Annotated in this window: 62 protein-coding genes, 1 riboswitch and 1 other annotated feature (2 of these 64 only partly in view); of the genes, 18 read left to right on the top strand and 44 right to left on the bottom strand. The window is 38.9% G+C overall.

The features are described from left to right. Both ACFX4G_RS03780 and ACFX4G_RS03785 read left to right on the top strand, forming a co-directional pair. Window positions 1-548: the 3' portion of an acetoin utilization AcuB family protein gene (locus ACFX4G_RS03780; RefSeq protein ID WP_043975958.1), read on the top strand. It extends 94 nt beyond the left edge of the window; only the last 548 of its 642 coding nucleotides appear in the window; its start codon lies off the left edge, out of view; its stop codon occupies window positions 546-548. After that, window positions 548-1711, top strand: coding sequence for an acetoin utilization protein AcuC (locus ACFX4G_RS03785; protein ID WP_377572876.1), 1164 nt, complete (start codon window positions 548-550; stop codon window positions 1709-1711). Before ACFX4G_RS03780 ends, ACFX4G_RS03785 begins: the two co-directional genes overlap by 1 nt. Before the next feature lie 28 nt (window positions 1712-1739). Here the strand turns inward: ACFX4G_RS03785 and motS are convergent, their stop codons facing one another. The 7 genes from motS to ACFX4G_RS03820 all read right to left on the bottom strand — a co-directional run bounded on the left by motS (window position 1740) and on the right by ACFX4G_RS03820 (window position 7710). Beyond that, window positions 1740-2396, bottom strand: a complete 657-nt coding sequence (motS, locus tag ACFX4G_RS03790) for a flagellar motor protein MotS (protein WP_377572878.1) — start codon at window positions 2394-2396, stop codon at window positions 1740-1742. Then, the gene (motP, locus tag ACFX4G_RS03795; protein ID WP_014458004.1) at window positions 2386-3189 is read right to left on the bottom strand and encodes a flagellar motor protein MotP; all 804 of its coding nucleotides are present in this window, start codon (window positions 3187-3189) and stop codon (window positions 2386-2388) included. Before motP ends, motS begins: the two co-directional genes overlap by 11 nt. Window positions 3190-3242: 53 nt before the next feature. Then, entirely contained in the window at window positions 3243-4241 is a 999-nt protein-coding gene (gene ccpA / locus ACFX4G_RS03800; RefSeq protein WP_025750682.1) for a catabolite control protein A, read from the bottom strand. Window positions 4242-4799: 558 nt separating this feature from the next. Next, entirely contained in the window at window positions 4800-5876 is a 1077-nt protein-coding gene (locus ACFX4G_RS03805) for a bifunctional 3-deoxy-7-phosphoheptulonate synthase/chorismate mutase (RefSeq protein WP_043975954.1), read from the bottom strand. 328 nt (window positions 5877-6204) lie between these two features. Next, a complete protein-coding gene (gene ytxJ / locus ACFX4G_RS03810) occupies window positions 6205-6528 on the bottom strand; it encodes a bacillithiol system redox-active protein YtxJ (protein WP_013059495.1) in 324 nt (107 codons plus the stop codon). Between the two features lie 213 nt (window positions 6529-6741). Beyond that, complete coding sequence (locus ACFX4G_RS03815) at window positions 6742-7197, bottom strand: YtxH domain-containing protein (protein WP_097824687.1); 456 nt, start codon at window positions 7195-7197, stop codon at window positions 6742-6744. Between the two features lie 27 nt (window positions 7198-7224). Then, window positions 7225-7710 carry a DUF948 domain-containing protein gene (locus ACFX4G_RS03820; RefSeq protein WP_013085231.1) on the bottom strand — a complete coding sequence of 162 codons (486 nt, stop codon included), beginning with the start codon at window positions 7708-7710 and terminating at the stop codon, window positions 7225-7227. A 281-nt stretch (window positions 7711-7991) separates the two neighbouring features. On the opposite strand from ACFX4G_RS03820, the gene ACFX4G_RS03825 reads away from it, so the two are divergent. Beyond that, entirely contained in the window at window positions 7992-9107 is a 1116-nt protein-coding gene (locus ACFX4G_RS03825; protein ID WP_097824688.1) for an aminopeptidase, read from the top strand. Window positions 9108-9147: 40 nt separating this feature from the next. Here the strand turns inward: ACFX4G_RS03825 and murC are convergent, their stop codons facing one another. The 8 genes from murC to ACFX4G_RS03865 form a co-directional block, all read right to left on the bottom strand. Then, window positions 9148-10449 (bottom strand): UDP-N-acetylmuramate--L-alanine ligase, encoded by a 1302-nt coding sequence (gene murC, locus ACFX4G_RS03830; protein ID WP_013059499.1) that lies wholly within the window; start codon window positions 10447-10449, stop codon window positions 9148-9150. A gap of 185 nt (window positions 10450-10634) precedes the next feature. Next, complete coding sequence (locus ACFX4G_RS03835) at window positions 10635-11288, bottom strand: hypothetical protein (protein ID WP_043975948.1); 654 nt, start codon at window positions 11286-11288, stop codon at window positions 10635-10637. Between the two features lie 339 nt (window positions 11289-11627). Beyond that, window positions 11628-14726, bottom strand: a complete 3099-nt coding sequence (locus tag ACFX4G_RS03840; RefSeq protein ID WP_377572881.1) for a DNA translocase FtsK — start codon at window positions 14724-14726, stop codon at window positions 11628-11630. Window positions 14727-15155: 429 nt separating this feature from the next. After that, complete coding sequence (gene ytpR, locus ACFX4G_RS03845; RefSeq protein WP_377572883.1) at window positions 15156-15761, bottom strand: YtpR family tRNA-binding protein; 606 nt, start codon at window positions 15759-15761, stop codon at window positions 15156-15158. Window positions 15762-15763: 2 nt separating this feature from the next. Beyond that, on the bottom strand, window positions 15764-16576 hold the full coding sequence (locus ACFX4G_RS03850) for a DUF1444 domain-containing protein (RefSeq protein ID WP_014457994.1): 813 nt from the start codon (window positions 16574-16576) through the stop codon (window positions 15764-15766). Window positions 16577-16648: 72 nt separating this feature from the next. Beyond that, entirely contained in the window at window positions 16649-16966 is a 318-nt protein-coding gene (locus tag ACFX4G_RS03855; protein ID WP_013059504.1) for a thioredoxin family protein, read from the bottom strand. Between the two features lie 153 nt (window positions 16967-17119). Then, window positions 17120-17644: a DUF84 family protein gene (locus ACFX4G_RS03860; protein ID WP_377572885.1), complete on the bottom strand. Its 525-nt coding sequence runs from the start codon at window positions 17642-17644 to the stop codon at window positions 17120-17122. Between the two features lie 58 nt (window positions 17645-17702). Continuing rightward, window positions 17703-18776, bottom strand: coding sequence for a M42 family metallopeptidase (locus ACFX4G_RS03865; RefSeq protein ID WP_097824692.1), 1074 nt, complete (start codon window positions 18774-18776; stop codon window positions 17703-17705). Between the two features lie 152 nt (window positions 18777-18928). Here ACFX4G_RS03865 and ACFX4G_RS03870 point away from each other — a divergent pair, with 152 nt between their 5' ends. Continuing rightward, the gene (locus ACFX4G_RS03870; protein ID WP_025750689.1) at window positions 18929-19240 is read left to right on the top strand and encodes a PepSY domain-containing protein; all 312 of its coding nucleotides are present in this window, start codon (window positions 18929-18931) and stop codon (window positions 19238-19240) included. Here ACFX4G_RS03870 and ACFX4G_RS03875 read toward each other — a convergent pair. After that, window positions 19209-20066: a YtnP family quorum-quenching lactonase gene (locus ACFX4G_RS03875; RefSeq protein ID WP_097824693.1), complete on the bottom strand. Its 858-nt coding sequence runs from the start codon at window positions 20064-20066 to the stop codon at window positions 19209-19211. The two genes, ACFX4G_RS03870 and ACFX4G_RS03875, sit on opposite strands and share 32 nt — an antisense overlap. A 75-nt stretch (window positions 20067-20141) precedes the next feature. Beyond that, window positions 20142-20792 carry a tRNA (guanosine(46)-N7)-methyltransferase TrmB gene (gene trmB / locus ACFX4G_RS03880; protein WP_013059509.1) on the bottom strand — a complete coding sequence of 217 codons (651 nt, stop codon included), beginning with the start codon at window positions 20790-20792 and terminating at the stop codon, window positions 20142-20144. Window positions 20793-20919: 127 nt separating this feature from the next. Here trmB and ACFX4G_RS03885 point away from each other — a divergent pair, with 127 nt between their 5' ends. Further along, a complete protein-coding gene (locus ACFX4G_RS03885) occupies window positions 20920-21198 on the top strand; it encodes a YtzH-like family protein (protein WP_013059510.1) in 279 nt (92 codons plus the stop codon). Window positions 21199-21204: 6 nt separating this feature from the next. Here the strand turns inward: ACFX4G_RS03885 and ACFX4G_RS03890 are convergent, their stop codons facing one another. The 4 genes from ACFX4G_RS03890 to thpR all read right to left on the bottom strand — a co-directional run bounded on the left by ACFX4G_RS03890 (window position 21205) and on the right by thpR (window position 26041). Beyond that, window positions 21205-21999, bottom strand: coding sequence for a phosphotransferase family protein (locus ACFX4G_RS03890; protein ID WP_028410490.1), 795 nt, complete (start codon window positions 21997-21999; stop codon window positions 21205-21207). 191 nt (window positions 22000-22190) lie between these two features. Then, window positions 22191-24332, bottom strand: coding sequence for a type I pullulanase (gene pulA / locus ACFX4G_RS03895; RefSeq protein WP_377572888.1), 2142 nt, complete (start codon window positions 24330-24332; stop codon window positions 22191-22193). A 92-nt stretch (window positions 24333-24424) separates the two neighbouring features. After that, the gene (locus ACFX4G_RS03900; RefSeq protein WP_377572890.1) at window positions 24425-25351 is read right to left on the bottom strand and encodes a hypothetical protein; all 927 of its coding nucleotides are present in this window, start codon (window positions 25349-25351) and stop codon (window positions 24425-24427) included. A 135-nt stretch (window positions 25352-25486) separates the two neighbouring features. Then, window positions 25487-26041: an RNA 2',3'-cyclic phosphodiesterase gene (gene thpR, locus ACFX4G_RS03905; RefSeq protein ID WP_097824696.1), complete on the bottom strand. Its 555-nt coding sequence runs from the start codon at window positions 26039-26041 to the stop codon at window positions 25487-25489. Between the two features lie 190 nt (window positions 26042-26231). On the opposite strand from thpR, the gene cysK reads away from it, so the two are divergent. Beyond that, entirely contained in the window at window positions 26232-27164 is a 933-nt protein-coding gene (cysK, locus tag ACFX4G_RS03910; RefSeq protein ID WP_013085245.1) for a cysteine synthase A, read from the top strand. 32 nt (window positions 27165-27196) lie between these two features. On the opposite strand, the gene pepV is transcribed toward cysK, so the two are convergent. Next, a complete protein-coding gene (gene pepV / locus ACFX4G_RS03915; protein ID WP_097824698.1) occupies window positions 27197-28600 on the bottom strand; it encodes a dipeptidase PepV in 1404 nt (467 codons plus the stop codon). A 408-nt stretch (window positions 28601-29008) separates the two neighbouring features. Between pepV and ACFX4G_RS03920 the strand changes: the two genes are divergently transcribed. Beyond that, entirely contained in the window at window positions 29009-29230 is a 222-nt protein-coding gene (locus tag ACFX4G_RS03920; protein ID WP_013059517.1) for a DeoR family transcriptional regulator, read from the top strand. A gap of 223 nt (window positions 29231-29453) precedes the next feature. Here ACFX4G_RS03920 and ACFX4G_RS03925 read toward each other — a convergent pair whose 3' ends face one another. Both ACFX4G_RS03925 and ACFX4G_RS03930 read right to left on the bottom strand, forming a co-directional pair. Further along, window positions 29454-30170, bottom strand: a complete 717-nt coding sequence (locus tag ACFX4G_RS03925; RefSeq protein WP_097824699.1) for a pseudouridine synthase — start codon at window positions 30168-30170, stop codon at window positions 29454-29456. A gap of 51 nt (window positions 30171-30221) precedes the next feature. Then, a complete protein-coding gene (locus tag ACFX4G_RS03930; RefSeq protein WP_377572894.1) occupies window positions 30222-31865 on the bottom strand; it encodes a putative polysaccharide biosynthesis protein in 1644 nt (547 codons plus the stop codon). Window positions 31866-32076: 211 nt separating this feature from the next. Between ACFX4G_RS03930 and ACFX4G_RS03935 the strand changes: the two genes are divergently transcribed. Further along, window positions 32077-33348, top strand: coding sequence for a BaiN/RdsA family NAD(P)/FAD-dependent oxidoreductase (locus ACFX4G_RS03935; protein ID WP_043975922.1), 1272 nt, complete (start codon window positions 32077-32079; stop codon window positions 33346-33348). A 4-nt stretch (window positions 33349-33352) separates the two neighbouring features. Here the strand turns inward: ACFX4G_RS03935 and ACFX4G_RS03940 are convergent, their stop codons facing one another. The 9 genes from ACFX4G_RS03940 to ACFX4G_RS03980 all read right to left on the bottom strand — a co-directional run bounded on the left by ACFX4G_RS03940 (window position 33353) and on the right by ACFX4G_RS03980 (window position 41028). Then, window positions 33353-33532 carry a sporulation protein Cse60 gene (locus tag ACFX4G_RS03940; RefSeq protein WP_013059521.1) on the bottom strand — a complete coding sequence of 60 codons (180 nt, stop codon included), beginning with the start codon at window positions 33530-33532 and terminating at the stop codon, window positions 33353-33355. A 210-nt stretch (window positions 33533-33742) separates the two neighbouring features. Then, entirely contained in the window at window positions 33743-33922 is a 180-nt protein-coding gene (locus ACFX4G_RS03945; protein WP_080781547.1) for a hypothetical protein, read from the bottom strand. Between the two features lie 102 nt (window positions 33923-34024). After that, window positions 34025-34336, bottom strand: a complete 312-nt coding sequence (locus ACFX4G_RS03950) for a rhodanese-like domain-containing protein (protein ID WP_013085250.1) — start codon at window positions 34334-34336, stop codon at window positions 34025-34027. 238 nt (window positions 34337-34574) lie between these two features. Then, window positions 34575-36989, bottom strand: coding sequence for a leucine--tRNA ligase (gene leuS / locus ACFX4G_RS03955; protein ID WP_322552462.1), 2415 nt, complete (start codon window positions 36987-36989; stop codon window positions 34575-34577). Window positions 36990-37053: 64 nt separating this feature from the next. Continuing rightward, window positions 37054-37272 (bottom strand) — a binding site (T-box leader). A gap of 243 nt (window positions 37273-37515) precedes the next feature. Next, window positions 37516-37707, bottom strand: coding sequence for a hypothetical protein (locus ACFX4G_RS03960; protein WP_377572922.1), 192 nt, complete (start codon window positions 37705-37707; stop codon window positions 37516-37518). A gap of 64 nt (window positions 37708-37771) precedes the next feature. Next, window positions 37772-39094, bottom strand: a complete 1323-nt coding sequence (locus tag ACFX4G_RS03965; RefSeq protein WP_377572896.1) for a GntP family permease — start codon at window positions 39092-39094, stop codon at window positions 37772-37774. A gap of 156 nt (window positions 39095-39250) precedes the next feature. Beyond that, window positions 39251-40438: an MDR family MFS transporter gene (locus ACFX4G_RS03970; protein WP_029319939.1), complete on the bottom strand. Its 1188-nt coding sequence runs from the start codon at window positions 40436-40438 to the stop codon at window positions 39251-39253. Between the two features lie 158 nt (window positions 40439-40596). Beyond that, window positions 40597-40752, bottom strand: a complete 156-nt coding sequence (locus tag ACFX4G_RS03975) for a hypothetical protein (RefSeq protein WP_013059527.1) — start codon at window positions 40750-40752, stop codon at window positions 40597-40599. Between the two features lie 12 nt (window positions 40753-40764). Beyond that, window positions 40765-41028: a YtzC family protein gene (locus tag ACFX4G_RS03980; RefSeq protein ID WP_013059528.1), complete on the bottom strand. Its 264-nt coding sequence runs from the start codon at window positions 41026-41028 to the stop codon at window positions 40765-40767. A gap of 169 nt (window positions 41029-41197) precedes the next feature. Here ACFX4G_RS03980 and mnmL point away from each other — a divergent pair, with 169 nt between their 5' ends. Both mnmL and mnmM read left to right on the top strand, forming a co-directional pair. Then, complete coding sequence (mnmL, locus tag ACFX4G_RS03985; RefSeq protein ID WP_097824706.1) at window positions 41198-42160, top strand: tRNA modification radical SAM protein MnmL/YtqA; 963 nt, start codon at window positions 41198-41200, stop codon at window positions 42158-42160. Continuing rightward, window positions 42157-42726 (top strand): tRNA 5-(aminomethyl)-2-thiouridylate-methyltransferase MnmM, encoded by a 570-nt coding sequence (gene mnmM / locus ACFX4G_RS03990; protein ID WP_043975906.1) that lies wholly within the window; start codon window positions 42157-42159, stop codon window positions 42724-42726. Before mnmL ends, mnmM begins: the two co-directional genes overlap by 4 nt. Before the next feature lie 12 nt (window positions 42727-42738). On the opposite strand, the gene ACFX4G_RS03995 is transcribed toward mnmM, so the two are convergent. Both ACFX4G_RS03995 and ACFX4G_RS04000 read right to left on the bottom strand, forming a co-directional pair. Then, window positions 42739-43797 (bottom strand): tetraprenyl-beta-curcumene synthase family protein, encoded by a 1059-nt coding sequence (locus tag ACFX4G_RS03995; protein WP_013059531.1) that lies wholly within the window; start codon window positions 43795-43797, stop codon window positions 42739-42741. 31 nt (window positions 43798-43828) lie between these two features. After that, a complete protein-coding gene (locus ACFX4G_RS04000; protein ID WP_013059532.1) occupies window positions 43829-44605 on the bottom strand; it encodes an alpha/beta fold hydrolase in 777 nt (258 codons plus the stop codon). A gap of 107 nt (window positions 44606-44712) precedes the next feature. Here ACFX4G_RS04000 and ACFX4G_RS04005 point away from each other — a divergent pair, with 107 nt between their 5' ends. From ACFX4G_RS04005 to ACFX4G_RS04015, 3 genes are all read left to right on the top strand, one after another. Then, window positions 44713-45240 (top strand): gamma carbonic anhydrase, encoded by a 528-nt coding sequence (locus ACFX4G_RS04005; RefSeq protein ID WP_014457969.1) that lies wholly within the window; start codon window positions 44713-44715, stop codon window positions 45238-45240. A gap of 191 nt (window positions 45241-45431) precedes the next feature. Then, window positions 45432-45956, top strand: a complete 525-nt coding sequence (locus ACFX4G_RS04010; protein WP_043975902.1) for a phosphatase PAP2 family protein — start codon at window positions 45432-45434, stop codon at window positions 45954-45956. A gap of 18 nt (window positions 45957-45974) precedes the next feature. Then, on the top strand, window positions 45975-47120 hold the full coding sequence (locus ACFX4G_RS04015) for a glycosyltransferase family 4 protein (protein WP_043975900.1): 1146 nt from the start codon (window positions 45975-45977) through the stop codon (window positions 47118-47120). Between the two features lie 32 nt (window positions 47121-47152). Here ACFX4G_RS04015 and metK read toward each other — a convergent pair whose 3' ends face one another. Beyond that, window positions 47153-48355, bottom strand: a complete 1203-nt coding sequence (gene metK / locus ACFX4G_RS04020) for a methionine adenosyltransferase (protein ID WP_013059536.1) — start codon at window positions 48353-48355, stop codon at window positions 47153-47155. A 132-nt stretch (window positions 48356-48487) separates the two neighbouring features. Further along, window positions 48488-48605: riboswitch (SAM riboswitch) on the bottom strand. A 374-nt stretch (window positions 48606-48979) separates the two neighbouring features. Between metK and pckA the strand changes: the two genes are divergently transcribed. Continuing rightward, window positions 48980-50569, top strand: coding sequence for a phosphoenolpyruvate carboxykinase (ATP) (gene pckA, locus ACFX4G_RS04025; protein ID WP_377572899.1), 1590 nt, complete (start codon window positions 48980-48982; stop codon window positions 50567-50569). A 33-nt stretch (window positions 50570-50602) separates the two neighbouring features. Here the strand turns inward: pckA and ACFX4G_RS04030 are convergent, their stop codons facing one another. Then, window positions 50603-50845 (bottom strand): DUF2584 domain-containing protein, encoded by a 243-nt coding sequence (locus tag ACFX4G_RS04030; RefSeq protein WP_043975895.1) that lies wholly within the window; start codon window positions 50843-50845, stop codon window positions 50603-50605. Window positions 50846-50899: 54 nt separating this feature from the next. Further along, window positions 50900-51682, bottom strand: coding sequence for an alpha/beta hydrolase family protein (locus ACFX4G_RS04035; RefSeq protein WP_043975893.1), 783 nt, complete (start codon window positions 51680-51682; stop codon window positions 50900-50902). A 172-nt stretch (window positions 51683-51854) separates the two neighbouring features. Here ACFX4G_RS04035 and ACFX4G_RS04040 point away from each other — a divergent pair, with 172 nt between their 5' ends. The 3 genes from ACFX4G_RS04040 to ACFX4G_RS04050 are packed head-to-tail and all read left to right on the top strand — an operon-like array spanning window position 51855 to window position 54418. Next, window positions 51855-52853: an ABC transporter substrate-binding protein gene (locus ACFX4G_RS04040; RefSeq protein WP_377572901.1), complete on the top strand. Its 999-nt coding sequence runs from the start codon at window positions 51855-51857 to the stop codon at window positions 52851-52853. A gap of 1 nt (window position 52854) precedes the next feature. Then, window positions 52855-53625, top strand: coding sequence for an ABC transporter ATP-binding protein (locus tag ACFX4G_RS04045; protein WP_075419758.1), 771 nt, complete (start codon window positions 52855-52857; stop codon window positions 53623-53625). Then, window positions 53612-54418: an ABC transporter permease gene (locus tag ACFX4G_RS04050; protein WP_043975888.1), complete on the top strand. Its 807-nt coding sequence runs from the start codon at window positions 53612-53614 to the stop codon at window positions 54416-54418. The genes ACFX4G_RS04045 and ACFX4G_RS04050 overlap by 14 nt, the downstream gene beginning before the upstream one ends. A gap of 46 nt (window positions 54419-54464) precedes the next feature. Here ACFX4G_RS04050 and ytkD read toward each other — a convergent pair whose 3' ends face one another. The 5 genes from ytkD to ACFX4G_RS04075 form a co-directional block, all read right to left on the bottom strand. Beyond that, window positions 54465-54935 carry an RNA deprotection pyrophosphohydrolase gene (gene ytkD, locus ACFX4G_RS04055; RefSeq protein WP_013059543.1) on the bottom strand — a complete coding sequence of 157 codons (471 nt, stop codon included), beginning with the start codon at window positions 54933-54935 and terminating at the stop codon, window positions 54465-54467. Window positions 54936-55039: 104 nt separating this feature from the next. Next, window positions 55040-55360, bottom strand: a complete 321-nt coding sequence (locus ACFX4G_RS04060; RefSeq protein WP_043975886.1) for a hypothetical protein — start codon at window positions 55358-55360, stop codon at window positions 55040-55042. 74 nt (window positions 55361-55434) lie between these two features. After that, on the bottom strand, window positions 55435-55860 hold the full coding sequence (locus tag ACFX4G_RS04065) for a phage holin family protein (RefSeq protein ID WP_377572904.1): 426 nt from the start codon (window positions 55858-55860) through the stop codon (window positions 55435-55437). 81 nt (window positions 55861-55941) lie between these two features. After that, a complete protein-coding gene (locus ACFX4G_RS04070; RefSeq protein ID WP_013085268.1) occupies window positions 55942-56382 on the bottom strand; it encodes a Dps family protein in 441 nt (146 codons plus the stop codon). A 163-nt stretch (window positions 56383-56545) separates the two neighbouring features. Next, a complete protein-coding gene (locus ACFX4G_RS04075) occupies window positions 56546-57019 on the bottom strand; it encodes an S-ribosylhomocysteine lyase (protein ID WP_013059547.1) in 474 nt (157 codons plus the stop codon). A gap of 150 nt (window positions 57020-57169) precedes the next feature. On the opposite strand from ACFX4G_RS04075, the gene yidD reads away from it, so the two are divergent. Further along, complete coding sequence (gene yidD, locus ACFX4G_RS04080; protein ID WP_013059548.1) at window positions 57170-57397, top strand: membrane protein insertion efficiency factor YidD; 228 nt, start codon at window positions 57170-57172, stop codon at window positions 57395-57397. 3 nt (window positions 57398-57400) lie between these two features. Here the strand turns inward: yidD and ACFX4G_RS04085 are convergent, their stop codons facing one another. Further along, a protein-coding gene (locus tag ACFX4G_RS04085) for a beta-class carbonic anhydrase (protein WP_013085269.1) crosses the window boundary here: on the bottom strand, window positions 57401-57671 show its 3' portion. Its footprint extends 302 nt past the window's final position; 271 of the gene's 573 nt are visible here — the last part of the coding sequence; the start codon falls outside the window, past its right edge; its stop codon occupies window positions 57401-57403.

Genomic DNA, 57671 nt, shown 5'->3' on the forward strand with positions numbered 1-57671 from the left:
TTAGACATATTCCTATCATTAATGACCTTCATCACGTAGTTGGCATCATTTCTGATCGTGACGTAAGAGATGCAAGTCCATCTATTTTAGATAATACTTATACATCTGCTCTTCTATCCGAACCCGTGCGGATGATTATGCAAACAGAAGTCATTACAGCTCACCCTCTTGATTTTGTTGAAGAAATTGCAAGTATTTTTTATGAACATCAAATCGGTTGTATTCCCGTCACAAAAAACAAGCGGTTAGTAGGCGTTGTTACCGAAAGAGATCTATTACATACGTTTATTCAGCTTACCGGCACCAATAAGCCAGGTTCACAAATTGAAATAAAAGTAGAAAATAAGGCTGGCGTGCTCGCTGAAGTTACATCCCTCTTTGGTTCAACGAGAACAAACATCTTAAGCGTACTTGTCTACCCTGACGTAGATGAACGATATAAAATACTTGTGCTTCGCATTCAAGCTATTAATCCATTGATTAGTATAAATACATTAAAAGAAAACGGCTATGAGGTGTTGTGGCCTAAATTACCGGAGATGACGTAATGACTAGTAACGCTGTATTTATTTATTCAGATGATATTCTTTCGTACAAATTCAGCAATAATCATCCGTTTAACCAGCTTCGTGTTCAACTAACATATGAACTGTTACGGGAATTTGGCGCTTTAGGCAATCAAGATATTGTATTACCGCGGATGGCATCTGATGAGGAACTTCAGCTTGTCCATGATACTAGCTATATTCAAGCAGTAAAATTAGCAGGAAGCGGCGAGCTTTCTGTTGAAAAAGCAGCAGATTTTGGTCTTGGAACAGAAGATACACCTATGTTTCCCAACATGCATGAAGCCAGTGCATTTTTAGTTGGTGGTACACTTACTGCTGTAGATTATGTGATGACTGGAAAAGCTCAGCATGCTCTAAATTTAGGAGGAGGATTGCACCACGGCTTTCGAGGAAAAGCTTCCGGCTTCTGTATTTATAACGATAGCGCGGTAGCCATCAAATATATGCAGCAAAAGTACAACGCGCGTGTTCTCTATGTCGATACAGATGCTCACCACGGTGACGGCGTGCAATGGACATTTTATGACGACCCTTCCGTTTGTACTCTTTCCATTCATGAAACGGGACGCTACTTGTTTCCAGGCACGGGAAACGTTAACGAACGCGGGCACAGTGAAGGCTATGGTTATTCATTTAATGTGCCTGTTGATGCTTATACGGAAGATGAGTCTTGGCTCGACGTTTATAAGACCTCTTTAAAAGAAGTAGCTGCTTTTTTTAAACCAGATGTTATCTTGACACAAAATGGAGCCGATTCTCATTATTACGATCCGCTCACTCATTTATGTGGCACCACGAAAATATACCGTGAGATTCCTAAAATTGCTCATGAAATTGCTCATGAATACTGTCAGGGAAGATGGATTGCGGTTGGCGGAGGAGGTTATGATATTTGGCGGGTTGTTCCTCGGGCTTGGTCATTCATTTGGCTTGAAATGATTGAACGAAAGGCAGAAGGCATGCTTCCTCTGTCATGGCTTGAAAAATGGACAAAAGTATCGCCTCACCCCGTTTGCACGCAGTGGGATGATGAACCTAATATCTATCAGCCAATTCCAAGAAAACCAGAAATAACAGAAAAAAACGCTCAAACTCTTGAGCGCGCTCTTTATCCTATTCGTTCTCATACATCTCATTCTTAAAAAAGGCTATACAAGCGTATGGCCTTTTTCACTGTGCTTCGGGATCTGAAATAATAATTTCGACGCGTCTATTTTTTTGTAGATTGTCATTAGACGTGTTCGGAACAAGCGGCTTTGTATCTCCGTATCCAAGTGCTTCAAAGCGGTTAGCAGAAAGAGAAAAATGGTTCGTTAAATAACGTATGACGCCGCTAGCACGCGCTGCCGATAGTTCCCAATTAGATGGATAACGATAGGTGTGAATGGGTCGATTGTCGGTATGACCTTCTACTTTAATATCATTTGGAATAGTACTGAATAACCTTCCTAATTCATCCAGAAAAGGGGTGCCTTTTTTCAAAATGTCCGCTTGTCCTGTTTCAAACAGCACCTGTTCTTGTAAAATAAGCACAACTCCGCGTTCATCTCGCTTAGCAATAATGACATTCTGAAGCTTATTTCCTTTCAGGTAATCCTGCACTTTCGCTAAAATGTTATCCAGCTTTTGAGACTGCTGGCTCTTTTCTACAGAAGCTAATGATCCACCGCTTGTAAGCGAATTGACAACGGTCTGAAACTTTTGATTATCCACGCTAGACATTGAAAATAGTAAAATAAAAAAAACTAATATTAACGTCACCAAATCAGCAAATGTTACCATCCATTTTGGCGACTGTGCCGAATACCTTTTTCTTCTACGCTTCACGAACGTGTTCTCTCTTTTCTTCCAGCTTTCGTTTTTCAACAGGGGCAAATACTTTTAGCTTTGCTTGCACAAAGCGAGAATTTTGACCCGCCTGCAAGCCGATGACACCTTCAATAATCACTTCTTTAACAAAAAGCTCATGCTCCGTTTTACCAGCTAATTTAGCTGCGATTGGCTGAAAAAACAAGTTTGAAAGCAGCGCCCCGTAGAAAGTCGTTAAAAGAGCAATTGCCATGTTAGGTCCAAGCGATGAAGGGGTATTAAGGCTTTTAAGCATTAGCACTAGCCCAACGAGCGTCCCAATCATTCCCCAAGCGGGGGCATAATCGCCTGCTTTTTCAAACATACTTCGACCTCTCGCATGTCTTTCTTCCACTGCAGCTATTTCAGCTTCAAGCAGCTCTCGAATCATTTCCGGTTCTACTCCATCAATGGCTAGCAAAATACCTTTTTTCACAAATGAATCATCGATTTGTTCAAGCTCTGCTTCTAACGATAGAAGTCCTTCTCGACGCGCTTTCTCCGATAAATGTACAAATGTTCCTACAATTTCTTCTACGTTTATTTCTTTAGATTGAAACGCTTGTTTCCCTACTCTTCCCATATTTTTTAATTGTTTTAAAGGAAAGCTCACGCACAGCGTACCAAAAACGCCTCCCAGTACAATTAAAATCGATGGTACATCAATAAAAGCTAAAAAACCGCTCATTCCCCCACTTGAAATAACCCCAAACACAACCATAGAGATACCAATTAGTATCCCTATAGGTGTGAGCATATCAATTTTTTTCATATTCTATCTCCCCGTGTCTGAACTTTGGATTCGTTCTTATTCATTCACAGGTATTATTTTGTTGACTGTCTGAACTCGATGCGGTGAGGAAGCTGTACAATGCTGCTGTCTACCGTTTCTTTGTTCATGTATTTTGTTAAGAGACGCATCGCTACTGCACCAATATCATACATTGGCTGTACAACAGATGTTAACTGAGGACGAACCATTGTTGAAAGTCTTGTGTTATCAAAACCGATAACTTCTAGATCGTTTGGTACATTCAACCCGCGATCTTGTGCCCCGTGAATAACGCCTAATGCCATTTCATCCGTTCCAACGAAAATAGCAGTTGGCTTTTCAGCTTCTTCTAATAGTTTTTCAACCGCCTCAATACCTGAATCGTACGTATAGTCTCCTTCTACAATATAAGAATCACGTACAGGCAATCCGCTTTCAGTAAGAGCACGCTTGTACCCTTTTACTTTTTTCGCATGATTGATTGGTTCTTCTAACGTACCTGAAACGAATGCAATATTTTTATGACCGCTGTCAATTAGTGATTGCACTGCATCAAAAGCTGCTTGTTCATAATCAATAGTTACAGATGGGATTTGGTTAGTTGATTCGATTGATGCTGCAAGTACAACTGGAACCGGTGATTTTTTTAGCTCTTCTACGTGTTCTTCCGTTACATTCCCACTCATGAAGATGATTCCGTCTACTTGTTTACCAAGCATGTTATTTAAAAGGTGAAGTTCTTTATCTTGATTTTGATCGGAGTTACTTAAGATGATATTATATTTGTACATTGTTGCAATATCTTCGATTCCACGCGCTAATTCTGCATAGAAAATATTTGAAATATCAGGAATGATAACTCCTACTGTCGTTGTTTTTTTACTTGCTAATCCACGCGCTACTGCGTTCGGACGATAGCCTAGTCTTTCAATTGTTTCTAATACTTTTTTTCTAGTTGATGGTTTTACATTTGGATTTCCGTTTACCACACGAGAAACCGTTGCCATCGACACGCTTGCTTCCCTTGCTACATCATAAATTGTTACGTTCACAACAAACACTCCTTATCGAAAAACATTTCGTTTATTTTATCCTTATTTCATTTCTTGTATTTACGTATATAAATCCATCTTCCTTTATAGAATGGCTATTTCTAGCTCCTTCACTCTTACATACAGCTTAGATACCCTGTATGCATCTAAATCATTCCTGTTATGCCCTTATTATTACGTGGCAAAGACAATTTTACCAGTTTATATGTAACAATGTAAAAGACGGTGTATATTAAGTAAATAAAAAAAGTGAATCGCGAATTTATATCATATGCAATCACAGAATGATAGCGAATATCTGTAACTACTATACGATACTATGTGCTTCATCGCAACGTATTTACCGCCTTTTTCCGACAAGTTTCACGAGAATTTCATAAATTCTTGTTTTTTGGATTTGCACTTATTCTTTCCTATTTTGACAAAAGTTATCGACTGTTTTCAAAATACGTGATAATTTCGCTTATCTTTATTATAACGAAAGGCAAACAAGCTTGAAACCATTAAGTGCCTCAAACTTGTCATAAAAGTATACGAATTTTTCATTTTTACGTTTTTTTATAAATTTAAGTTACATATAGGTTTTAGCTGCTTCATAAATTCTGTAAATTGCGGGATATCCATTTGCTGAGCTGAATCAGAAAGTGCTACCGCAGGATCTGGATGAACTTCTGCCATAATTCCATCTGCACCGATGGCAAGAGCTGCTTTAGCCGTTGGAACAAGTAAATCTCGTCTTCCCGTTGAATGGGTGACGTCGACTAAAACAGGTAAATGAGTTTCTTGTTTTAAAATGGGAACAGCTGAAATATCCAGCGTATTTCGCGTTGCTCGCTCATACGTACGAATTCCTCGTTCACACAAAATCAGCTGATCATTTCCTTTTGAAACAATGTATTCAGCAGCATTAATAAACTCATCAATCGTAGCGGCTAAGCCTCGCTTTAATAACACAGGCTTCTTCACCGCACCCGCTTCTTTTAACAGCTCAAAATTTTGCATATTACGAGCGCCAATTTGAATCACATCTACGTATTCTACAGCTGTTTCAATATCAGCGGGATCGACAATTTCACTAATAACGGCTAAATCGTATTCGTCAGCTACTCTTTTTAAAATTTGCAATCCTTCTAAGCCAAGGCCTTGAAAATCATAAGGAGATGTTCTTGGCTTGTAGGCTCCGCCTCTAAGCATCCGCACGCCCTGCTGCTTCACGGCTTTTGCTACGGCTGCTACTTGCTCATAGCTTTCAACGGAACAAGGTCCTGCTACAAAACGCTGAAGTCCGTCACCAATTGTTTCTCCTTTTACCGTAACAATTGTATTTTCCGGCTTCTTTTTACGGGATACAAGAAGTGCTTTACGATGATCGTCTTCTTGAAGCTCTAAATGAGCTTTGAAAATCTCTTTGAAAATATGTTGAAGCGTAGAAGTTTGAAACGGTCCTTCATTCTTGCTTAAAATCGCATCAAGCATTGCTCGTTCACGAACGGGATCAAACCGTTTGGTTGACTGCATGCCTTTTAACTTTCCTATTTCTTGAACGAGCTCGCCTCGCTCATTAATAAGCTTTAACAGTTTCATATTTACTTCGTCAATTTGAGATCGCAAATGCTGAAGATTTGAATTCGTCATGTACGTCCACCCTTTCACTGATTTTAAAAAATCCGTTTAGCAGGGTTACTACATAAGATGATAGATGATGGAGGATATATGTAAGGGGCTTCTCTGCTTTTATGTGCTAAACTACATCTATTGTACGAAAAAGCGGATGAAACCGCAATCAGCTTATAAAAAAAAGAGGTTGAGGCATAGCTAAATCGCTCCAACCTAAAGGCGAAAAAATGGGATAAACACTCTATTATGGATTGCTTATCATACAGTAAACCTACGTTCACCCTTCCAATGAAAAAATCCGAACGATTAATGTTCGGATTTTTCTTTTACTAAAATACTTTTTCGATTAGTGAGCTACGTTTTTCGCTAATTCGTCTTCGTTAATGTTCCAGTGAGAAGCATGCCACTTCACTTTTCCATCTTCAAACAGAAGCGCTTGAGGTGATTCATGCTTCACTTCATACGTCTCAGCGATATAGTTAGATACATCACGTGAATCTTGAACATGAAGATAATAAGAAGGAATGTCTTCATGACTAGAAGCAAATGCTGAAAATGCCTCATGACCAGCTGCACTAATTGGACACGTTGTACTGTGTTTTAAAAATAAAAAGCGATTGTTTTCCTTTACAACTTGTTCGAACTCTTCAACTGTTGAAATTTTTTTCATTTTTTTCACCCTTTCTGTACTTACTCTTAAGTTTACATGGTTTGAGCGTTTCCATACAAAAAGAGTGCTCAGCTTTATGTATGATGCTCATAAATTCATTTATAAGGTGGAGTTTTTTTCTGCAATGAAACGATTATTTACTTGTTGTTATCCAACCTAAATTACATACAAAAAAAGCGTTCACCCTATAGGGTAAACGCTTTTGATTCTTTATTATGGTCGTGGCACTGTGCTTTCCACTTCATCTAGTGCTTTTTGAGCTTCTGTTAGCTTTTGCTGAACGTCTTCGTTGCTTTGAGACTCAACTTCATCAGCAAGCACTTCTAAGCTTGTTGGCGGTAATGCTTCGTGTTCAGGATCTACTTTACGGAAGTTTTTCACCTTGTCCACTACTTGTGAAGATTGCTCAGACAGTGTTTGTGATAAACCAGCCGATTTTTCTTTAGCCGTTTGAGCAAACCCTTGTCCTTTTTCAACAGCGCTGTTTTTCGCTTGCTCTGTTTTTAAACGAACGTAAGCTGCCTGCTCATTTAAATCAGAACGGAACTCTTTACCTGATTTTGGAGCAAGTAGTAATGCCGTTGCAGCTCCTACAACTCCTCCAATCACTGTTCCTACTAAAAAGCCTTTATTTGAAGTGTTGTTTGGTTTATTTGGTTTGTTTGACATATGCGTCTCCTCCTTTAAAGTTCATCCTTATGAAAATGAGCGTGAGCGTTGAACCGCTTTTTCTTTTACTTCAACAGGTACAGGCTCTGCTTCAACTTTTTTCTGTTTTCTTAATTTTATACGTTCCCATACGTCTAATGCAACATTGCTCCATTGAACAACTTGAGCAACAGTTTCTTTATTTTCTTCTACTTTCTCTGAAACGCTTGATGATACGCTTTTAATAGACTTATTTAGGTCTTGGATTGAGTCACCTACGCCTTTAACAGAATCCACCACTGTGTTCAGCGCTTCGGATTTACGCTGAATATCTTCAGCTAACAGATTAGTCTTATGTAAAAGTGCAGTTGTTTCAGCTGTGATTCCTGTCATTTGCTTTTCTACACCGTCTAAAGTACCTGCCACTGAATTTAATGTGTGCTGAACGGATTTCAATGTTTTGGACACGGAAACCACCAGGTAAAAAATCGCAATGGCAACAATAGCAGCGCTTAAATAAAGAATAATAACCATCTGTGCAAGGCACCTCCTATTTTCTTCTCTCTTGTTATAACTACTTTCCCAATTTTATAAACAATTAAACCTTCTATTCCCTACAGACTCTTTAACTTTACCATATTCTCTCTGCTTTTATTCAGAAAAAGGGAAGATTGTACATTATTTCGCGATATATGAGTTATTTCCCTTCCTAAAGAAAAAAAGGATTTTAAAGCATAAAAACAAACAAAATAAGCTCAGTGGGGTACAATAGAAAGTGAATCACCAATCATTGCTATTTTAAGGAGGCACTATTTATGAAAGACCCTAGAATTGCGACATTAGCTAAAAATTTAATTAATTATTCTGTTCGCCTTCAAAAAGGAGAAAAAGTATTAATCGAAAACTTTGGACTTCAGCGTGAACTTGTGACAGCACTTGTAGATGAAGCGTACAAGGCGGGTGGTTATCCATTTGTACTGCTAAAAGATCATTCGGTAGACCGCGCTCTTTTAAACGGTGCACGAGAAGAGCAGTTCAATATGATGGCAGACTTCGAAGCAAATGTGATGAAGGAAATGAATGCTTATATTGGCTTGCGTTCTGGCTCAAACATTTTTGAACAATCAGATGTTCCGGCAGATAAAATGAAAATCCAAGGGAATACGATCGGTAAAAAAGTACATAGAGAAATTCGCGTTCCAAAAACAAAATGGGTTGTTCTTCGCTATCCAAACGATTCAATGGCGCAGCTTGCTAAAATGAGTACAGAAGCATTTGAAGATTTTTATTTTGATGTATGTAACTTAGACTATGGCAAAATGAGCAAATCGATGGATGCTTTGGTTGAGCTTATGAACCGTACGGACAAAGTGCGTTTAACAGGTGAGAATACAGACTTAACGTTCTCTATTAAAGATATTCCTGCAGTGAAGTGTGCCGGGGAAATGAATATTCCGGACGGTGAAGTATACACGGCTCCTGTACGTGATTCTGTAAACGGAACAATTTCTTACAACACTCCTTCTAACTATCAAGGCTTTACGTTTGAGAATGTATCCTTAACATTTAAAAACGGTAAGATTGTTGAAGCAACCGCTAATGATACAGAACGCATCAACGGCATTTTTGATACGGATGAAGGCGCACGTTTTGTTGGCGAATTTGCGATTGGCGTAAATCCATATATTCAACATCCAATGCAAGACATCTTATTTGATGAAAAAATTGACGGAAGTTTCCACTTCACTCCTGGCGAGTGCTACGAAGATGCGTATAATGGAAACAAGTCAAATATTCACTGGGATATGGTGATGATTCAGCGCCCAGAATACGGCGGCGGTGAGATTTATTTCGATGACGTGTTAATTCGTAAAGACGGGTTATTTGTCATTGAGGAATTAAAAGCGTTAAATCCTGAAAATTTAAAATGAGTTTTGAAAGAAAAAAGGCACTCTCCTGAGTGCCTTTTTTTTATGATACGGTTTGCTGATATAGTTTTTCAAACTTTTGAATGTCTCCAGCACCCATAAATACTAATACAGCTTCATTATGGTCTTTTAACGATTCAATTGTTTCTTCATTAATTAATTCAGCTCCGCTGATTTTGCTTCGTAAATCTTCAATTGATAATTTACCTTGATGCTCACGAGCTGATCCAAAAATATCACATAGATATACTTTATCAGCGTGCTGTAAGCTTGCTGCAAAGTCCTCTAAGAACGTTTGTGTACGCGTAAAAGTATGCGGTTGGAAAACAGCCACAACTTCACGGTTTGGATACTTTTGACGAGCAGCTGAAATCGTTGCATTAATTTCCGTTGGATGGTGTGCATAATCATCGATTAGCACTTGTTTGCCAACGTTCTTTTCACTGAAACGACGTTTTACACCTTGATATGTTTTAAAACGCTCTTGCAGCACAGCAACGTCAATTTCTTCATAATGACAAAGTGCAATAACAGAAAGTGCATTTAAGATGTTATGGTCGCCATACCCTGGAATTTCAAATGATGCGTGGAATGTATTACGAACGAACACATCAAATGTTGTGCCTGTTGTGCTTTTTACGATATTACGTGCTTGGAAATCATTTTCTTCGCCTAAGCCGTAATAAAGAACAGGTACCTTCGCTTGAATTTGCTGCAGATGTTCATCGTCACCACAGGCAATAATTCCTTTTTTGACTTGAAGTGCCATCTCTTGGAACGCGCTGAATACATCGTCGATATTGGCAAAATAATCAGGGTGATCAAAATCAATATTCGTCATAATTGCATAGTCTGGCGTATAAGATAAGAAGTGGCGGCGATACTCACATGCCTCAAACGCAAAATACTTGCTGTCTTTTACACCTTTACCCGTACCGTCTCCAATTAAATATGAAGTAGGTTCAGCTCCTTGAATCACATGCGCTAACATACCCGTTGTGGATGTTTTTCCGTGTGCTCCTGTTACGGCTACACTCGTATACTGTTTCATAAAGTCACCTAAGAAACGGTGATAGCGTACAAGCTTGACTCCTTCTTTTGAAGCTGCTTCTGCAATTTCTTCATGCGTATCAGGAAAAGCATTTCCTGCGATTACAGTCATGCCGTCTTTAATATTATTTTTATCAAATGGTAAAACAGGAATTCCCTGCTGTTCTAGTGCTTTTTGCGTAAAAATTTCTTTTTCAATATCCGATCCTTGAACTTGAAAGCCCATATCGTTTAGGATTTGCGCAAGCGCACTCATTCCTGTTCCTTTAATACCTACAAAATGGTAAACTGTCATATAAAGAACCTCCAACATTCGTCTATCTGTAAGACAGTATATGACGGTTATCTAGAATTGCTCTTACAAACGTATATAAATGTCGTTTGATTGCTGATTTCACGATAACATCCGTACATTATATCACTTCTTATAACATAACTCCATGACTCCATTTCTACTCTCTTCCCTTGCGAAACGGCCTTTTATTTTGGCTTCATCACATAGTATATAGCCTGCTGTTTTAAAAACGAGCGCCATGTCATTGCATTTTTTTTGTCATTATATTGCGTTACTAACTGTTCAATGCGTTGTTTATGTCCTAAAAAGAAAGAGTCAATTAACACGTCATATCCGATTGATTTTATTTTTCGAATCCAAATTACTTGTTGTTCCTCTAAATTTGCAAATCTTCCTCTTACATCTTTGATGATAACCTGCTCATTTGTCAATGGGGTATATCCTTTTAAGAAAAACGAATTAGGTACTTTAGACACAATAATTGGCTCTAGTACACTCGTCAAAAAAAAGGCTCCTTGAATCAAAAACGACTCTGTTTTCTGCTTTGCCTGATCAGCTAAAAAAAGCTGCAGCAGGGTTTTCCCCTGAATGGTTACATATTCAAATGCAAACCACTGAAAAAATAATTGTTCATGGGAATCAGACAGAGGCGCCTCATGAGGCAAGTTTACTAACTCTTTAAATAAATGTGAAGCCCGCACTTTTTCTCGTATATTCGTATAGCGGTTCACAAAAAAGAAATATTGATTGTAAAAGTCGCAAATAGCATTATCAGACTGAAGCTGCTTTTGTTCACGAATTTCATTAAAGTTAATCAGTTCATGATTTTCTTCTCTCATTACTCTTCACTCGTACTCTAATTATTTTAGTTTGTCCTCTTTATACGCCTTCAGCTCATATGTTTCTGCTGGTGAGAAATGATAGCAAACTATCACATGCTAAAAAAGCAACACACACATTATCCTTACATATAGTAAATCATTTTACTAGTTCTGACAAACCTTTTCCTTTTTTTCTTCATGGATTTCTTCCAAAATCTCTACTCAAATTCTGTATAAACGAACTTAAAGCAGGAAAAAAAGAGGCGACGGATACAGAGACAGAGCGTTAGCTCACACAATGCTGTATCCTGCTGATCTTGCATAGCCTCTTTTTTAACCTACATGTAGAAAAACAGCTTAAAATGTAGAAGTGGCTGTTTGACTTTCCATTTCCTGAAGCTCGTTTTCGGTAATGAGCACATCTCTCGGCTTGCTTCCTCTTGCTTCTGAAATAATGCCTTGCTGTTCCATCATATCAATGAGGCGCGCAGCGCGATTGTACCCCATTCTGAAGCGTCTTTGCAGACTGGAAGTAGATGCACCGCCTTGGTCTAGCACAAACTCGCATGCTTCATAGAAAAGCTCATCTTCTTCATTTGAAGCAAAGCTTTGCTGCTTTTTCAACAAATCTTCTTGATCAAATAGGTATGTTGGCTTCATTTGCTTTTTGACATGATCTACAACGCGGTCAATTTCTTCATCTGAAACAAAGTTCCCTTGAATTCGAACGCTTTTAGAAGAGCCGTTTTCAAGAAGCAGCATATCACCTTTACCTAGTAGCTTCTCTGCTCCCCCTGTGTCGATAATTGTACGTGAATCAACTTGCGAAGAAACAGAAAATGCAATACGCGTTGGCACATTCGCTTTAATTAAGCCTGTAATCACATCTACGGAAGGACGCTGAGTTGCAAGCAATAAGTGAATGCCACATGCTCTTGCCTTTTGTGCAATACGGCAAATAGCTTCCTCTACTTCCCCAGGAGATACCATCATTAAGTCGGCAAGTTCATCAATAATAATAACTAGATATGGGAGCTCCCCGCTTTTTTCATTATGTTCTTTTACACGTTCGTTGTATTTTGTAATATCACGTACGCCCGCATGTGCAAACAATTCATAACGGCGCTCCATTTCCTCTACTGCCCATTTTAAAGCTGTAGTAGCTGCTTTAGCATCCGTGATAACCGGGCTGACTAAATGCGGAATACCGTTGTAAGGAGCTAGCTCAACCATTTTAGGGTCAATTAACATAAGCTTGACTTCGTGCGGCGCAGCTTTATAAAGCAAGCTGACGATAATAGTATTAATACACACGCTTTTACCAGACCCTGTCGCTCCGGCAATCAAACCATGAGGCATTTTATTCAAGTCAGTCACAACCGGCGTTCCTGAAATATCTAACCCTAAAGCCACCGTTAAAGGAGAGTTATCTTTTCTAAAAGAAGGATGCCTCAAAATTTCACGAATTAACACCGGCTTACTTTGACGATTTGGCACTTCAATTCCAATCGTATTTTTCCCTGGAATTGGCGCTTCAATTCGGATATCACGCGCGGCTAGGCTCAGTTTAATATCATCTGTTAAATTCGTAATTTTGTTCACTTTCACACCGGGTTCAGGATGTACTTCAAATCTGGTCACGGTAGGACCTTGTGTGACGTTTACGACCTTAGCTCGAACGTTAAAGTTTTTTAATGTCATATCCAAAAGCTCACGCTGCTCATCCGCCCATTGATTATCTTCTTCAATAGCAGCTGGAGGAATGTTAAGCAAGTTCATTCCAGGAAATGCATAAGGAGAAGAAGCCTTTACATTTACAGGTTCTTCAGCTTTTAACGAAGCCTGCGGAATTGCTTCTTTGGTTTTTTCACCGTGAACTTCTTCTTGCCTACTTACTTCCGTTTTTTTTTGCAGAGCTTCTGTCTCCTGCCTTTGGTATGAACCTTGAGACGGCTGACTTTTTTCTCGATCGCTGTTATTCATCTTTGTGCGGTCTTTTTTCAGCATCATCACGTTAAAAGGTACTAATCGCTTACCGCGACCTCGTTCAGCATTTCCTGGCTGTTCTGCAGGTACAAGAGGTTCTACAGCTGACTCTTGCTGTACTTGTTCTTGTAACTCTTGACTTTCCTGCATACTGCTTTCTTCCTCTTTTATCACCGAATTTTCAAGCTCTTGGTGAACAACAGCCGATGCCGCTTCTGGTTGCCATTCATCAGCTGCGGGTTGCGATGAATTTAAACTTTCAGAATTCAGCTCATGTTCTGCTTCCATATGAACACTGTTTGCAGGCTCTTCTAGAATGAAGTCACTTTCTTTCTCAGCAGCTGGAGCTTCTTCTTTCTTTCTAGGCTTTAGTGCTTCTACTTCTTCTGCTGCTTGTAAAAACACTTCGCTTCCGTCCATCAACGTTTCCACTTCTTCAGTCTCATTTCCTATCTCTTGTTGGAGAGAAACTGATGGTTCAGACGGGCGCGTTTCCTCTAAAGTTGGAACTTCTTCGGGCGCTGTCATACCTTTCGCTAAATCCCAGTCAAGAGTGCTCTCTTGTCCCACTAACGGTTCGACCGCGTGTGATTCTTCAAAAGTTGGCACCTCTTCCTGTTCTTTTACGGCTACTGAAGAACTTGGCTTTTCTTCAGGAAATGATAGCTTCTCTTTTTGATTTTCCTCATATTGCTTCCACTGAGCAAAACGCTGAGAAGACAGTTGCATCATTTCTTCTGTTTCTTGAATCGGTGCTTCTTCGGCTATAGGCTTAGAAACTGGTTTTCTTAACGGCTCTACAACAGCTGTATTCATCGCTCGTCGGTAAATTTCATCTTCAAACGCCGCTTTTGATAACTGTGTACTCGGAAGCTCATATTCTACTACTTCCTCACTTCCGTTTTGTACAACATTAGAAGGCCGCTTATTAAACCCGTAGACAGGTGAAGGAATTTCAGTCGGACGAAACGGACGTTTTCTTACTTGCGGAACCGCTTCTTTCTTTTCAGATACCGTTTTTAACGGCTGAGATACTGACTTAGGCTGCATTAGCGCCGACTTGCGAACAGGCTCTTGATAAAACGGAGCCGGTGCCTTTTTTGTTACAGGCCTTGGTTCATTTTTAGGCGCTGCTGCCTTTTTTGCTTCTCCCGTATCATCAATTAAAGGAAAACGAAACGTTCCTTTTGGATATTGATAAGCTACTTTTGTATGAACATCTTGCTGTTCTTCAGTGTAACTCCGCTTTTGCGTTCTGGCCGAGTGTGGAACAGAAGGTTTTGGCGCTGCTTTCATCACTGGCTTTTGATGAACTGACTGCATTTGTTTAGGCTTAGGAGCCTTCTTTTTAGGAATTGTTTTTTCTCTATTTAAAGGGTATTCTTCCGTTGTATTTCCATGTTCGTCTACAACAATTTCTTTCACTTCGTATCCTAGTAAATAATCCATTACTTTTCGTACAAAACCCATTTTTATCACTCTTTCTATCAGACTATCTTACTTCGTTTAGCCTCTTATACCGCAGTGCTGCGATATCTACAAAAAGCTATCCATGCATCCTTTATTTACCTTTGGCCTCAAAGTATTCTCTGAGATGGATATATATACTATCTTTTCATTTATCATTCTATCACGTATGCTTGAACTCTTACTATAAAATCTACTATTTTGCTTCCCTTATTTATACAGTAAAATTCCTCTTTGCAAAAATATTTTTTTGCGCCTAGTTAGCACTCATAATCAAACGCGAAAAAAGCCACTAGTATATACTAGTGGCTTTTAATTTTATCAAACCTTTTTAAGAATTGACAATTGCTTTTCAGCAACTGTAACGCTTTGAAATATACGTGTAAAAAAACATCATGCTTTTGCCCTATAAATCAGTATCGCACTCTGCTTTTATGCTTGAAAAGGTTGACCTACTTCATATTTGTCTTCAAGTACTAGAATTCCTTTTTCTTGAGGAGCGTTCGGAAGCGCCAGCTCTTTAGCAGAGCAAATCATACCTGAAGAAGGCACACCGCGCAGCTCTGCATCTTTAATGATCATGCCACTTGGCATAACCGCTCCTACTTTTGCTACCACGACTTTTTGACCTGCGTCTACATTTGGTGCTCCACACACAATTTGAAGTGTTTCTGTGCCAACATCTACTTTACAGATGTTCAGCTTATCTGCATTTGGATGCTTTTCTTTTTCTTGAACGTATCCCACTACAAATTTAGGAGATAAATCCACTTCAAGTTTACCTTCAAAACCGCTTTCGCTAAGTACACGATTTACTTCTCCCACCATTTCTTCTGTTAATTCAAGAGAACCATTTCCCTCTACTTTTAACTTAGAAGAAGCATGAAAGATGTTATAGCCAGCTGTTGTATTTGATTTTTGATCAAAGATACGCACAACGTCGCCTTTTGTTTCAAACGTGCGATTTTCAATTGCGATATCTTCTAGCTTGACGATTAATGTATCGCCGATACCTTCTTTATTATAAAAAAGATTCATAATTAGTCCCGTCCTTTACTGCGATTTTTTCCTAGAATAAAAATAGGTTCTAGCTCACCGTTTTCGTATAAAAATGAAAGAGCTGTGATGGGTACACGTCCACTTGCAAAAAAGCTCATGGTCATTTGCGCAAGAATATCATAACCCGTTTCGTTTTGAATATCAGCTAGAATCAGCACATCTTGATGAGGTACTGCTACAGCCATTGTGCCCGAAACACTAGAAGCAAAATCTTGCAAAAATGCCTCGTTAAGAATTCGACTTGCATCGTATCCATCGTTCTGATTTACAAAATAAAAGTCATTGCCTGCTACCGTATCTTTTTTATGTGAAATCGGCAAAGAGCGAAGATTAAATTTAGCCATTTCCCGCACTGCGGATAGATCTAAATTTTCCTTGCGAATTAGTTTCTCATCTAATAGACGATATGTATTGCCTAAATCAAGCGCATAATAAATGCGTGTTTCAGCTGTATGTTCATCATAAATCAACGGCACGTCTTCATTCGATTTATCTGGAAAAGACGTTGAGCGAATAACTGGATAAATGCGCTTTTCTTTTCCCGTTACCTGCTGTTCATCGTTCATAACACGAAGAGCTTCTTTTATATAATATACCATTTCATCTAGAGCCGCTTCCTTTTTTTCTTCCCATTTTGCAATTAGCCCAGGTAAAGAAATGGTTACACCTTTTTTCGTTTCCTGATGTTCAACGCGCAACGTATCTTTTTCACGATCAAATAAAAATGACCAATCTGCACCCGTTAATCGCTCTTCTAGTAGTTTTCTCATCTTTTGACTATTCATTTTCGCCATATTTACGCCTCCTTTTCTCATTTTTATGTATGAAGACTGATAGCTGTAAATCGCTATCAGTCTTCACTTGATTTATGCATTTAAGCCGTTAATAAACTCTTCAATTTCTTCTTTTGTTTTACGGTCTTTGCTGACAAAACGCCCTGTTTCTTCTCCGTTGCTGTAACCAACAAAGCTTGGAATTCCAAAGATGCTTAATTCTGCACAAAGATCGATAAAGTCATCGCGGTCGACATAGTGAAATGTATACTCACTATGATTCGCCTCAATTTCTGGAAGCACAGGCTCGATTACTCGGCAATCTGGGCACCAGTCTGCTGAAAACATCATGATATGCTTTCCTTCTTTAATGATTTCTTTGTATTGTTCAATTGTTTGCATTTTTTCCATTTTTCTTTCCTCCACTTTTTCTTTTACTTTCGTATTTAAACGGCTAAAGCCCTATACATTATTTAATCCTTCTACATCAAAACATAGTATATGAGTTGTTGCAACTATCATACACTGATGCTTTTCTATTATAAAGGGTTACAAAGAAATTTCCTATTGAACAGCTTGATTTGTCCTAAAATCAAGCTGTCCTTTTAGCATTAAAACAACCTGATAAAACATAGCGGTCCGATCTAAATTTCCATTGGTGAAAATACCGATTGCTCCTTCTTTTTTTCGGATATTCTTTTGGTTTGTATACACTTCCATAGCTTCGGCTAATTCTTTTTTATCATGACGAAGCATACCGGCTACCGCTTCAGGAAGCCGAATACGAGCCCCTCCACCTAAAATCGGTTCAAGGTCCTTAGAGGTAACAAGGCTTCCCCAATTGCAAAGGAATAAGCCATGAGGCGTTTCCTGCACCCCTCCTTCAAGCCCAATACCAATATCAGCACCTGTCTCTTTCACAGCAGCACGCGCGCGATTAACCGCTCCTTGGATGGTTTCTTCGTCAGAAAAAGGCTGTGGCGACACCCCGGACTGCACGGCTACCTCTACATATGTAAAATTATCTCCAAATACTTTTTTTACTGCATTTACTTTTGTTGGATTTTTCGTTCCGATTGCAATTTTCATTTTTTTCTCCTGTCATTATGAAACAAAGCAACCGCAAAAGCAGCTGCTTTGTTCTTTTTTATCCGTTTTGCTTAATCGTATCGAGCGTTGTTTGGTCTGTAGAACGTACAAGTTTGACTAGTAATTCTTTTGCAGCTGCATAGTCATCTACATGAATCATAGAAGCATGAGTATGAATATAACGTGAACATACGCCGATGACCGCAGAAGGAACTCCATTATTAGAAGTATGAACGCGCCCTGCATCCGTACCTCCTGGAGAAACAAAGTATTGATAAGGGATGCTGTTTGTCTCAGCTGTATCTAAAATAAATTCTCTCATTCCTCTATGTGTGACCATCGTACGGTCAAAGATACGAAGTAATACGCCTTTTCCTAATTGTCCAAATGCATTTTTATCGCCTGATGTATCGTTAGCTGGACTAGCATCTAGTGCATAAAACAAATCCGGTTTAATCATATTCGCAGCTGATTGAGCACCGCGAAGTCCTACTTCTTCTTGCACAGTAGCTCCAGAATATAAGATATTTGGCAATTTTTCATTTTTTACTTCTTTTAATAATTCAATCGCAAGTCCGCACCCATAGCGGTTATCCCATGCTTTCGCCAGTATTTTCTTTTCATTTGCCATTGGCGTAAACGGACAAATCGGTACAATTTGGTCGCCAGGACGAATGCCCATTTCTGCTACTTCCTGCTTACTATCTGCGCCCACATCAATCATCATATTTTTAATGGCCATTGGCTTGTTGCGCTGTGATTCGTCTAATAAATGAGGAGGGATAGAAGCAATTACGCCGGTGATAGGACCTTTTTGTGTAACAACATGGACGCGTTGAGCTAGCAGTACTTGACTCCACCATCCTCCTAGAGTTTGAAAACGAAGCATTCCTTTATCTGTTACAGACGTAACCATAAATCCTACTTCGTCCATATGTCCCGCTACCATTACTTTAGGACCTTTTTCTTCATTATAGCGAACGCCGAATAAACTTCCTAACCCATCTTGAATGACTTCATCTACAAGGGGTTCAATTTGCGAGCGCATAAATGAACGTACTTGATGTTCGTTTCCAGCGGCACCTGGTAACTCCGTTAATGTTTTAAATAGAGATAGCGTTTCATTGTTCATATATACTCTCCTTTATGTATCATTTTCTTTATTGTATCGAAAACCGGAAATAGTTGCTAGTTCCGTCCTTCTCTTCTATAACTCAACTTAACAAAGCATTCGACAATTTGATATAATGATGAAAACATATCCTTAAAAAGCAGGTGAATAATGTGAAATGGACTCAACTAATAGCAGGAGCTGCAGTCGGATTTGCAAGCGCTTATATTCTTCAAAAAAGAAAGTCGTCAATTTCCTCATCGGAAGCCCTTACGATTGTTAAAAGCGCTTTTAAACAAAATGGGGCAATCGATGGCTCATGGATTGAAACAACGACTAAAGTCATTCAAAAACATGGTCTCTCTTTTTATGGTTATACAGGTGGAATTATCAGAACACGTGATGCAAAACAGGAACATTACGAGTTTTTCATTGATAAAAAAAGCGGTTCTATTATTGAATTGACGCTGAATGCACCCGTTTAATTTCGTCAACTATTTCTCCTTTGTTATCCCATTTTACAGCTCGATAAAAAGCATCATGATAAAAACTTAGCCAAGCTTGATTCTCATAGGCATAAGCTAGCCACTGCTGCTTTTGTTCAATCGAAGTCATTGGATAATCATCATATGCCATTACCCATAAGACATTTTGATGTGCATGTGTTGGCAAAAGATCGCCCATGTGCACTAAGATGTCATTGTTTCCTTTTAATACAACTACAGCATGACCATCGCTGTGACCGCCGGTATGATGAACCGTTACTCCAGGCACAATTTCATCTTTATCGCTAAATGTTGTTACTTGATGCTGAATAAATTCCCAATTTTGTTTCCAATACGTATTTTTAGAACGTATATTAGGATTTCTCATTTCATTCCACTCGATCTCACTAACAAAGACTTCTGCATTTGGAAAAGCAGAGGAAAAATGTCCGTTGCTGCATTTTGTTAAGCCTGACACATGATCAAAGTGAAGATGCGTCATAATGACATGAGTAATATCTTCGCACGTAAACCCTAACTTTTGTAAATCTTCAGCAATAAATGATTCTTCTGTTACACCAAAATGACGCTTTTTTTTCTCATCCAACATACCATTCCCTATACCCCCATCAATTAACATGAGGTGTTTTTCAGTTTGAACGAGCAAAGGATCAGTCCTCATTGGAATTCGATTTCCTTCTGAGATAGGATATTTTTTTGTCCAAAGCTCTTTTGGAACAACACCAAACATTGCTCCTCCGTCTAAATGATTATTCCCTCCACGAAGCCATGTCACTTTTAATTCGCCTATTGTTAACGTTTCCATTTTACACCTCCATTATATTCCTTTTTATTTTATCACTATCTCCTTCTCTTTTTGAACAAAAAAAGACTGAGGAACTCAGTCTTTTTCGTTCAGGTATTTTACTTCACAGCGGTAAATACGGCTGCCTTTTTGTGAAAATTTCTCTTCATATTCCGTCATAACATTGCCTTCAAAATCGCTTTTATGCAAATCTAAGCTAATGTATTTGAGAAGAAGCCCATATTCTGAAAAGCTTGTCAATGAATATTCAAATAGACCTTGATTATCTGTTTTAAAGTGAATTTCTCCACCATCAACCAGCAGGTTTTCGTACATGCTTAAGAACGTTTTGTATGTTAAACGGCGTTTGGCATGTCTCTTTTTTGGCCATGGATCAGAGAAATTGAGATAAACGCGATCCACGTCATTTTTTGCAAAAAACTCACTAAGGTGGTTAGCATCTACATTCAACAGCTTTAAATTTGGAAGCTCTTCTTCAATCAATCGTTCTAGAGCACTTAAGATGACACTTTCATACATTTCAATTCCAATATAGTTGATATGCGGATTTTGTTTAGCCATCCCTACTAAAAATTGGCCTTTTCCTGTTCCTACTTCAATATGAAGAGGATTTTCGTTTCCAAAAACCTCTTTCCAGTTCCCTTTATACTCTGCTGGGTTTGGAACCACGTATTGGGGATTTTCAGCAATTTTATCTTTTGCCCAAGGTTTGTTTCGTAATCTCATGTTGCACCTCTTTAATGTATTTTGACGCATTGAAAATGTCGGTTATTCGAAACAACCGACATTCTCATGCATAATTGTGTTTAGATAGAAAAAAATAAGAGCATCATACAGGAAAGGATGATGCTTAATGCCTTTAAATGCCGAACACCAAATGAATATATTAAAAGATATTTTATCTAATCATCAAAGTGATTGCTGCGGAACGGTTGCGGAATGTGAACAGGTTGAACGTTTAATTCAATCAATGTTAGCAAAAGGATACGCTAGCACAGACGTACAAGCAACACTACAAAACGTGTATAAATACACGCAAGATGCAAAAAGTGCTGCTCATTTAGACGAACATATTCAAACCAATCAACAAAATTTATCACAATGGGTCCAAGAACTATCTACCTTGTCATAATCTTTGCTACTGTGCTTGAATGTCGTTGACGAGCAACATCCGAAGATATTCAAGCCAGTAGTTCATTTCAGAATGTTCATTTTTCGAACGATGCCATTCAATGAATAAAATGGTTTGACTTATCACATACCACTTCATTCTCTTTTTCAAGTTCTCGGTTAGTTCAACTCCATAATGCTCAAGCCATTCTTCCCACTGAGATGGATTGATGTACCAATAAAGCAATAAACCTAAATCAATAGCAGGATCTGCAATCATCGCTCCGTCCCAGTCGATTAAATATAGCTGCGTATTCTCTCCAAGCATCCAGTTATTGTGGTTCACATCACAGTGACACACAACATATTTATCTGTCTGAACGGACGGAAGCTCTGCTTGTAAATAACTGATTCCCTGCTCTACAATACTTTCTTTTTGAAGTCGCTCGTCCACATTCTCTACAATATCGGCTAGCACGTCTTCGGGAAGAAGCGGTGTTTTCCCCAACCTTTTCAACATATCTAATAACTCGTTTGAATGATGAATTTTACTAAGCAATTCTGTCACTCGACTCGAATTCATATCTTTTGGTTTTAATTCTCGACCATCTAGCCAGTGCTGAGCTGTGATCACATCTCCATTTTCCATTCGTCTTGTCCACACGAGCTTCGGTACGATTCCTTCAGCTGACAATACTGCTAAAAAAGGTGATGAATTACGCTTTAAAAAAAGCTTTCGGTCTTGAAATTTTGCAAAATAAGCTTCTCCTGTCGCTCCGCCAGCAGGAGTAATTTCCCATTCGCTTCCTAATATATCTTCCAACCAATTCACCTTCAATTTCAACACACACATTTCGTTTAAAAATTTCACTCAATAAAGCAATCTATTAAGACATCATGACGTTATTTTCTTAGTAAATAAAAAAGACGGCTATTGAGGATATGTATCAATAGCCATCCTTTATAAATATTATCTCCATCATACTTTTTTCGTCAAGTGGTTGAAGACAATAATTACGTTTGAAATAAAATAAGAACGCTAAGCTTTGAAACGTTTATAGCATTATCCTCTATAGTAGGATACCCATTTTTATATACTTTACAATGATCAAGTGCTATTTTCCATGGTCCTTCTGGCAAAACTACTTTTTCTTCCATTAGGCCTTGATTAAAAAACACAATAATATTCTTCCACGGACCGTAAGCCAATACGTTTGATAAGCAATAGCCAATAACGGATTGCGGCGTATTTAGGAAAGAAACATGCTGCCTAATCGCTGAAGCATCTCCCAAGCGAAATGCACCGTGCTGTTTGCGAATACGAATCAGCTCTTGAACCCAATTCACATCAGGAGAAAATTTGATCCGTCGATTCCAATCAAGTGCATTAATATCATCGGGTGAATTATAGCTGTTCTCTACGCCTTGTTTAGTGCGGTAAAACTCTTGACCACTATGAAGAAACGGTATGCCTTGCGAAAGAAGTACAATAGCAGTAGCAAGGCGGTGACGACTTCTACGAATGTCTTCATCTTCTTCTCCATTTGAATTCGTTAACTTATCCCACAGCGTATGATTATCATGTGATTCAACGTAATTAACTGATTGTGCTGGATTTATAAATAAAGCCCGGCTGTCTTCTTTATCCAGAATGCTCCCCGCTATCACAGATTGCACGGTCTCTTTTTGATAAATATTTCCGCTGATAAAACCTTTTTCATATACATCAAACGTGCTTCCTTTTACAGAATCTCGAAAGCGATCATTAAAATAGCCGATTTGAGGCGTTTGGCGGGCATTCGCCATAATTGCTTTTTGATTATAGGGGAGAGGAGTATTTAAATCCCAGCCTTCGCCAAACACCAAAATAGTAGAATCAATTTCATTTATTTTGTCCCGAATGATGTTCATCGTTTCTATATCTAAAATCCCCATGAGGTCAAAGCGAAGCCCATCAACGTCGTACTCTTTTATCCAAAACAATACTGAATCGATAATAAACTTTTGCGCCATTTTCCGTTCAGAAGCAAAATCATTTCCTACTCCCGTCCCGTTCGAAGGCATCCCAAACTCATCATGTCGAAAATAATAGCCCGGAACAATTTTTTCAAAAGGTGATTCCTCTCGTACAAATACGTGATTATAAACTACATCTATAATAACACGGAATCCCTGTTGATGAAGTGTTGATATTAATTGTTTCACTTCAGCAATACGAGTGGCAGGATTTGAAGGGTCAGCGGAGTAGCTTCCTTCTGGTACATTAAACAACAATGGATTATACCCCCAATTATAAGAAGCATGAGGGTTTAATTCATCTACTCCGCCAAAATCGTTAATAGGAAGAAATTCAAGGTGGGTCACTCCTAGCTCTTTTAAATAATGAAGACCTGTTGTTTTGCCTGGCTGCCCGCTTGATTCAGTAACAGCTAGGTACGTGCCCTTTTTTTCTATCCCGCTTGAAGGATGAATAGAAAAGTCGCGAACGTGCATTTCGTAAATAACGGCATCCGTTGGCTGAAGGAAAGGTGGCTTTTCATGGGGATGAACATAGGCTGTATGAAGATTTATCAGAACTCCGTATTCACTATTTGCTGTAGCTGCAACGGTATAAGGATCCACCGCTTCATTTGTCCGGCCGTTTACATCTATTAAAAATCGATAATAATACCCTTCTTTATCTAAGGGAAGTTTCTTTTCCCATACGCCTTTTCTTTGACGAGCCATGACGTACAGTTCTTCTTTGCCGCTGTTTGCATGTATTAATTTTAAAATCACTGCTGATGCAGTCGGGGCCCAAATTTTTATCATAATATGATCTGAATAAAAGGCTGCACCCAAATCATTTTGATTATAATAAAATCTCTCATCAAACTCTTTGGTTCGTATAACGGCCCCTACCTGCAGCGGAACTTTCTCTCCGTAATTATCACAGATAACGTACGACTGTCCAATTTCTATGCTACCTTCAACCTTGCCTTCATATTTGATAAAACCTTCTAATTCATGTACGTTTTCAATAGAGATGATCTCATGCATTTGTGTACTTTTAATCACAAAAAAATCAATTTGACCTTCATGATAAGAAGTTGGAACTAAAAGAGTAATACGATCTATTTGATCTAAATAAGCTTGAAACTTATTATCACCAGTCATCCTTTTCTCCTCCTTATGCCAATTACCTCTTTAGTAGCATTATATGTAGTAAACGCAAAAACGAAAGCACTTTCATAGCGTGAATGTTCGTATTATTCACCTGCTTCGAATTCCCGGTCAAAATAAATACTCTGGCTGTGTTCGAGCAATACTTGAGCTGCTTTCATCTGCTTAAACTTTAAAGGTGCTTTAGATTTCCTAAGTTCACAAAACCATTCTTCATACTTTCTAGCATCTACAAATTCAACCTGATAAGGCTTCGCAGCGTAATCAATGTATCCATTTCTGCTCAGTAATATTTTCTTTACGTTATGTTCAATATCGTGAGTACGATAGATGCTTCGGACAATTTGCTCCGTTCGATTTAACCCAATTAAAGGATTTAATATCTTTTTTTGATCTCTTCCTCTTAACTCTGTCCAAAAATTTTCTTTTGAATACTGAAAAACAGCACTTTTATATGTTTCTATTAAACAAATACAGAGGGTTTCCGTTGGAGTAACAATAATGATATCTCCTTCTACCGGAGCTTTATTAATCAGGAAAACAGGCTTGTACATCACGAGACATGTATCAGGAAAGCGCTGAATAAAATAACGGAGAGCTTCATCATGGTAATATTTACGATCTGCTTGTGAGAACTCAAATAAAGTGGATGTAGCCCATTTCATTTGAAGATCAAATACATTTTCTAAAAACAATATTTTCAAGTCTTCCGCTGTTTGTGGAAGAGTTGTAAACCTCAATAGCTCTTGATTTTCCACGCTATCGCTAGAGAACGCTTCTTCCACTTCACACGTTTCTTTTTTTCTTGTAAACCGCTCTTTTGCTTTTTGCAAAAATGAACGTTGAGCTTTTGTTTCTTCTTGTACAGGCGGCTCATGTAATAGCCCTTCTTCAAATAATTGCTTTGCTTTCTTCCAATTATGCTTTTTTAAGTGATTAAACTGAGACGTGTAGTGATAAACGTCTTTTTCATAACGGGAAATATAATCTTGCACCTTAAGTAGCTGCGCCACGTTTACATCAATCCCCTAATTAAAATTCCTCTAAAACTTTGTTCGCCGATGATTTCTCTATTATCATCGGCGTTTTCTTTCCTTTGATAAGAGCGATTTTTAAATAACCTCTCTCCATGCTTGTATGTTCATATGCTACTGTGACTGCAAGGAAAAAGATAGTATTTTTTTATATTTAGGTTTGCTAGCAGGATGAACTTCAAAAAGGGCAAATGAACTTACTTGAAACTGTTCTTCAATCGACGTTTGCTTTAACTGTTCTTCCAAAAGTCCGGCTTCCCCTCCCCACTTCTTTGCAATCGTAATATGAGGACGATAAGGACGTTTTTCGTATAAGCCGCTTAGATCTTCCCATACGGCCTGTATATCCCTTTGCAGATTCATAAGCTTATCATTTGGCCTAAGGCTTACATAAAGCACTCTAGGCTTGTTATACGCACCGAACACATCGTACTGACCTGTCTGCAGCGAAAAACTTGAATGACGGGAGGCTACTTCTTTTAAGCGCGTAATCAGCTTTTCCTTTTTGTCATCTAAAAACCCTAAAAATTGTAGCGTTATATGATAATCGTCAGGGTATGTCCATTGTTTGAAAGGAAAAGGTATTAATTCCTTTGCCCAATTTTCTGCCTGATGTGCAATGGATACAGGCACGTTGATTCCAATAAAATAATGTTTATCGCCTTTCATCAAATCGCTCCTTTTCTTTTTATTATCTTTCCCCAATTGGTTATGTTCAAAAAGAGCTAGATCTATTTTAAAGGTTTTTTCGGATAAAATAGAGAGGTTTTTCTGAAAATTTGTCATGTGCTTAAAAAATAAGAATTTGTGTTATCATAGAAACAATACAGAGAATTTTTATAAGAAAAGGATGAGAAAAATGAAAGTTGTTAACAATATGGCTGATTTGATTGGCGAAACACCTCTTGTTAAGTTGAATCGTCTTCAACCTGCAGATGGAGCATCCGTTTACTTAAAACTAGAATTTTTTAATCCAAGCCGTAGTGTAAAAGACCGTGCTGCTTTTAATATGATCGTGGAAGCTGAAAAAGCAGGCTTGCTCAATGAAAATTCTACTATTATTGAACCAACGAGCGGAAATACAGGTATTGGCTTAGCAATGAATGCAGCGGCAAGAGGTTATCGTTCTATTTTAGTTATGCCAGATACCATGACTCAAGAACGAATTAACTTGTTAAAAGCATATGGTGCTGAAGTTGTTCTAACACCGGGCGATGAGAAAATGCCTGGAGCAATTCGCAAGGCAGAAGAGCTTACAAAAGAAATTCCAAATGCATTTATGCCCATGCAGTTTGAAAATAATGCAAACCCTGACGCTCATCGAAAAACGACTGCTAAAGAAATTATCGAGGCAATGAACGAGTTAGGCAAAGACTTATCTGCTTTTGTTGCTACTGCTGGAACAGGCGGAACGATTACAGGAACTGGTGAAGTACTAAGAGAAAACTACCCAAATATGACCGTTCATGTTGTGGAACCAGCTGGGTCTCCTGTATTATCTGGAGGAAGACCTGGGAAGCACAAGCTTGTAGGAACAAGCCCTGGATTTATTCCTGATACGCTTAATGTAGATGTTTACGACGAAATTTTAAAAATTAAAGATGAACAAGCCTACGATATTACGCGACGCTTGGCTTCTGAAGAAGGAATTTTAGTCGGTCCTTCATCTGGCGCTGCGTGCTATGCTGCTATCGAGGTAGCCAAAAAATTATCTCCTGATCAAGTGGTCGTATGTATTGCTTGCGATACAGGTGAACGTTATTTATCAAGCGACCTATTCTCATTTGAATAATAAAAAAGCGAACGCAAAGGCGTTCGCTTTTTTTATTTAGCTAATTCGTAAATAGCCTGTGCATAAATAGCTGTTGCACGAAGTAAATCTTCAATTACCATGTACTCGTCTTTTTCGTGCGCTACTTCTTCACGGCCTGGGAAAAGAGGTCCAAATGCCACCCCCGCTTCCAATGCTCTGGCATACGTTCCTCCTCCAATTGAAATAAGTGTAGGTTCTTCATTTGTTTGTTCTTGGTAAACCTTTTGAAGCGTTTGAATAAGCTCATGTTTTTGATCGACATGATGTGGTTTAGAATCTGTAAAATGTTTGATGGTCATTTGATAAGATTCACTTTTTTCTGTAATCGTATCAATAATGTCGTCAATATGAGCTGATACAGGATAGCGAATGTTTAAACCAAAGTGCCCCGCTTCTTCTTGATTGTAAGACATGATTCCAACATTTATCGTTAAATCACCCGTGACCTCATCTTTGCGATTTAAGCCCATTTTTTCTCCTAGTGCATCTTGAACTAAATACGCATTTGCATAACCTACAAACTGATTAGCTTGTTCATCAAGTTCTAATGTGTGTAAAAAGCGAAGAAGCGTAAGTCCAGCATTTCTCCCTTTATCAGGCACACTGCCATGTGCTGAAACGCCTTCTAAAGTAAGTGTGTATACACCGCTCTTTTCTGTTATTGAACCTTTTAAAGACTGATCCTTTAAAAATTGATCATATTTATTTTTAATATCCGTTTCACTATGGAATTCAAGAACAGCTGTTGCAAGATCAGGAACCATATTGTAGCGTCGCCCAGAGACAAATGATGTAAGCTGAACGCTTCCCTTTGTTCCTTCAATTGGCTGCTGGCGAATTTCTACGTCTGTAATGCCTTTTTCAGCAAAAATGATAGGAAAATCCGCATCGGGCGCAAACCCCATAGTTGGCATCTCTTCATGATTGAAGTAGTGGTCCACACATCTCCAGTCACTTTCTTCATCCGTTCCAATGATCATTCGAACCCGTTTAGATAGAGGAAGCCCTAAATCTTTCACAATTTTCATCGCATAATAAGCAGCCATCGTCGGGCCTTTGTCATCGATTGCTCCTCTAGCAAAAATTTTCCCGTCTTTTATTTCACCGCCGTATGGATCAACCGACCACCCGTCTCCTTCAGGAACAACGTCTACGTGACAAAGAATGCCAAGAAGTTCTTTCCCTTCTCCTGCTTCAATATGACCAGCATATCCGTCTACGTTCTTGACGGAAAACCCGTCATTTTTTCCTTTATTTAAAAGAAAGTCAAGCGCTTGAGCAATTCCAGGTCCAAATGGCTCTTCTTGTTTTTCTGTGCTTGTCAAAACACTTTTAATTTGTAGAAAACGCTGCGTCTCAGCTAGAATTTCAGCTTCTCTTTTTTGAACTTCCTCTTTCCAATTAATTGCCGTCATCTGTTTGTCTCCTTTTCCTGCTTTTACAGATTGTATCTATCATTACTATTGGTAAATTTAACTTTATCATACCTTTATATAGAAAGAAATAATTGTCTCTTTCCTTTCATATCAAAGGTTTACAGAGTCAAAATTCCGGGAAATAAATTGTAGGCACAATCGATAAAAACGGATTCTATTTGTTTATTGTTTACATATACTATAAAAAATGTGCAAATAGAGGAAGGAGATGTTACGAAAGGATTACATATTTATATCATTTTTTGTAAATATTGTGTTAATTTGCGTTTTCTCTTTTATTTTTCTGTCGATTTTGTGTACAATAAGGATAAGGACTGAAATAGTGCTTGACATCTCAGAGTTATAAAGAAGTTGTGCCTTACGAAAAACGAATAAGGAAGTGGTTTTTTGAAACCTTCAACTAATCGAATGCTAACTCGTATCAAATCGGTCTATATGTTCATTTGTAAAAATGGAACAGTTACAACGCAAGAGCTCGTAGACGAATTTGGTATTACACCAAGAACCATTCAGCGTGACTTGAATGTGTTAGCATATAATGATTTAGTTCGCAGCCCAAGTCGCGGTACATGGACGACTACGCAAAAGAAGGTCAAGATGTCATCCTAGTAAGTTTATTTCAAGGGTAGTAAGTGATTTATATATAGAGATAAAATTCTACGCAGTAGAAAGTCAAGACTTGGACGAGTGCATAGTCCCCCGCTCCATTTGCACGTCAAGCAGAGTTGGTACTCGTTTAAGTGCTTTAACGTGAAATGTTTCACTTGTCTAACAAAGTGGACAAAAAAAAGGAACCATTTTAGACTTAGGTTCCTTTTTCTTTCGCCTCTTCTTAGGCATTTGAGTTTTGCAATAAAGCTAGTTCTTCTTCCGTTAACTCCCTATACTCTCCTAAATCTAACGACTCGTCTAATAGCAAAGCTCCCATAGATAAACGTTTTAAATACGTTACTTTTTTTCCTCTTGCTTCAAACATACGCTTCACTTGATGAAATTTCCCTTCAACGATCGTTAATTCAATTTCTGATTCCACACCGCTTGTTAGTATCTTTAACTCTGCTGATTTTGTTACATATCCATCATCAAGAGTGACACCTTGCCTAAATGCTTCAGCATCTTCTTCAGTCACCGGTGCATTAATTTTTGCAAAATACGTTTTAGGAACGTGCTTTTTAGGAGATAGCAGCTGATGTGCAAGCTGACCGTCATTCGTCAGCAGCAAGAGCCCTTCTGTATCTTTATCTAAACGCCCTACCGGAAATGGGTTATACACAGCATCATCAAGTTCAAGCAAGTCCAAAACTGTTTCATGAAGAGAATCTTCTGTCGCTGATATGACGCCTTGCGGCTTATGAAGCATAAAGTAAACAAATTCTCGGTAAGAAACGGCTTCGCCATGCACAGTTATTTCTTGTTCATCTGGATTAACGTGGACCTTAGCATCTTTAACTGCTGTACCGTCTACCTTAACAGCCCCAGTCTTTAAAAGACCTTTAACTTCTTTTCGGCTTCCGTACCCAATGGTAGAAAGCAATTTATCCAAACGCATGTAATATCCTCCTCTTTTTTGAAAAGAAGATGACTCTAACGAGTCATCTTCTTAGGCACTGCGCTGTTTATTTCGGCGCAGTATCTTTCGTTCAATTGCACCTGTTACCCTCGCTCCCATTACTTTTTCAAGCAGGCTTGTACGATAGGTAATAATAAAGTAAATAAGGCTGCCTACTGCTGCTCCTATAATCGTAATAACAGTGGCAGAGAATCGTCCTGGCGTTGTAAACAGACCAATCACTGCTGCGACAATTTTTACGCTGATTCCCATAATCGCAACAAAAATGAGAATAAGCACAGAGCGTTTTATAAACTCACTGTAGTTATATTTTGCGTGTTTTTGAATAAGCGCAAACATATAAACAAGAGATACGATATAGCCTAGTGCAGTCGCTAAAACTGAACCAATCTCGTGGAACATAAGAATAAATGGAACGTTCACGACAATTTTCACAATCAATCCAAATAATAGACTTAAAACAGCATATTTTTGTTTGTTGATTCCTTGTAAAATAGCTCCATTCACCGTAAAAAATGAGAACAATAAAGCTACCGGTGCATAGTAAAGCAAGACATTCCCACCCGCATCCGATGCATCTGTTCCAAAGAAAAACGTATAGGCTGGGCCAGCTAAAGCCATTAATCCTACAGATGCTGGCAGCACAAGAAACATAATCGTTTGATATGTTTGATCAATTTGCTTTTGCAGTACGTTATAATCTTTATTCACAAAGGAACGTGTAATCGTTGGTACAAGAGTCAAACCGAACGCAGTAGCTAATGAAACGGGAATCATCACAAGCTTTGGAACATAAGACTGAACAATTCCGTTCATTGACTCTGCTATTTCTTTTTGTCCAGCCGCTACCATTGCACGGTTAAATGTGAATTGGTCCACATACTGATAAAGCGGAATAGCCAAGCTGACAAAGACATATGGCAATGAATACGTAAGCAGCTCTTTAAAAATGGATACGGTAGAAATACGCGTAGGCGTTACCGTCTGCTCGTTCACCATTTTATCAAGATAAGGCTTTCGTTTTTTCCAGTACCAAATTAATACAGCCAATCCAGCAAGAGCTCCTACAAAAGCCCCCATCGTAGCAAATCCAACGGCTAATGCAAGACTCCCGTGGACAACTTTGATGACGATATAGGTAGATGCCAATAAAAAGACAACCCGCACAAGTTGTTCAACTACTTGTGAAACAGCTGTTGGTCCCATAGACTGGTGACCTTGGAAAAATCCTCGCATTAAACTCATCATCGGTACTACAATTAACGCAACACTAACCATTCGCATAACCATTACTACATCTTCTAAGGAGTTATTTAAATCAGAACCTCCCAGTGTAATTCTAGACATAACAGGAGCTAATGAATATAAAAGTAAAAATGCAAGTATTCCTGTGACAAGCATTAATTTCATGCCGGCCCGGTACATTCTTCTACTCGTATAGTAATCACCGAGTGCATTATATTTTGATACAAATTTCGATACGGCCATTGGCATACCGGCTGTAGCAATACTTAAATAAATAGCATATTGGTTATATCCGTAACCAAACAGTGCTCCCCCTACGGTTCCAACAAGGATCGCAAATGGAAATAAATAAATCATTCCCAAGATTCGGGATACATAGGTGCCAAGAGTCAGCACAAAGGTCCCTCTTAACAATTTTGAATCAGACATACGTTTGCCTCCGATACTTAATGTTACATACTGATAATAATGATAGAATTGAAAAGAAGCAAGTGACAGTATACACTAAGAAAGGTCTTATACTCACTCGCACTCGTCAACAAACTAGAAAAACAAAGACTATAGCCCATTTTATCCAATGTTGAGAGATTTGTCAGTGAACAAACTAAAATTTTTTAAGAATAGACAGGTTGGTGAAAGTATGATATATGATGTAGTCGTAATCGGAGGAGGACCTTCTGGTTTGATGGCATCGATTGCAGCTGGTGAGTCAGGTGCAAACGTATTATTAATTGATAAAGGCAATAAACTGGGACGAAAGCTTGCCATTTCTGGAGGCGGACGCTGTAATGTGACAAACCGTCTTCCCATTGATGAACTTATTAAACACATTCCAGGAAACGGACGCTTTTTATACAGTGCGTTTTCTGTTTTTAATAACGAAGATATCATCTCTTATTTTGAAGGCCTTGGAATTAAATTAAAAGAAGAAGATCACGGCCGTATGTTTCCGGTCAGCAATAAAGCGCAATCTGTTGTTGACGCATTAATTAGCGAACTTCACCGTCTTCGCGTGACAATTCGCACAAACACAGCCGTTAAACGCGTACACTATGAGAACAACACCGTGAAAGAAGTTGTGCTTCAAAACGGGGAAGCAATCCAAACGAAAAGCGTTGTGATTGCAGTAGGTGGAAAATCAGTACCTCATACAGGTTCGACAGGAGACGGTTATCAATGGGCAAAAGATGCGGGGCATAAAATTACTGAGCTTTACCCAACAGAAGTTCCTATTACATCTAGCGAACACTTTATTAAAACCAAAACGCTTCAAGGTCTATCGCTTCGCAATGTAGGACTAAGCGTGCTTAATAAAAAAGGCAAGCCTGTCATTACTCATCAAATGGATATGATTTTCACTCACTTTGGCATCTCTGGCCCTGCCGCTCTTCGCTGCAGCCAATATGTTGTTAAAGAGTTAAAGAAACAAAAAAGCAACACTGTTCAAATGTCTCTTGATTTATTTCCTAGCCAAAACGAAGAAGATATTTTTCAACAATTAGTCAAAACAACAAAAGAAGAACCGAAAAAAGCAATTAAAAATGTCTTAAAAGGTTTTGTATCTGAACGTTATCTATTGTTTTTACTCGAGCAGGCAGGCATTGATAGCCAAGCGCTAGCAGGACAGCTTCAGCATGAGAAACTGAGAGAATTTGCAAGACTGTGCAAACGATTTGAATTTGCTGTAAACGGCACGCTTTCTTTAGAAAAAGCATTCGTCACAGGAGGCGGCGTATCTGTTAAAGAAATTCACCCAAAAGAAATGTCTTCGAAATTTATGCAAGGCCTTTACTTCTGCGGGGAAATTCTTGATATCCATGGATACACTGGAGGATACAATATCACTTCTGCTCTTGTAACAGGCCGTTTGGCTGGAAGTAATGCAGGAGAATTTGCAACAAGCCTAGCATAATATGCTAGGCTTTATACATAACCATGGCTGAAAAACAGTACACCTGCTCATCACGATCAACATCCACTGTCACTTGGTATTTAATATCAACGACGTCTTCATCCTCTAATTTCCGTAAAAATCGGTTCACCGCAAATTCTAAATCTTTTTCATGCTCTTTATCAAACATTTTTACTTGTATCACAGCTTCTACCACCTTGTCCTATCAAATTTGTTTCAATCAGAATGGACTGTTTCTCTTGATGATGGTTTTTGTACAGATTTTCAATCTCTTACTACCTCTATTTTTATGAGGGCTTTTATAGATTTAGTCATCATTTGTTTTCCTGCTATCATTTTAGTCGGTTGGCAGAAGTTTCATTCAAAAAAGAGGTTAAGACATAACGAAATGAATTCAATCTAAAGACGAACAAATGGGATACATGAGCTGAACCGCTTGTAACACGGCAGTTGATTTCCTTGCAAGACTTCGCTTTCCGCGGGCGGCCAGTGATCCTCCTCCTCGCTTGCGCTCCTGGGGGGTCTCACCTGTTCCGCTTTTCTCGCAGGAGTCTTCGCCTTGCCTTCCAATCAACTGCTAGAAGAAACGAAACAAAAAAAATGAACCACTAATCAAACATGTTGATCAATGGTTCATTTTTCACTTCAGCTAAGATACTTTTGTCCCAGCCTCTTTTTATTTATTAACCGTTTTTCCTTCCCACTCTAACATACCGCCAACCATATTTGTTACTTTATATCCTTGTTCTTGAAGGTAGTAACATACGTTTTCACTGCGGCGGCCCGAACGGCAAATGAAAATATATTCTTTGTCTTTATCGAAATAATCCACATTACCTGGAATATCATTCATACGAATGTGTTTAGCAGTGGGAATCATTCCTTCTGCTACTTCTTCATCTTCGCGCACATCAACTAAATGAAGTTCTTCTCCATTTTCAACGCGTTTTTGAAGTTCTTCAGGCGTAATTACTTTTACTTCTTCCATCTTCGTCATTCCTCTCTATTCTTTCATTCAGCTTGCTATCGCTATTGTAGCAAATTCAAATACCTTTATGCCACTAAATAAGAAAAGCTTAAGCAGCAGCCTGCCTAAGCTTTTCCAATCGTAGTTAAAGGTTTGACTAAGCGCCTGATGTCAACCCGAAAGGTGGACATCAGGCGCTTAGGTCTAGAACAGAACCCCTGACTAAAGAACTGTCAGGGGTTCTGTTCTACATCAATACTTAATTAGCTACGATGTTTACTAATTTACCAGGCACAGCAATCACTTTGCGCACTGTCTTACCTTCAATGAACTCTTGAACATCTTCATTAGCCATTGCAATATCTTGAAGCTCTTCACGAGATGCCTCAGCAGGTACGTTTACTTTCGCACGTACTTTACCGTTAATTTGAACGACAATTTCCACTTCATCATCTACAAGTTTTGCTTCGTCAAACGCAGGCCAAGCCTCATACGAAATTGTATCTTCGTGACCTAGTTTGCTCCATAATTCCTCAGTCGTATGAGGACAAATTGGTGCTAATAGCTTCACAAATCCTTCTACGTATTGCTTTGGCAGCACGTCAACTTTGTATGCATCATTGATGAATACCATAAGCTGAGAGATACCTGTATTAAAACGGAGGCCTTCGTAATCTTCCGTTACTTTTTTCACCGTTTGGTGATACACGCGTTCAAGCGTAGTGTCATTGCTTTCTTGAACCTTGCTGCTTAATTCACCGTTATCGTCAACAAGTAAGCGCCATACACGATCTAAGAAACGGCGTGCACCATCAAGCCCTTTTGTTGACCAGGCGATTGACGCATCTAAAGGCCCCATGAACATTTCATAAAGGCGAAGCGTATCTGCACCGTGGCTTTCTACGATCTCGTCTGGGTTTACAACGTTACCTTTTGACTTACTCATTTTTTCGTTATTTTCTCCAAGAATCATACCTTGGTTAAACAGTTTTTGGAACGGCTCTTTTGTTGGAACTACGCCGATATCATATAAAAACTTATGCCAGAAACGAGCATATAATAAGTGAAGAACAGCGTGTTCAGCTCCACCGATATAAATATCAACCGGCAACCATTCTTTTAATTTATCTGCATCTGCTAACGCTTCACTGTTTGTTGGATCAATGTAGCGTAAGTAATACCAGCAGCTGCCTGCCCATTGAGGCATTGTATTTGTTTCGCGGCGCCCTTTTTTGCCTGTTTCCGGATCTACAACGTTCACCCAGTCATCAATGTTTGCTAACGGAGATTCACCTGTGCCTGACGGTTTGATTTCAGTCGTTTTTGGTAACACAAGCGGAAGTTGATCTTCAGGAACTGCAGTCGTTGTGCCGTCTTCCCAGTGAATAACAGGAATTGGTTCACCCCAGTAGCGCTGACGGCTGAATAACCAGTCACGCAGACGGTATGTTACTTGTTTTTCACCTTTTTCATTTGTTTGAAGCCACTGAATCATATTTGAAATTGCTTCTTCTTTATCTAAACCATTTAAGAAGTCTGAATTAACGTGCTCGCCGTCGCCTGTATAAGCTTCTTTTGAAACGTCTCCGCCCGCTACTACTTCTTTAATCGGCAGTTCAAATTTAACAGCAAATTCATAATCACGCTCATCATGAGCCGGAACAGCCATAATTGCACCTGTGCCATAGCTCATTAGAACATAGTCAGCAATCCAAATTGGCATTCTCTCGCCGTTTACAGGGTTAATTGCATAAGCACCAGTGAATACGCCAGTTTTGTCTTTAGCTAAGTCTGTACGTTCTAAATCGCTTTTGCTTTTAATTTGATCTAAATACGCTTCTACCGCTTCTTTTTGTTCGGCTGTTGTAATTTTTTCTACAAACGGATGTTCAGGTGCTAAAACGGCATACGTTGCCCCAAATAGCGTGTCAGGACGCGTTGTGAACACAGTAAATGTGTCGTCGTATCCATCGATTGTGAAGTGCACGTGAGCTCCTTCAGAGCGGCCAATCCAGTTGCGCTGCATTTCTTTAATACTTTCTGGCCAATCAAGCTCATCTAAATCTTCTAGTAAACGATCTGCATAAGCGGTGATTTTAAGCATCCACTGCTTCATTGGACGACGCTCAACCGGATGTCCCCCACGCTCACTTTTGCCGTCAATAACTTCTTCGTTCGCAAGTACCGTTCCTAGAGCAGGACACCAGTTAACAGCTACTTCATCCACATAAGCTAAGCCGTTTTTATATAGCTGTAAGAAAATCCACTGCGTCCATTTGTAGTAGTTTGGATCAGTTGTATTAATTTCTCGCTCCCAATCGTAAGAGAAACCTAACGATTTGATTTGACGACGGAAATTATTAATGTTAAGTTCAGTGAATTCAGCCGGGTCGTTTCCTGTATCTAATGCATACTGTTCAGCAGGTAGTCCGAATGCATCCCATCCCATCGGATGAAGTACATTGTATCCTTGCATACGCTTCATACGAGATAAAATATCCGTTGCTGTATAACCTTCTGGATGCCCAACGTGTAAACCAGCGCCAGATGGATAAGGGAACATATCTAATGCGTAAAATTTACGCTTTCCTTCATCTTCTGTTGTTCTAAATGTTTTATTTTCTTCCCAAACTTTTTGCCATTTTTGTTCGATCTTTTCATGATTAAAAGCCATACATAATCCTCCTTGTACGCTCCAGCTGTATTTAATTAAACTAAAAAACCCCTCATCCCTCAAACAAAGGGACGAGAGGTTGAATAAACTTCCCGCGGTACCACCCAAATTAGCACAATTATGTACTCACTCATTTTCCTTAACGCGGATAGACGGCAAATGTTACTTTACTTCACATTTACAACTCCAAGGTGAGTTCATGAACGCTCGTTTGCTGACTCGCACCACCCGTCAGCTCTCTTAGCTCGCTTCGTTCACTACTATTCCTTATCATAGTTTTTACATCATACTACCTTGTATTGTAAATAATATGTTCGTAAACTGCAAGTTGTTCAAGGGATTTTGTAAAAGTTTCTGCAATGCAGCACTGCTTTATTGCTAAATCCTCTCTTTCATTCTTATATATGAACAACTTCTCCCAAAAACATACATCGACGGCCAAACAAAAAAGGGATTGAGACATAATTAAATCAATCCAATTTAAAGACGAACAAATAGAATAAATGCGCTAGTATGAATCTCTTGGTTACACCGCTGTTGATTCCCGTGCAAGACTTCTCTTTCCGCTGGCAGCCGATGAGCCTCCTCGTTGCTTACACTCATGCGGGGTCTCACCTATTTCAGGAGTCTTTGTCTTGCCCTCCACTCCGCAGCTAGAAGCACCTAAACAAATGAAATCTACGTTCACCATAAACATGAAAAGATCCGAACGATTCATCGTTCGGATCTTCCTTCAACTAAAATACTTTTATCCCAGCCCCTGCTTTCTTTAGCTGCTATTATTAAATGCCAAATCCAAAAGAAAACAGGATGATCGCAAGTACAAGACCAACAAGCGGCACAATCACCGTCATTGCTGCAACTGATCCATACGCATCTTTATGAGTTTCTCCGCAAATAGAATTAATGGTTGTTACGACATAACCATTATGAGGCAAGGAATCTAGTACTCCAGAGGAAATAGCTACTACGCGATGGAGAGCTTCTGGATTTACACCAGCATCTAGATAGTGAGGTGCTAAAATTGGCAAAGCAATCGCCTGACCTCCTGAAGCCGAACCTGTCATCCCCGCGATAACACTCACGGCAATAGCTCCTCCGATCAACGGACTTCCTGGAATATGCGTCATGGCATCTACAGCCACTCCAAACGCGGGAACAGCCTTAGCAACTCCTCCAAAACCTACGACAGCGGCTGTATTCCCAATAGCAATTAACGCACCCAGCGTTCCTTCTGAAGCTGCATTCCAAAATCCTTTAAAATGCTTTCGGTTCACAATATAAGTGACAATGATCCCGCTTAAAAGTGCGACAATCAGCGCAGATTGCTGAAGTGGCTTATGAAGTGCAAAAGAAATAGTGAGCACGACCACAAGCGGAAGCAAACTTAATAAAGGATTAGGAAGAGACTGATTTTCCGTTACTACTGGATCTTTCTCGCGTGATATAAAACGCTCTCCATTTTTAACTGCTTTTGAAATCAAGCGCTTTAACCACCAGTAGCCGAATACAGCCATCACTACTGCTACAACTAAACTAACTTCCCATCCTGCATACGGACTAGTCTTCAAATATTCAATTGGAATCCAGTTTTGGATTTCAGGCGACCCAGCCGAGGTCATCGTAAACGTAACGGAACCAAATGCTAAAGCAGCAGGAATAAACCGCCTCGGCAAATCGGCTTGTTTGAATAAGCTCAAAGCCATTGGATAGACAGAGAATGCTACTACAAACAAACTGACTCCTCCGTATGTCAAGACCGCACAGGCAAGTACAATCGCCAACACTGCTCTTTTCATTCCTAGTTTACTGACAATCCAGCGAGAAACACTATCAGCAGCCCCGCTGTCTTCCATCACTTTTCCAAAGACGGCGCCCAATAGAAACATTAAATACCAAGAAGCAATAAATCCTGTGAAACCAGACATGTAATTTCCAACAAAATTTGCTTCCCCTTCTTTCACCAGCTGTGGAAATAAAGGCATTCCGCTTGTTAACGCAACAACTAAAGCACTGAGCGGACCTGCTATAAATAAATTCATGCCTCTCATCGTTAATACAATGAGCAGCAATAATCCTCCAATTAATCCAATCATACTAAGCATATTTAGCCCCCCATGAAGTCATATAATTAGAAAACGCTTACATATTTACAGGTATATACTCCTTCCTTTGCTTGTCACGACCCTTACTATATTATTAAAGGAATACTGAAGACATTCCTACGTTTATTAAGCAGTCAAAAATAAAACCATCTCTATTTATTTAGAGATGGTTAACGAACGCTGACGTTTTTCTTTTAATTTATAATCGTATATCCATGTTGTACACATGCTGAATAGCAATAGCCCAATTAATAAATAGCACAGCGTAGACATATTAAACGCATCGAAAATAACGCCTCCAAAGAGAGGACCAATCATTTTACCTGCAGTAGCCATGCTGTTAACTACACCTTGATAAAATCCTTCTTTTCCAGATGGTGCCAACTGACTTGCAACAGCTGGAATGGCTGGCCAAACGAACATTTCTCCAATTGTCAACACAACCATGGCTGTTAAGAACTGCGGAAATGTTGTAGCATTCACCACGATAACAAAAGAAGCCACAAAAATAACCGTTCCAATTAGGACTTGTACTTTTAATGTTTTTGCTACTTTTTGAATGATGGGTACAATCAAAGGCTGACCGACTACAATTAAAATCCCGTTAATCGTCCAAAGCAAACTGTAGCTAGAAAGAGGTATATTCAGCTCACGCGTATGCGTAGCAATCGTTGTTTGCCACTGAACATACGCCACCCAGCATAAGACATACCCCGTACATAAAATAAGAAGAGCAGTCAGCTTCGTTTTATGCCCAATGCTCCCAGCTTCATTAAGGACATTCGTTTGCCCAACTGTAACCGAAATATGGCGATATGAAAAAATAGCAATAAGCAGAAAAATAACGTATAAAATTGTATTAGCTAAGAAAATATACGTAAATGAATAAGACGCTACAATGCCTCCTACCGCGGCGCCAATAGCTACTCCTGCATTTTGAGCAACGTACATCGCATTAAATGCTTTTCTTCCGCCCTGTGGCCAAACGGACCCTGCCATTGCATACATAGATGGAAACACAATACCAGATCCAAACCCTACAACAACCAAGAGAACAACGTATGTAGGCCAACCATGGAAAAACACGAGTCCCACTAATGCAATAAGAGTAATAATAATTCCTGATAAAATGGATTTATATCCTCCGATTTTGTCAAAAAGCGTTCCTCCAAGCAAATTTCCTACTACGCTTGCAGCAGAATTCAGCATAAGAACCACTCCTGCGACGGACAACGACTTTCCTAAATGTTCATTTATATAAATTGTATTGAGAGGCCATAAAAATGAAGCTCCCGTTACGTTTACAAGCATACCAATAATCAAAAACCAAAGTGATTTAGGCATTGATCTCCCCCCTATCTATTCGAATGCCAACGTACATTCTAGTCTTTTCTTAAAGGGTTCGCAATGCTTTTACATATAGACAATTTATTTAAAATTCGCTGACTATTTAAAAAGGTGATTTCACATGACAATATCATGCAAAACCACCTTTTTATCGCTTACTTTTGCTTCGAACGAACCGGCTGTGCACGCTTGCTGTTTCGTGCTTTTAATTCTTTTACCGGATCAAAATCTTTTCCTAGCTCAATGTCATTGCTGTTGATCCCGTTTTTTGTTTTTTGTTCCGGATTATTTTGATTTGAACGCGTTGCCATAAAATCCTCTCCTTAATGCTGAGTTGTGATCAATTTATTTTGCAGCTGCTGAACTTGCAGGCGCATGCGATATAGCTGCTCTCTTTGCTGTGCATTTGCACTGTGAGAAAACTCTTCAATTTCTTTATAAGCATTTTCTAATTTTTCCTGTGCTTTTGTATACTCAGTGTCGTTATAATGTTCTTGCTTCATGCCTTCCTGCAACTGGCCTTGTCCAAAGCGAATAGCATCTTCACACTGTTGCATAAGTTGATCCACTGCTTGACGAGTTGTCATTCTCTATTCCTCCTATTCGTTCATTTCTGTCTTATTTTGCGCAACTTTACTTCCCTTTACGACAAGAAGAACCTGTTAAATATAAGCATCCTTAAATTTGTTTGGCACTTTTTCACGTTTTTGATACAATTTGTTGATGTATATTGCATGTAAAAAGGAGGTTGCTGATTTGAGTCAGACAAACCCATTTCCGTATAAATCTGAAAACAAACGTTATCACACCTGGAATTACCACTTACGTAACCACTTTGGCCATAAGGTATTTAAAGTAGCCTTAGATGGAGGATTTGATTGTCCAAACAGAGACGGCACGGTAGCTCACGGCGGCTGTACGTTTTGCAGTGCTGCCGGCTCAGGGGATTTTGCCGGAAACAGAGCGGATGACCTCGTGACACAATTTAATGAAATCCGTGAAAAAATGCATCATAAGTGGAAAGACGGAAAATACGTTGCTTACTTTCAAGCATTTACTAATACTCATGCTCCTGTCGAGGAGCTTCGTGAAAAATATGAAGCCGTCTTAAAGCTTCCCGGAGTTGTTGGGCTTTCTATCGCCACGCGCCCTGACTGTCTCCCCGACGATGTGGTGGAATACTTGGCTGAATTAAATGAACGAACTTATCTATGGGTAGAACTTGGACTGCAAACTGTTCATGAACGAACTTCACTGCTTATTAACCGGGCACACGATCATCAATGCTATGTAGATGGGGTAGCAAAGCTTCGAAAACACGGTATTCGCGTTTGTTCTCACATCATTAATGGTTTGCCTTTAGAAACACCTGATATGATGATGGAAACCGTACGTGAAGTAGCAAAATTAGACGTTCAAGGAATCAAGATTCATCTGCTTCATTTACTAAAAGGAACTCCTATGGTCAAACAGTATGAAAAGGGCCTTGTTGAATTTCTTTCATTTGAAGAATACGTAAAGCTTGTATGCGATCAGCTCGAAGTACTCCCTCCTGAGATGATTGTTCATCGTATTACAGGCGATGGACCGATAGACCTCATGGTTGGACCGATGTGGAGCGTAAATAAGTGGAGCGTATTAAATGCCATTGATCAAGAGCTCCAACATCGTCAAAGCTATCAAGGAAAATATTACGAAAAAGAGTTGATGGAAAGATGAAAATAGAACGTATCCTGCCTTTTGCCCGCACATTGCTCACTAATGCTGTGGCCCAAGGAGATGTCGCGATTGATGCCACAGCAGGAAATGGACATGATACATTGTTCTTAGCTAACTTAGTCGGAGATACAGGTCATGTATATGGATTTGATATTCAACCTCAAGCCATTCAAGCAACTCAACAGCGATTGACAGAATACCATGTAGAAAACAGAGTAACACTTATCCAAGAAAGCCACAGCAATATAAACATGCTTCCTCGTTCTATTAAAGGACGAGTCACGGGCGCTGTCTTTAATTTAGGTTATTTACCAGGTGGAGATAAAGACATTGTCACCACTTCTGAAACAACAATCTCTGCAATTGAGCAGTTACTTGATTTGCTAGCACCTGAAGGAGTGATTGTGCTCGTTATTTATCATGGACACGAACAAGGGAAACAAGAAAGAGACGATTTACTAACGCATGTCCAAAATCTTGATCAAAAAGACGTTCACGTTTTACAATATCGTTTCATGAATCAGCAAAACAACCCTCCCTTCATCATTGCTATTGAAAAAAGATAAGCCGCATATGGCTTATCTTTTTAACATTCGGTACAAGCGTCCGTTGATATAGAAAAAGTAGCTGAGGGCTCCCCCCGCTTTTATTAACCTACGTGCATTCACATGAACATGTTTTTGTGCCCGCACTTTTTGATCCGACAAATAAACGCCCAAGAGTCCTTTATAGATAAAGCAGTGAAAGTGATAATCTGGCAGTTTTTTAGCATATTCGTCCGCTTTTACGACAAAATGCAAAAAGCGATCCATCATTTGCTGATAATGAGGATAATAAAAACAAAAGTTCAAATCTCCTCCTGCTTTATCTTCTTCTTGGTCAATTAAATAATCGAGTAAAATATGTAAGCCTTGAATATAAGGAAAATATCCTGCTTTTATTTTCTGCGTCATTTCTTCGGTCATCTCTTCTTGAAAGCTATAAGCAACTAAACAAAAAATTCCTAACGTTGAACCAGAGCACGCTGAAAATTCATACCACTCCATTTCAGGAACACTGTGCCGGTGAGCATCGAACCAATTCTCTAATCGTGGAACTCTTTCCTTGATTTCAACATGCTTATGTATTTGCAAATCACAATAATAATTAGCTAGTTCTAATAAATGTGAAGAGACTATATGGTAATTACAAGCTTTTCGCAAGGACTGCTGACAAGTCTGGACAAGTCCAGCTAAGTATCCTCCGTCGTCTTTATCCGCTCGAAAACGATAGTAATCCCCAAGAGGTGCATGAGGAGTCAACGCATCTGGCATCGATTCATGTAAGGCGGCAAAATCTTTAGGGTCTAGCGAATTGCTGCGGTCACATAAGTTATCTAAGTAATCGCTGATTGTTTGGTAGGCAACAATAAATTTCACGCATTCAATCATGTTTTCTTTCGCTAAAATCGATAGGATACCGCCTCCTTCACAATGAAAAGTTTTTGTATCGATACTTGCCAATGCTTGAGTACGCAATTCTTTATTAGGAATCTCTTTTGCTCGTTCGCGCCAATGATTAAGCTCATGATGAACGACAGGAAACACTTCTCGATAAATTTTTCTCATTAATGAAATAGGATGAGACGGAATCTTCATTTATTTTCACCTCAATTTCTTACCGCACTTATTAAATGTGAAGATCCACAAAACTTTTCGCATATGTAAAAACGTATTCTCTTTCAGGCTCATTAAAGATTTCGTGATACAGCTGAGACCATTCTTTGTAGATTTTTTCACTTAGCTCTATTTCATCAAACCACTGCCTAACAATCAGCTTTTCAATAATTTTATCTTCTCCTGCCTGCATCACAAGAAGCGGGACATCAGGCAAACGATCGATATCTTTAAAAGCTAAGTTGACAGCTTGGATCAATTCCCGGTACCATCTTACAGAAACTTTTGTAACATACAGTGAGTCATTTTCATCTTCATCTCGAACTTCTTGGTTTCTTGTTGCTTTTTCAACAGTGAGACCTAAATCGAAAAGTTTGTTCGGCATGACTTTATTTAACCCTTTAGATAGCATATCTAAATAAGCCGGTACTTGCTCTTTTAATCCTAGACAAGGAGAGGAAAGAATCGCACCCCATATAGGGAGGTTTTTTGTCTGGAGCGTACGAATAACCGCCAGTCCTCCCATACTGTGACCTAACAGGAAAATAGGCAAATCATATTTTTGCGCTTCACGTACCCATTCTTCCACTTCATACACATATTCATCAAAGGATAGGATATGTCCTCTTCTTCTTGTTGTTAAGCCTTGGCCAGGAAGGTCTCCCATAATTACGTGCATTCCAACCGAACGCCACATCTCAATCAGCCAGCGATAGCGTCCGTGATGCTCCGCTGCTCCATGGACCATGACAATAACGCCTTTTGGATTTACTGCTTCCCATTTATGCATTTGAGTTACTCCTTCTTCCTTTTTTTGTTTACCTGCTTAAAAAACCTTTGTACACTTACATTAGAAGATTTACTACTTTTTTTCAACTAATAAAGGGAGATGATTTGATGATTTATCCGTATAAAGAAAAAATGCCTACCATTGCACCCAGCTGCTTCATCGCAGACTATGTCACGATTACTGGAGATGTCACCATTGGTGAAGAAAGCAGCATTTGGTTTAACACTGTTATTAGAGGAGATGTTTCACCTACGATTATTGGTAAACGAGTAAACATACAAGATCAATCAACACTCCATCAAAGCCCAAATGCTCCTTTGCTTATTGAGGATGATGTAACAGTAGGACATCAAGTTATTTTACATAGCTCCATCATCCGCAAACGCGCGCTCATTGGCATGGGTTCTATTATTTTAGATGGTGCGGAAATTGGTGAAGGTGCTTTTATCGGTGCTGGAAGCTTAGTGCCTCCCGGTAAAAAAATACCCCCCAATACTCTCGCACTCGGCCGACCTGCTAAAGTAATCCGCACTCTGACAGAAGAGGATTTAAAAGATATGCAGCGCATTCGTACAGAATATGTAGAAAAAGGGCAGTATTATAAATCTATTAAGAAATCTGATTCTTCATTATAAAGGAAACGTTCCCTCAGAAAGTCATACTGAGGGAATTTTTTTAGTATCTCCACAAACTCTCCAATCATGTTCTATTCTCTCCACAATTGTAAAGAAATTTCCATATTAATTTACATCGTTTTAGTACTGCCTACACAATTAAAGATTAAACTGAATAATAAAGACGTATTTATTGAAAAGGGAGCGACTCTATGAAAGCCAAGTTAATTCAGTATGTATATGATGCCGAATGCCGATTATTCAAAAGCGTAAACCAACATTTTGATCGAAAGCACTTAAATAGATTTTTACGTTTACTAACTCACACTGGCGGAGCCACGTTTACCATTGTGATAGCGTGCTTGCTGCTATTTCTGCATCCTTCATCCGTCGCTTACGCTTGTGCGTTTTCTCTAGCCGTTAGTCATATTCCTGTCGCCATTGCTAAAAAACTATATCCGAGAAAACGACCTTATATTCAATTAAAATATACAAAAGTATTAGAAAATCCCTTAAAAGATCATTCATTTCCGTCTGGGCATACAACAGCTATTTTTTCGTTGGTTACCCCTCTTATGATTGTTTATCCAGCCTTCACTGCCGTTCTTTTGCCTCTTGCAGTAACGGTAGGAATTTCAAGAATTTATCTCGGTCTGCACTATCCGACGGATGTCATGGTAGGCCTGATACTGGGCATCTTTTCAGGTGCTGTGTCACTGAACATATTTTTAACTTAATTGATAGGAGGAGTACTAATGAGAATTGCTTTATTTACGGATACATTTGCTCCAGAAGTTAACGGAGCTGCTAAAACACTTTATCAGTTTACCCAGTATGTCAAATCAAAGCAAATTCCCATCCAGGTATTTGCTCCTGAATTTGCTCATGATCAGTCATTTTCAACGTATGTTCACCGTTCGCCCAGCATGCCGTTTTTCCTTTATCCAAACAGCCGCTTTTCATTGCCAAACGTTCTAAAAATTAAAAAGCAGCTGCAGGAATTCAATCCTTCTATTATTCATTTGGCCACTCCTTTTACAATGGGGCTTTGCGGCTCCTATTACGGGAAAAGATTAGGTGTTCCTCTTGTCGGCTCTTATCATACCAATTTTGCTGATTATTTATCTCACTATGAACTTGAAAAAATGCGTGTACCACTGCAAAAATATATGAAATGGTTTTATAAACCTGTACAAAAAATATTCGCTCCCTCTGAAGTGACCAAACAGCAGCTAGAAGAACAAGGGTTTCACAACGTATCTATTTGGTCGCGAGGAGTAAATCATAAATTATTTCACCCCCACTATGACCGCTTTGATATTCGTATTAAATATAATATTAAAAAGCCCTACATTTTAACGTATGTAGGAAGATTAGCTAAAGAAAAGAACGCTGATTTTTTAATAAAAATCGCACGATCTCTACCGGATCATATCCGCCATCAAATTCACTGGGTTATTGTGGGAGACGGCCCTTTAAAAGAACAAATGCAGCAGCAAGCATCTGAGCATATGACATTTACAGGCTTCCTTGAAGGTAAGCAACTTGCTCATATCTATTCATCATCTGATTTGTTTGTTTTTCCTTCAGAAACAGAAACCTTCGGAAATGTTGTACTGGAGTCTCTTGCTTCTGGAACTCCTGTAGTGGCAGCAAATGCAGGAGGAGTTAAACAGATGGTTCAGCACGGGCGAAACGGCTACCTTTGCAAACCTCACTCCTTAGAAGAATTCAGTTCGGCTATTACAGGTTTACTCGATGATTTGCACCAGCGGCTTCACTTTGGCCATGCAGCGAGACACTATGCTCTTACTCAATCATGGGACGCCATTTTTCAGCATTTGCTTTCAGAATATGAAGGTGTCGTAGAAAAATCTGCTGCAGATATTCAATGGGCATAAAAAAAATCTCCGTTTTCACGGAGATTTTTTTATTATTTAGCTAAAGCTTGAGTTTTTAATGCTTCCGCTTTGTCTGTGAACTCCCAAGGAAGCTCCACGTCCGTACGACCAAAGTGGCCGTAAGCTGCTGTTTGCTTATAAATTGGGCGACGTAAATCAAGCATTTTAATGATGCCCGCTGGACGTAGGTCAAAGTTTTTGCGTACTACGTCTACTAGTACTTCTTCAGAAACTTTTCCTGTACCGAATGTATCAATTGAAATAGATACTGGTTGTGCAACACCAATTGCATATGCTAGTTGTACTTCACATTTATCAGCAAGATCAGCTGCTACAATGTTTTTCGCAACATAACGAGCTGCATAAGCTGCTGAACGGTCTACTTTTGTTGCGTCCTTACCAGAGAATGCACCGCCGCCATGACGAGCATATCCGCCGTAAGTATCAACGATAATTTTACGACCAGTTAAACCAGCATCTCCTTGAGGACCGCCGATTACGAAACGTCCTGTTGGGTTAATGAAATACTTTGTATTTTCATCAATTAACTCGTTTGGAACAACTGGATTAATAACATATTCTTTTAAGTTACGTTGAATTTGCTCTAACGTTACTTCTGGATGATGCTGAGTTGAAATAACAATTGTATCGATGCGAACAGGTTTGTTGTTTTCATCATATTCAACTGTTACTTGTGTTTTACCATCCGGGCGAAGGTAAGGAAGAATTTCTTCTTTACGTACTTCTGTTAGACGGCGAGCAAGTTTATGAGCTAATGAAATTGGAAGAGGCATTAATTCTTTTGTTTCGTTACATGCATAACCAAACATTAAGCCTTGGTCTCCAGCTCCGATTGCTTCGATTTCTTCATCTGACATTTGACCTTCACGTGCTTCTAACGCTTGGTCTACACCAGCAGCGATATCAGCTGACTGCTCGTCGATAGATGTTAATACTGCACAAGTTTCAGCATCAAATCCGTATTTTGCACGAGTATAGCCAATTCCTTTAATTGTTTCACGAACTGTTTTAGGAATATCCACGTAAGTAGAAGTTGTAATTTCACCACTTACTAAAACTAAACCAGTTGTTACGCTTGTTTCACAAGCAACACGAGCATTTGGATCCTTTGCTAGGATAGCATCAAGAATTGAGTCAGAAATTTGGTCACAAATTTTATCGGGATGTCCCTCTGTAACAGATTCTGACGTGAACAGACGACGTTGTGTTGACATCAGTTTTCCTCCTTATAAATACGATACATTGTGATACGGTACTCATTCCCTTATTTTCATTACACGTTAAAAAATATAAAAAAACCTTTCCTTGTATCGAGGAAAGGTATCAAATTCTACATAAGCCTTTCACTCTTATCGATCAAGGTTGTGCCCTTGCATCAGGTTAGCACCTTATCGTCTACACAAAAAAATGACGATGGTTGCTGGGTTTCATAGGGCCTGTCCCTCCACCAGCTCGGGATAAGAGAGTATCCGTTCAAGGACATATAATACATGAAAAAGCGCTTCACTGTCAACAACATTCAAATGGAAATCATCTCTTTATTTTTGAATCTGTTTTAATGTAACATACTCAAATTCCGAAATAGTACACCTTATTAAGAATCATCACTAAGTTTAGTTAATAAGACAGATCAAAATGAGGCTTTCACTTAAAATAGCTTCACTTTTTTCGCTCCTAGCACATATACATGTGTCTAAAATAGGTATAACGTACATTTTTTTATAATACACAAACATTTTTAGTTAAATAGTATAGAATAATTAAATAAATGTGTTATACTAATTATAAATTTCAAACATTAATGAATAAATAATAGCTAAAAAAGGAAGGTAGTGCACATGAGTACTGTTGATATGTCTATCGAATTAAATGGTTTGCTTCAATTAAAAACAACAAAACACCAATTATCTGTTCCACAACTTGTTGAAAAAATTCTAGCTCGACGCGAAGGAACGCTGACTTCTACAGGTGCTGTGTCAGTCGAAACCGGAAAATATACAGGTCGCTCTCCTTTAGATAAATTTATTGTAAGCGATGCTGTGTCTTCAAAAACGGTTGAATGGGGACCTGTCAATCAGCCAATTTCTGCTCAGCGATTCGATGCGCTATACAAAAAAGTCTTAACCCACTTAAAGAAGCAGGATGAACTTTTTGTTTTTAATGGATATGCTGGAGCTGATAAAAAGTATCAGTTACCAATTCAAGTAGTTAATGAATTTGCATGGCACAACCTATTCGCTCAGCAGTTATTCATTCGCCCTTCAGCCGAACAAAAAACAAAAGATGATGTGAAGCCGTTTACAATTGTAGCAGCTCCAACGTTCAAAGCTGATCCTGAAACAGACGGGACGAATTCTGAAACCTTCATTATTCTTTCGTTAGAGCGACGCATTGTGCTAATTGGAGGAACTGAATACGCTGGTGAAATGAAAAAATCTATTTTCTCAGTGATGAACTTCTTACTTCCTCAAAACAATATTCTATCCATGCACTGTTCTGCTAACGTAGGAGAAGAAGGTGACGTTGCATTATTCTTTGGTTTATCTGGAACGGGTAAAACAACGCTTTCTGCTGATGCAAACCGTCGTTTAATCGGAGATGACGAGCACGGTTGGTCAAGCTCTGGTGTATTTAATATTGAAGGAGGATGCTACGCGAAGTGCATTCAGCTTTCCGAAGAAAAAGAACCGCAAATCTTCAATGCAATTCGCTTCGGCGCCGTACTGGAAAATGTAGTGTTAAATCAAAATACGAAAGTAGCAGATTACAATGATAATAGTTTAACAGAGAATACTCGTGCCGCTTATTCAATTGACTCTATTGATAATACGGTATTGCCAAGCGTTGCCGGGCACCCTACAGCTATTGTCTTTTTAACTGCTGATGCTTTCGGTGTCTTACCTCCAATCAGCAAGCTTACAAAAGAACAAGCAATGTACCATTTTCTGAGCGGATACACTAGTAAGTTAGCTGGAACAGAGCGCGGCGTAACATCGCCACAGGCTACTTTCTCTACATGCTTTGGTGAGCCTTTCTTACCTCTTGCTCCAACAACTTATGCAGAAATGCTAGGAAAGAAAATCGATGAACATAATGTAAATGTCTACCTTGTAAATACTGGATGGACCGGCGGTGAATACGGGGTGGGCGAACGAATGAAGTTAAGTTACACTCGAGCTATGGTTCAAGCAGCCCTTGAAGGAGAACTCGCTAATACCGAAACAGTAACAGATACTATTTTTGGTTTATCGATTCCAACTCATGTTCCGGGCGTTCCTGATGAAGTGCTTCAGCCTTCTAAAGCATGGAACGATGCAACAGCTTATAACCAAAAGGCAACTGAGCTTGCTGCTAAATTCAAAGCTAATTTCAAGCGTTTTAACGATGTAGCATCTGACATTTCAACATTAGGCGGACCTAGAGTCTAACTAAAAAACGATCGTCTTATAGACGATCGTTTTTTAGTTAGTCGAATGTAATTTTGTCAGTTCATATGTGATAATGGTTTTTTCCTGCTCCATTTCTACCTTACGCACAACAGCAGTTCCAATACATTCTCCATTTTTCGTTTTGTGAACGTTTAATGGAATATCTAACGGATACAAGCGATATCCTTTTTTCTCAATTTGAAAAATGTTATCCGTTACACGCTTTTCGTTGCCTTTTGTCACAATCATTGTATTTAATTCTAGCGGCATCCCCATTTTTTCTCACTCCTCACTGTTATTCTACTTGTTTTCTCTATCGTAGCATATCTTTTATTGTGCTTTCATCCACTTCGTTAACTTCTTCACCGTTTCTCGGTTTTCTTTCGGGGGAAAAGCATGTGGAAAGTTTTCGAAGTACCAGCTGGTAACTTTTTTATTGGCCTTCTTTAGTTTAGATTCTAGCTGATAGGCATGATCAATCGACACGTTTTTATCTTCTAAACCATGAATAAGCAAGACCGGCGGCTCGACGAGATGAGCACGATGCAAAGGGGTCCTCCATTCGTATCTTTCAGGATATTTAGAAGGAGTTCCTCCAATCACCCGCTTCATCATTCTTCTTAAATCTTCTCTTTCTTCATATGTCAGCACCATATCCGTGACGCCTCCCCATAACACAAGAGAGCGGCTGTCGTTTTTTTCAATAGCTGTGAGTAAAGCCATCACTCCCCCTCTTGAAAACCCAAAAATATGAATGCGGTCATGGTGGACGTTAGGGAGCTGTTTCAGTAAATCGTAAGCAGCAAAAGCATCGTAACGATCATCTCCTGCAAAATCTTCGTTTCCTTCTCCTCCTTGATTTCCCCTGTAGAACGGAGCCATCACAATAAAACCTTGAGAAGCAAATTGAATGAGTCGAGCAGGACGAACCGTTCCTACGTTCTTAATACCTCCCCTTAAGTATAAAAAGCCGTCATACATTCCTTTTTCTTTTGGCTCTGCGAGCATTCCTTTAATCTTAAGTCCTTGACATGCATATGTAATCACCCACAGCGCCACACGAGGGTTTGATGATGGGAAACGCTGTTTATGAAGAATTGTTCCATCTTTCATTTTTTTCCTCCATTCTTTATATAACTAGCCTGCTTTCTCCCGCTAAGGTGTACTTTCAATTGTTGACTAATAGTTCTTTGATTTTCCACATAGTTATATAGGCACTCACCTTCTTCCACTTCTTTACATACATTATCATAAAATATTTTATTATTTTAAGGGGGTTTGCTTTATGAAACCAATCAAATGGCTTTTTTCTTTGCTTGCTATTATGATTTTACTCATTCCACTAATTAGCTGCGGCAAAACAACATCTGTACAAACGGTTCGTGTTGGCGAAGTAACTCGTTCTATCTTTTATGCTCCCCAGTACGTCGCTATTTCAAAAGGCTTTTTTGAAGAAGAAGGACTAAAGGTAGATTTAAAAACAACGTGGGGCGGAGATAAGACAATGACGTCACTTTTATCTGAAGGCATCGACGTCGCCTTAGTCGGCTCGGAAACTTCAATCTACGTATATGCACAGGGGTCTAGTGATCCCGTCATCAACTTTGCACAACTAACCCAAACCGACGGAACATTTCTAGTAGCACGTAAAAAAGTCGATCACTTCTCATGGGATCAGCTTAAAGGCAAAACGTTTCTTGGTCAACGTAAAGGCGGCATGCCGCAAATGGTAGGGGAATATGTGTTGAAACAGCATAATATTGATCCTAAAAAAGATGTAAAACTTGTTCAAAACATTGATTTTGCTAACGTTGCGAATGCTTTTGCTTCTGGTACTGGAGATTACGTTCAATTATTTGAGCCAACGGCTAGTATTTTAGAGAAACAAGGAAAAGGACATATCGTTGCTTCCTTCGGAAAAGAATCAGGAACAGTTCCTTATACAACATTTATGGCCAAAGAAAGCTATTTAAAAGATAACCCTGAAGCAGCAGCTAAATTTACTCGAGCTATTTACAAAGCACAAAAATGGGTGAATACACATAGCACAGATGAAATTGCTGAAGTGGTTGCACCGTATTTCGAAGATACGCCTAAAGAAACGCTGAAAACTGTTATTGACCGCTATAAATCCCAAAAATCTTTTGCAACTAACCCTTTATTAGATCAAAAAGAGTGGGATCATTTGCAAAAAATAATGGATGAATCTGGAGAACTTCCAAGACACATCGATCACAACAAGCTAGTCAACACAAAATTCGCAAAAGATGCAATGAGTGAGTAATATGACAAAACTTCACATTCAAGATGTTCAGCATATGTATCTTACGACAAAGTCTGCTACCACTGCACTTGAACATATTAATTTGTCTATTGAAGAAGGAGAATTTGTTTCCTTTCTCGGCCCAAGCGGATGTGGAAAAACGACGCTTCTATCGATTATTGCAGGCTTGATTGAACCAACGTCCGGCTCTGTCACAATAGACGGTGAAAATATCGGAACATCAGTCCCAAACATCGGTTATATGCTTCAACAAGATTATTTGTTTCCGTGGAAAACCATTAAAGAAAATATTTTACTTGGGCTTGAAATTCGCGGACAGCTAACAGATAAAACAGAGAGTAACGCACTGTTACTCCTAAAAGAAATTGGTTTACAGGGCGTAGATGACCTATATCCGCATCAGTTATCCGGAGGCATGAGACAACGTGTCGCTTTAGTCCGAACACTTGCCATTGACCCCGCTATTTTACTCTTAGATGAACCTTTTTCAGCACTTGATTTTCAAACAAAACTCAAGCTTGAAGAACTTGTCTCCAAAACGCTGATGACCTATCAAAAAACGGCCGTTTTGGTCACGCACGATATCGGCGAAGCTATTGCCATGAGCAGCCGAATCTTTTTATTCTCAGCAAAGCCGGGAAAAATCGCAAAAACATTTACGGTTCCTTCTATTTTACGAACCCTCTCTCCGTTTGAAGCGCGACAGCACCCTGTCTATAACGACTTATTTATGGATATATGGAAGGAGCTTGATCAACTTGAAACCTACTAGCTCCCTAGATACTCTTCATGAAAGCTACCTTCGCAAGGTTCGGGTCGAAAAACGATTAGTACTGAGCGTGCAGCTGATAATTTTCTTAGCCTTTTTTAGCTTATGGGAACTGGCTTCTCGTTTAAAGTGGATTGACCCTTTAATCTTCAGTTCTCCTACTAAAGTATGGCATTTATTTTTAATTAAACTTGCCGACGGCTCGCTGGCAGAACATATTGGTTTTACGTTATTTGAAACAGTTCTTGGCTTCATTTTAGGCACAGTGCTAGGTATTTTACTTGCAACGGCCCTTTGGTATTCAACTAGGCTTGCACATATATTAGACCCTTACCTCGTTATTTTAAACGCCATGCCAAAAGTAGCGCTGGGCCCTATTTTAATTGTAGCGATCGGTCCAGGGTTTTTCTCAATCTTAACGATGGGGGCGATTATATCCGTTATTATTACATCCATCGTCGTTTACACAGCATTTAAAGAAGTTGACCCAAACTATATTAAATTACTAAAAAGCTTTGGGGCAACGAAAACCCGATGTTTTAAAGAAGCAATTTTGCCAGCTTCCATGCCTGCTATTATTTCCACATTTAAAGTAAATGTCGGCTTATCTTGGGTAGGAGTCATCGTAGGAGAATTTTTAGTTTCTTCGAAAGGGCTTGGATATATGATTATTTATGGTTTCCAAGTCTTCAACTTTACTCTTGTTCTTCTCAGCTTATTATTAATTGCCATTTTCGCTACGATTATGTATCAAGGTGTTGCTTATTTAGAAAAGAAATTGATCCGACGCTCATAAAAAATCCCCCCGTACAAACGGGGGGATTTTCATTGATAGGATACTTTTACAAAAATGTTCGCTTTACATATTTCATTACATATTGTAAAACATTATCTTTCATGATGAAGCTGTATGCATCATCTTGTTGAATGCCCGAAGGTAGTTCATCAATCATTACGGGACCATCCGTTTCCATGTAGTCTTCTTTTTTAATTACATTTCCAATAGTAGCAAAATAAATGTTTTTAATAATGGTCTTTCCTTTACTTACTACTTTATATTGCCCAATATAAGTTAAAGAAGAGACTTCTCCGCCTGTTTCTTCAAATACTTCTCGAACCGCTGCTTCTTCTGGTACTTCATTGCCTTCTAGTTTTCCTCCGGGAAATTCTAAACCTCGTTTTGAGTGATTCGTTAGCAACCATTGATTTTCATACCTGCATACGACCCAAACATGACGTGGAGTTTTCGAGAATGGATTTTTTTCAAATGATAAAAATACTTGATTATGATATGCATCCTTAAATGTGTACATGGTCGACTCAAACTCCATTTGATTTTTCCCTTATTTTATCATACATTACGGCCATACCTGATAAGAAAAGTATGCTCGTACTTTTTTTCTTTGCTTTTTACCCCTTATTCCATTCTATCTGAAGATAAAATATTCATCTGTTTGATATGTGATTTTGTTTCATCGTCTCCTAGCTGATAAAGCATGGCATATATTTCAACTGTCGTTTTATCGTACATATCATTTTGAGAATCATGATGATATTCCAGATACGGAATATGTGATCGCCAAAAGCTTGACCAATCGCTTGAAGCACGCTGATCTAAATACGTTCTCAGCTTCTCCACTTCTTCATCTGTTGCTTCAATCGCATAATTCCAATCTGAAGCAGTATTTGACTGATTGATTTCTCCTGAACTCAGAGATACATAATATTTTTTTGTCATGAAAGATATTCAGCTCCTTCTTTCTAGTGCCAACTTATCTTTCTTATTTGTATCTTATTCTTTTTTTATACACTCTACGATTTAAAGCGGTCTTTTAAAATCGCTATTGCTTTTTTTAGCGGCTCTGGAATTGGAATTCCTACAATTCTTGCGTTTTCTGTAATTGAAATCATTTCGTTTAAAATATAGAACAAAATAGCTCCATCTCGAATAATATGACCGTTTTCCCAGAATACGGAATCGATAAAGTTTGCTACAGCAATCATGGCAAAAATAAAAATCTTTTTCGCAATTCCTTTAAAACCTACTTTGCTAGATAAACGTTTATTTATAAAAGCTGCAATCGTGCCTGTCAAATAATCCATTGTCACTAATGCTACTAAAGCCATTAGTAAATAGTCCCACTCTCCAAATAAAAAAAAAGCCAGTGAACCTAAACTTGAGATTATCAAGACAGAAAGCTTCTGCATATCCACTTTTTTCACCCTTTCAGCAGTCATATCCCTACAGTATATGCCGGTGAAAAAAAAGTGTTCGTCCATCTTATCATAAAAAAACCTGCGATTACTCGCAGGTTTTAATTACTTGCCTAGGAATGATTTTAACATCCACGTATGCTTTTCTAAGCTTTGATGAATGGCTAACAGCATGTCTCCTGTTGTTTCGTCGCCCGCTTCACCGGCTGCGTCCATTCCTTCTTTTAATTCAGCAGTTAGCGTATCAAAATCGCTTACTAAAGAAGCAACCATATCTTTAGCCGTTTCGCTTCCATCCGCTTCTTTAATAGAAGAAAGTTCTAACGATTCTTTCATTGTTGCCACAGGTTTTCCTTCTAATGCTAAAAGGCGTTCTGCAAGGTCATCAATAATTGTAGCTGTTTCCGTATACAGCTCTTCAAACTTTTCATGAAGAGTGAAGAATTGTTCACCTTTTACGTACCAGTGAAAGTTATGAAGTTTTATGTACATTACACTAAAATTCGCTACTTGTTTATTAACGATTTCATTTACATTTACCGCCATTTTTTTCGCTCCTTTGTGAACTCTTTATATAATATAGTTGTACCCTTTTTTAGTTGATTAAAACATTTTTTTCATAAAAAGAGACATTTCCCTTTCTTTAGACTTAGAGAAACTTCTTCATCTTTTTTCAAATAAAATAAGCAGCCCAGCGGACTGCTTATTTTTAGCCAAATACTTTTTCTAAATCTTCTTTGTCCTGTTCTAGCCAGAACTTCATCAAGCGTTTTGCTCCTTCTAAATCGTGAAGTTTCGCTTGACCGCACTGCTTTTCGTTTGCTGCTGGAATTTCAGTAATGTTAATTGCATCTTTTAACGTATCGTCTAACAAATCAATAATTTCACGTACAGTCGGCTCACCGCTCACTACTAAGTAGTACCCTGTTTGACATCCCATAGGCGAAATATCAATAATATCAAAGTGATCGTATTTTTCTACATGAGTACGAATATTAAAAGCTAATAAATGCTCTAGCGTATGAATAACGTCCGGCTTCATTGCTTGTTTGTTTGGCTGGCAAAAACGAATATCAAATTTATTTACAACGCCGTCGCTTCCCACTTTGTGAACACCGCAGTGTCTTACGTAAGGTGCTTTAACCGCATTATGATCTAGCTCAAAACTTTCTACTGATGGCATAATACCACTCCTTTTTTCTTCTTTCACCTATCATAACATGCAATTCCGATATATTTCATCCATTTAATAACCTTTATTTCTTTTAGTTGCTTTTTATTCCTTCTATCCCTTATAGTATGAGCAAACACGAAAGAAAGAACGTGATAATAAATGATTGCAAAGCTTTTGCTTTTACTTATAAAAGGATATCAAAAAGGAATTTCACCTTTTCTTCCGGCAAGGTGCCGGTTTTACCCTACTTGCTCCCAGTACGGAGTTGAATCCATTAAACGCTTTGGTGCCGTAAAGGGATCTTATTTGACTGTAAAACGAATTTTAAAATGCCACCCGTTCCATCCGGGTGGCATCGATGAAGTACCTGAGAAAAAATCACACTAAGCTTTAGTTATTTTCGATTGCTTCATACCCATTTACAACAACATCTAGCTTTCCTGTATTTGGATCAATAACTAGTCCATGTACAGGAGTATCTTTTGAAAATAGAGGATGATTACGGATTGTCTCTACACTATGCTGAACAGTCTCTTCTACTGAATCAAAACCCGTTAACCATTGTTTCAAGTCCATAGAATATTCAATGGTATTAATCACTTCATCTGAGATGCCTTTTGCTCTTACTTTCTCTAAAAAAGGTTCCGCCTGAAGTTTACCT

Origin of the sequence: Priestia sp. YIM B13486 (assembly GCF_042787865.1) — a bacterium.
Classification (GTDB): Bacteria; Bacillota; Bacilli; order Bacillales; family Bacillaceae_H; genus Priestia; species Priestia megaterium.

Excerpts from the sequence above, each read along its gene's own strand:
- ACFX4G_RS03885 (WP_013059510.1), top strand. The coding sequence starts at position 20,920 with ATGCCTTTAAATGCCGAACACCAAATGAATATATTAAAAGATATTTTA.
- ACFX4G_RS03840 (WP_377572881.1), bottom strand. The coding sequence starts at position 14,726 with ATGGGTTTTGTACGAAAAGTAATGGATTATTTACTAGGATACGAAGTG.
- pckA (WP_377572899.1), top strand. The coding sequence starts at position 48,980 with ATGAGTACTGTTGATATGTCTATCGAATTAAATGGTTTGCTTCAATTA.
- pulA (WP_377572888.1), bottom strand. The coding sequence starts at position 24,332 with ATGACTGGTGATAATAAGTTTCAAGCTTATTTAGATCAAATAGATCGT.
- thpR (WP_097824696.1), bottom strand. The coding sequence starts at position 26,041 with ATGAAAGGCGATAAACATTATTTTATTGGAATCAACGTGCCTGTATCC.
- yidD (WP_013059548.1), top strand. The coding sequence starts at position 57,170 with ATGATTGCAAAGCTTTTGCTTTTACTTATAAAAGGATATCAAAAAGGA.
- trmB (WP_013059509.1), bottom strand. The coding sequence starts at position 20,792 with ATGAGATTACGAAACAAACCTTGGGCAAAAGATAAAATTGCTGAAAAT.
- ACFX4G_RS03805 (WP_043975954.1), bottom strand. The coding sequence starts at position 5,876 with ATGACGAATTCAAATCTTCAGCATTTGCGATCTCAAATTGACGAAGTA.
- pepV (WP_097824698.1), bottom strand. The coding sequence starts at position 28,600 with ATGACGGCAATTAATTGGAAAGAGGAAGTTCAAAAAAGAGAAGCTGAA.
- ACFX4G_RS03785 (WP_377572876.1), top strand. The coding sequence starts at position 548 with ATGACTAGTAACGCTGTATTTATTTATTCAGATGATATTCTTTCGTAC.
- ACFX4G_RS04045 (WP_075419758.1), top strand. The coding sequence starts at position 52,855 with ATGACAAAACTTCACATTCAAGATGTTCAGCATATGTATCTTACGACA.
- ACFX4G_RS03925 (WP_097824699.1), bottom strand. The coding sequence starts at position 30,170 with ATGCGTTTGGATAAATTGCTTTCTACCATTGGGTACGGAAGCCGAAAA.
- ACFX4G_RS03975 (WP_013059527.1), bottom strand. The coding sequence starts at position 40,752 with ATGGCAACGCGTTCAAATCAAAATAATCCGGAACAAAAAACAAAAAAC.
- leuS (WP_322552462.1), bottom strand. The coding sequence starts at position 36,989 with ATGGCTTTTAATCATGAAAAGATCGAACAAAAATGGCAAAAAGTTTGG.
- metK (WP_013059536.1), bottom strand. The coding sequence starts at position 48,355 with ATGTCAACACAACGTCGTCTGTTCACGTCAGAATCTGTTACAGAGGGA.
- ACFX4G_RS03825 (WP_097824688.1), top strand. The coding sequence starts at position 7,992 with ATGAAAGACCCTAGAATTGCGACATTAGCTAAAAATTTAATTAATTAT.
- ACFX4G_RS03815 (WP_097824687.1), bottom strand. The coding sequence starts at position 7,197 with ATGTCAAACAAACCAAATAAACCAAACAACACTTCAAATAAAGGCTTT.
- ACFX4G_RS03820 (WP_013085231.1), bottom strand. The coding sequence starts at position 7,710 with ATGGTTATTATTCTTTATTTAAGCGCTGCTATTGTTGCCATTGCGATT.
- murC (WP_013059499.1), bottom strand. The coding sequence starts at position 10,449 with ATGACAGTTTACCATTTTGTAGGTATTAAAGGAACAGGAATGAGTGCG.
- ACFX4G_RS03865 (WP_097824692.1), bottom strand. The coding sequence starts at position 18,776 with ATGAACAATGAAACGCTATCTCTATTTAAAACATTAACGGAGTTACCA.
- mnmM (WP_043975906.1), top strand. The coding sequence starts at position 42,157 with ATGAAAATAGAACGTATCCTGCCTTTTGCCCGCACATTGCTCACTAAT.
- ACFX4G_RS03850 (WP_014457994.1), bottom strand. The coding sequence starts at position 16,576 with ATGGCGAAAATGAATAGTCAAAAGATGAGAAAACTACTAGAAGAGCGA.
- motP (WP_014458004.1), bottom strand. The coding sequence starts at position 3,189 with ATGAAAAAAATTGATATGCTCACACCTATAGGGATACTAATTGGTATC.
- ACFX4G_RS04005 (WP_014457969.1), top strand. The coding sequence starts at position 44,713 with ATGATTTATCCGTATAAAGAAAAAATGCCTACCATTGCACCCAGCTGC.
- ACFX4G_RS03965 (WP_377572896.1), bottom strand. The coding sequence starts at position 39,094 with ATGCTTAGTATGATTGGATTAATTGGAGGATTATTGCTGCTCATTGTA.
- ytxJ (WP_013059495.1), bottom strand. The coding sequence starts at position 6,528 with ATGAAAAAAATTTCAACAGTTGAAGAGTTCGAACAAGTTGTAAAGGAA.
- ACFX4G_RS04040 (WP_377572901.1), top strand. The coding sequence starts at position 51,855 with ATGAAACCAATCAAATGGCTTTTTTCTTTGCTTGCTATTATGATTTTA.
- ytkD (WP_013059543.1), bottom strand. The coding sequence starts at position 54,935 with ATGTACACATTTAAGGATGCATATCATAATCAAGTATTTTTATCATTT.
- ACFX4G_RS04010 (WP_043975902.1), top strand. The coding sequence starts at position 45,432 with ATGAAAGCCAAGTTAATTCAGTATGTATATGATGCCGAATGCCGATTA.
- ACFX4G_RS03950 (WP_013085250.1), bottom strand. The coding sequence starts at position 34,336 with ATGGAAGAAGTAAAAGTAATTACGCCTGAAGAACTTCAAAAACGCGTT.
- ACFX4G_RS03995 (WP_013059531.1), bottom strand. The coding sequence starts at position 43,797 with ATGAAGATTCCGTCTCATCCTATTTCATTAATGAGAAAAATTTATCGA.
- ACFX4G_RS03835 (WP_043975948.1), bottom strand. The coding sequence starts at position 11,288 with ATGAGAGAAGAAAATCATGAACTGATTAACTTTAATGAAATTCGTGAA.
- ACFX4G_RS03970 (WP_029319939.1), bottom strand. The coding sequence starts at position 40,438 with ATGCCTAAATCACTTTGGTTTTTGATTATTGGTATGCTTGTAAACGTA.
- ACFX4G_RS04070 (WP_013085268.1), bottom strand. The coding sequence starts at position 56,382 with ATGGCGGTAAATGTAAATGAAATCGTTAATAAACAAGTAGCGAATTTT.
- ACFX4G_RS04035 (WP_043975893.1), bottom strand. The coding sequence starts at position 51,682 with ATGAAAGATGGAACAATTCTTCATAAACAGCGTTTCCCATCATCAAAC.
- ACFX4G_RS04000 (WP_013059532.1), bottom strand. The coding sequence starts at position 44,605 with ATGCATAAATGGGAAGCAGTAAATCCAAAAGGCGTTATTGTCATGGTC.
- ytpR (WP_377572883.1), bottom strand. The coding sequence starts at position 15,761 with ATGAATCTTTTTTATAATAAAGAAGGTATCGGCGATACATTAATCGTC.
- ACFX4G_RS04065 (WP_377572904.1), bottom strand. The coding sequence starts at position 55,860 with ATGACTGCTGAAAGGGTGAAAAAAGTGGATATGCAGAAGCTTTCTGTC.
- ACFX4G_RS03960 (WP_377572922.1), bottom strand. The coding sequence starts at position 37,707 with ATGAATCGTTCGGATCTTTTCATGTTTATGGTGAACGTAGATTTCATT.
- cysK (WP_013085245.1), top strand. The coding sequence starts at position 26,232 with ATGAAAGTTGTTAACAATATGGCTGATTTGATTGGCGAAACACCTCTT.
- ACFX4G_RS03875 (WP_097824693.1), bottom strand. The coding sequence starts at position 20,066 with ATGGAAACGTTAACAATAGGCGAATTAAAAGTGACATGGCTTCGTGGA.
- ACFX4G_RS04075 (WP_013059547.1), bottom strand. The coding sequence starts at position 57,019 with ATGCCATCAGTAGAAAGTTTTGAGCTAGATCATAATGCGGTTAAAGCA.
- ACFX4G_RS03860 (WP_377572885.1), bottom strand. The coding sequence starts at position 17,644 with ATGAAAATTGCAATCGGAACGAAAAATCCAACAAAAGTAAATGCAGTA.
- ACFX4G_RS03980 (WP_013059528.1), bottom strand. The coding sequence starts at position 41,028 with ATGACAACTCGTCAAGCAGTGGATCAACTTATGCAACAGTGTGAAGAT.
- ACFX4G_RS04015 (WP_043975900.1), top strand. The coding sequence starts at position 45,975 with ATGAGAATTGCTTTATTTACGGATACATTTGCTCCAGAAGTTAACGGA.
- ACFX4G_RS04030 (WP_043975895.1), bottom strand. The coding sequence starts at position 50,845 with ATGGGGATGCCGCTAGAATTAAATACAATGATTGTGACAAAAGGCAAC.
- ACFX4G_RS03935 (WP_043975922.1), top strand. The coding sequence starts at position 32,077 with ATGATATATGATGTAGTCGTAATCGGAGGAGGACCTTCTGGTTTGATG.
- ACFX4G_RS03930 (WP_377572894.1), bottom strand. The coding sequence starts at position 31,865 with ATGTCTGATTCAAAATTGTTAAGAGGGACCTTTGTGCTGACTCTTGGC.
- ACFX4G_RS04060 (WP_043975886.1), bottom strand. The coding sequence starts at position 55,360 with ATGACAAAAAAATATTATGTATCTCTGAGTTCAGGAGAAATCAATCAG.
- ACFX4G_RS03855 (WP_013059504.1), bottom strand. The coding sequence starts at position 16,966 with ATGGAAAAAATGCAAACAATTGAACAATACAAAGAAATCATTAAAGAA.